The following is a 56,029-nucleotide window of genomic DNA, read 5'->3' as shown; positions in this document are numbered from 1 at the left end:
GTTTTACCATGGTCAACGTGGCCAATCGTGCCGATGTTGACGTGCGGCTTATTACGCTCAAACTTTTCCTTTGCCATGATGGCCTCCTGTCATTGAGAAAGGGAAGAGGTCGAACGCCCCTTCCCCGATTTCGCTTATGCGTATTTCGCCTGGATCTCGTCCGAGATGTTCTGCGGAACCGGATCGTAGTGGTCGAACTGCATGGTGAACTGGGCACGGCCCGACGACATCGAACGCAGAGTGTTGATGTAGCCGAACATGTTGGCCAGCGGAACGAACGCGTCGATCGCGATGGCGTTGCCACGGTTTTCCTGACCGGAAACCTGTCCCCGACGTGATGTCAGGTCACCAATGATACCGCCGGTATACTCTTCCGGGGTAATCACTTCGACCTTCATGATCGGTTCAAGCAGTTTCGCACCAGCTTTGCGCATGCCTTCACGCATACCCATACGAGCCGCGATTTCAAACGCCAGAACCGAGGAGTCCACGTCGTGGTATTTACCTTCGATCAGGGCAACTTTGAAGTCGATCACAGGGAAGCCAGCCAGCGGACCGCTATCCATAACGGATCTGATACCTTTTTCGACACCCGGGATATATTCCTTGGGCACCGAACCACCAACAACGCGAGATTCGAACGAATAGCCTTCGCCCGGCTCTGTCGGCGAGATGATCATCTTCACTTCAGCGAACTGACCCGAACCACCCGACTGTTTCTTGTGGGTGTAAACGATCTCGGCTTCGTGACCGATGGTTTCGCGATAGGCCACCTGCGGCGCACCAATGTTCGCTTCAACCTTGAATTCACGCTTGAGACGGTCAATCAGGATGTCCAGGTGAAGTTCGCCCATGCCCTTCATGATGGTCTGACCAGATTCCAGGTCAGTTTCCACGCGGAAGGACGGGTCTTCTGCAGCCAAACGGCCCAGACCCTGGCTCATCTTTTCCTGGTCAGCCTTGGTTTTCGGCTCAACCGCGATCTCGATCACCGGATCGGGGAAGGTCATCGTTTCCAGAACCACCGGATCGCCGGTCGAACACAGGGTGTCACCGGTGGTGGTGTCTTTCAGACCTGCCAATGCGATAATGTCACCTGCGAATGCTTCCGTGATTTCCTCACGATCATTCGAGTGCATCATCATCATCCGGCCGATACGCTCTTTCTTACCCTTGGTCGAGTTCAGAAGCGTGTCGCCTTTGGCCAGAGTACCTGAGTAGATGCGGGTAAAGGTCAGCGAACCAACAAAGGGGTCGTTCATGATTTTGAACGCCAGACCCGAGAACGCCATATCATCATCCGCACGGCGGGCGATGTTACGGGTTTCTTCTTCGTCACCGGGTTTGAAGCCCATGTAATCAACAACGTCCAGCGGGCTGGGCAGATAGTCGATCACAGCGTTAAGCAGCGGCTGAACGCCTTTGTTCTTGAACGCGGAACCGCCCAGAACCGGAACAAACGCGATTTCCAGAGTACCTTTGCGCAGCAGGGCGCGCAGGGTCGGAACGTCGGGCTCATTGCCTTCCAGGTATTCCATCATTGCGTCGTCGTCCATTTCGACGGCCGCTTCGACCATTTTACCGCGCCATTCGTCAGCCATGTCTTTCAGGCTGTCACGGATCGGTGCTTTGACCCAGCTTGCACCAAGGTCTTCACCCTGCCACAGCCATTCTTCCATGGTGACCAGATCGATCAGGCCTTCCAGCTCGGTTTCTGCGCCGATCGGGATACCAACCGGGACAGCACGTGCGCCGGTACGATCTTCGATCATTGCAACGCAGTTGAAGAAGTCCGCGCCAATCTTGTCCATCTTGTTGACGAACACCATACGCGGAACCTTGTAGCGGTCAGCCTGACGCCACACGGTTTCGGTCTGGGGCTCAACACCAGCGTTTGCGTCCAGAACGCAGACGGCACCGTCGAGAACCGCCAGCGAGCGTTCAACTTCGATGGTGAAGTCAACGTGGCCGGGGGTGTCGATGATGTTCAGGCGGTGCTTGGGCGAGTCAGCGGTTTCACCGTCTTCGGTGCGTTCCCAGAAAGTGGTGGTCGCAGCCGAGGTGATGGTGATGCCGCGTTCCTGCTCCTGCTCCATCCAGTCCATGGTGGCTGCACCATCGTGCACCTCACCAATGTTGTGGGATTTGCCGGTGTAATACAGGATACGCTCTGAGCAGGTGGTTTTACCTGCATCGATATGCGCCATGATACCGAAGTTACGGTAATGGTTGAGTGTATATTCGCGTGCCATTTTGATAAGCCTCTGGAATTACCAACGGTAGTGGCTGAAGGCTTTGTTCGCCTCGGCCATCTTGTGGGTGTCTTCGCGCTTTTTAACGGCGGTACCACGGGACTGTACGGCGTCCAGCAGCTCGCCCGCAAGGCGCTCTTCCATGGTGTTTTCATTACGGCCACGCGCAGCAGTGATCAGCCAGCGGATGGCCAGTGCTTCGCGGCGCTCGGGGCGCACTTCGACCGGGACCTGATAGGTTGCACCACCAACCCGGCGCGAGCGAACCTCGACCGACGGTTTGATGTTGTCGAGCGCTTCGTGGAACACTTCGACAGGTGCGCGCTTGATCTTGCCTTCAACACGGTCAAAGGCGTTGTAGACGATGCGCTCTGCAACCGACTTCTTACCGTCGATCATCAGGTTGTTCATGAATTTGGTCAGTACCTTGTCGCCAAATTTGGCGTCAGGCAGGACTTCGCGTTTTTCGGCGGCGTGACGACGTGACATATCAGCCTCTCCTTCTTACTTGGGACGCTTCGCGCCGTATTTCGAACGACGTTGTTTACGATCTTTGACGCCCTGAGTATCCAGAACACCGCGAAGGATGTGATAACGCACACCGGGAAGGTCTTTTACACGACCGCCACGGATCAGAACAACCGAGTGTTCCTGCAGGTTGTGGCTTTCACCTGGGATGTACGAGATGACCTCGAACCCGTTGGTCAGGCGCACTTTGGCAACCTTACGCATAGCCGAGTTCGGTTTCTTCGGTGTGGTGGTATACACGCGGGTGCAGACGCCGCGCTTCTGCGGGCACTGCTCCAGGTGCATGGACTTCGAGCGTTTTACTTTAGGCTGCCGCGGTTTGCGGATCAGCTGTTGAATAGTTGGCATTCCGGTTCTTTCCCCGTTTTGCAACACACATGACATGCACGCGCGTTGCGTGCGGCTAAATTCGCTGCACTTATGCGTCCACAAGCGCAAAACCCACGAGCGTTCCCATTCCGAGGTGAACGTCGCGGTTGTTTCTCAGAGGGCGCGAACTGTAAAATTGTCCGGGCCTTGACCAGTTCATTACTGGAATCGGCTACGGGGCGGCCCCCGGCACCGAGATGACGCGCGTAATAGGGGGAGTCGGCCCAAGTGTCAACAGTACTAGGCCAGCGGTTTCGGGTCGGCATGGTTCGGGGCGTAATGGATTGCCCCAAAAAGACGCCATGCCCCCGTTGCGACCAATTCATGGCGGGGGCATAGTCGTGCTGGATATCAGCCGATGGACAACAGATGCAAGTGATTGGCCTGTGCCGCTTTTCTTATCCCGCGATTGGCGGCTTTCGGCTGAACCAGGATACAATCGAAGATCAAAGGCGGTTTCTATATGCCGCCGACAGGATGGCGGAACGCTTTCGCCTGTTTGAAACCATCACCCTGCCTGGCTTTCGTGCCCAAACCGATCAAGCATTTGAGTTGTTGGTGTTAACGGGAACGTGCCTGCCTACAGCCTTTTCGGATCGACTGCGGGACCTGACCGCCCAGATCAAACAGATCCGTATCATCGAAAGAGACCCCGCGGATCATAAACGGGTGATGAAAGAGGTTCTGAACACCGCCCGCACCAACCCGGATGAACCCTGCATTCAGTTTCGGCATGACGACGATGACGCGGTTTCCGTCGATTTCATAGAAAGCCTGCGCTCTGCCCTGCGCGAGAATGCAGGGTTGGTGCGGCAGAGCGAGTCCATCGCGATAGATTACAATAACGGCTACGTCGCCAGATGTGACAAACATGGGATACATGTGGCGCAGGTCTATCGGTCATTGCTGGGGGTCGGCTTGGGCATGTTTGTTCAAGGCGGAAGTAAACGGACAATATTTGACCGATTGCACAACAGGCTGGCGCGGTTCATGCCGGTGGTCAGCTACCCTGACGCGCCGATGTGGATGCGCATGCTGCACGCGTTCAACGATTCCGACCACGCCCGCAAGGATACGCGTGAGCTTTTGCCGCTTACTCCGGAACAGACAGAGGATTTACGCACGCGGTTCTCTATCGACCCGGACACAATGAAAAGAACGCGTGTCAGGGATTGTTAATATGCAAGTCCTTGGTCTTTGCCGCTTTTCCTACCCCGCCATTGGGGGGTTTCAAACCGCGCACGCCTCCGTCGAAGAACGACGGCAGTTTCTGTATCAACCTGACCGGCTGGAAGAACGGTTCCGACTGTTTGAATCCATCGCTCTGCCCAGTCTAAGGCAGCAAACCGACGAAGACTTCCGCCTGCTGATCGTTGTCGGTGAATGCCTGCCCAAACCCGCCTTCGAGCGCCTGCACGATCTGACTGCTGACCTGAAGCAGGTGCGCATTGCCATCAAACCTCCGGGTCGGCACAGAAAGGTCATGCAGGAGGTTCTGAATGCGGCGCGCCTCAGCCTCGATCACCCCTGCTTGCAATTTCGTCTTGACGATGATGATGCGGTGGCAGTGGATTTTGTCGAACGGTTGCGTGGAACCGTTGGTGATTGCACCGGGCTATTTCAGAAGCGAACCATGGTCGCGATCGATTTCAACTGTGGGTATCTGGCCCGCGCGGATGCCAAAGGAATTGCGGCCATCCGTGTACACCGCCCATTGATGACGGCCGGGCTTGGAATGTTCATTCAAGGCGGCATCCGAAAATCGATCATGAACTTCACACACAACCGGATCAACCGGGCCATGCCTGTTATCACCCGACCCGAAGATCCGATGTGGGTGCGCGGCCTGAACCGGTTCAACGACTCGCCACGCACCAGAAACCTCGACGTCAACCTAAGCCCGCTTTCACCGCAGCAAGAGGATGAATTTCTGACGCGCTTTGCCATAAACGTGAGCCATGTCAGGCAGGTTCATTCAGCACTCTGACGGGCGCGCTCTCGAAACAGGGTGAAAAGCCCTGCCCCAACGATCAGCGCCGCGCCCAGCATCGTCAGAGAGTCAGGCCATTCGTCAAACAGGACCCAACCCAACCCCAGCGCCCAGATCAAGCTTGAATACCGAAAAGGAGCGCTAAATCCGACATCGCCCTGTCGCATGACCGAAACGCTGAAAAAATACCCCATCAAGACAAAGACAGCCGCCGCAACGACCAGAGATCCGGCCTCGACCGAGACCGGGACCCATCCTTCAAACACCGACGCGATTGCTGCTGCTACGGCGATTGAACACGATGTGGCCAATGTCACCACCATCGACGGCACATTGGCGGACATGCGACGGGTGACTAGATCCCGTGCCGTGATCGACATCACCGCAATCAACGCATAGATGGAATAGAGGCTAAAACCGTCCGGCCCGGGCCTTACGATCAGCGTCATCCCGATGAACCCTAAACCAATTGCCGTGGCACGACGCCAGCCCACCTTTTCCGAAAAAACCAACGCAGCACCGAGTGTCACAGTCAGTGGCAGGGCCTGAAGGATGGCCGTCACATTGGCAAGCGGCATATTCTTGAGAGCTGTCAGGAAAAAGAATGTGGTGGCAAGTTCGCACAAGCTGCGCAACGCGACCAACCACTTGTCATGGCGCGAGAAATTCAGGTGCAGCGCGCCCAAAGACCGCGCCAATAGGTACACCAGAACCACGGCCAGCGCACCCCTGATGGCCACCAACTGAAACAGCGGCAGGTCCTGAAGCGCAACCTTCACCAACGCATCGTTCACGGTAAACGCCGCCATGCTGCCCATCATCAGCAAAGCACCTTTCGTATTCGGCGTCATATTGGTTAGGCTCCGCGCAAGGAAATTCCACGCATTGGCCGAGGTCTTGATTGGGATGTCAATATCGCTTGAAGCTGTTATCCAAGGTTCATCCCAAAGGAATTAGGGTTCTGAACGGGATCAGACTTTTTGCGCAACAATATACCGGCTCGGTAGCAACCCGGCTTGATCTACTATCTCTAAGGTTTTGAAGCCCGAACGCGCAACTCGTTGCTCGAGTTCAGCTCCGGAAACGAAATTCACAAACGGGGCTTTCCCAAGCGCCTGCATGATCGGGATCGCGATCCGGCTGATTGCAACGTATTTGAAGCCTTTTTTCTGCGGAGCGCAGACAGTCTTGGAAATGAAAATCCCACCGGGTTGTAAGAGCGAAGAAATCTGTTCAAGTGCTCGGTCCAGGTCAGGCAAGAGGTGAAGTAGGTTATGCGCCAGGACAGCGTCGTATGAACCTTCGCCAAAATCGTGCTCGAGAACTTCCGCCACTTTGAACGTCACATTCTGCAATCCTTCTTCGTCGCGTTTTTCTTCGGCGATCTCGATCATCCCCGGTGCAAGATCGGAGGCAGTGACATGAGCTACATGCTGTGCAAGCAGCAGCGCGGTTGAACCTGTCCCACAACCAATCTCCAGTATGCTGTCTTGGGCTTTCAGGTACGACTTTGTTCGTTCGAGCGTGTTCAGATACCCTTCCATGTTCCGGATTGGATCAGCCGCATACTTGCGCGAAATTTTGCTCCAGAACGCAGCATTCTTAGACAAAGCAGCCATTTCATTACTTTCTTTCAAGCCAATTGCTGCCCTTAGTAAATTCAAACACAAACTTTTGGAATTACTTCAGGATGAAGAAGCGTTATGCATTTATGCATGAATTGGAAAGCCATCAATTTCGACTGGAATCAAGTGCGGTCTTTTCTCGCGACAGCAGAAGAAGGCTCTTTTTCCGCAGCGGCCCGTGTTCTTGAGCAAACCCAGCCCACCGTCGGCCGTCAGGTTGCAGCCCTTGAACTGGCACTTGGAATCACCTTGTTTGAAAGAGTCGGAAAGTCGCTTAACCTGACCACCGCGGGCGCGGAGCTCTTGTTGCATGTCAGGGAAATGGCAGATGTTGCAAACAGGATTTCGCTTACCGCCACAAGCCAGTCACAAGCTGTCGAGGGGCAAGTCAGGATCACGGCGTCGGACGTGATGTCCACCTATCAGCTTCCGCATATGCTAAAGCAGATTAGACTTGCGGCACCACGACTTGAGATCGACATTGTCGCTTCAAATGAAGTGCGCGATATTCATCGGCGTGAAGCCGATATCGCCATCCGGCACATACGCCCAACGCAGCCGGATCTGATCGCGAAGCTTGTAGCGGAAGCGACAGCGCGTTTTTATGCCGCTCCGTCATACCTTGATCAGGTCGGACGACCCAAAAATGAGGGCGAACTTGTAAAGTTGGACTTCGTCGGATTTGGCGATGTTGACACGATGATCGGCTATCTCAATCCGGCAGGAATTGATGTCACCCGCAAGAATTTCCGGATCGGCTCACAAAGCGGGATAGTCTCATGGGAGTTGGTGTGCCAAGGTTTCGGCGTCGGTATCATGTCGGATGAGGTGGCCGCACTGACACCTGACATCGAGCGGGTGTTACCCGAACGCGAGCCCTTTAAGTTCCCAATTTGGCTCGCCACTCATTCAGAGCTACACACGGCGCGCAGGATCAGGTTGGTGTTTGATCAGCTTGCGGACCAGCTCAAGGCACAGGCCACCTCTAGGAGTTAGAGAATCATCGCACGCTGGATGTCTGAACAGTGAATAAACCTGCCTAGCGACCCCGGATTTAGCTGGTACGTCATCGGCCGCTCCCTTCAACGCTCGCCCACAAAAAAGGCCCCGCAGTTTTGCAGGGCCTTCTTCAATTCACTGGGCTCAGATTTATTCGCGGCTTTCCGGTGTTTCCACCAGAACGTCCAGCTCATCACCGACCATGTCGTCGTCAAAGGTCGGCGCAGCCAGAGCGGCGGCCGCTTCGGCCTCTTCCCGGCGGGCTTCGATGACTACGTTGTCACGCGACTGCGCGATGTGGCGGACAGCCTGAGTTGCGCCACCGGTACCGGCGGGGATCAGACGACCGACGATGACGTTCTCTTTCAGGCCAACCAGCTTGTCTTTCTTGCCCTGAACCGAAGCTTCGGTCAGCACGCGAGTGGTTTCCTGGAACGACGCCGCCGAGATGAACGAACGCGTCTGCAGCGAGGCCTTGGTGATCCCCAGAAGGATCGGCTCGCCCTGTGCCGGACGACCGCCGCGGGCCAACGTCTTCTCGTTGGCTGCGTCGAACTCCTGCTTGTCGACATGCTCGCCTTTCAGCAGGGTGGTGTCGCCTGAATCCAGGATCTCCCACTTCTGCAGCATCTGGCGCACGATAACTTCGATGTGCTTGTCGTTGATCTTCACGCCTTGCAGACGATACACGTCCTGCACCTCGTCGATCATGTAATCCGCCAGCGCTTCGACGCCCATGATGGACAGGATGTCATGCGGAGCCGGGTTACCGTCCATCAGGTATTCACCCTTCTGGATGAAGTCCCCTTCGGCGACCGGGATGTGCTTGCCCTTGGGTACCATGTACTCGATGGTCTCCATGGACTCGTCAGCCGGTTCGATGCTGATGCGGCGCTTGTTCTTGTAGTCGCGGCCAAAGCGCACGTAACCATCGGCTTCTGCGATGATCGCGTGATCTTTCGGACGGCGGGCTTCGAACAGTTCGGCCACACGCGGCAAACCACCGGTGATGTCCTTGGTCTTGGCGCCTTCACGCGGGATACGCGCGACAACTTCACCGGCCTGGATCTCCTGACCGTCTTCGATCGACAGGATCGCATCCACAGACATCGGATAGTGAACCGGGTTGCCCGCATCGTTGCGGACCGGCTCGCCATCTTCACCGACCAGAATGATCTCGGGCTTGAGGTCGCTGCCTTTGGGGGCCGCGCGCCAGTCGATCACGATCTTCTGGGTCATGCCGGTTGCGTCGTCGGTCTCATCGCGGACAGCAATGCCCGAAACCAGGTCGACATACTTCGCGGTACCGGCTTTCTCGGCGATGATCGGCAGAGTGTAGGGGTCCCATTCGTACAGCTTGTCACCGCGAGCAACCTTGGCACCATCCTTGACGAACAGCTTGGAGCCGTAGCCCAGCTTGTGGCTGGCACGCTCTTCACCATGCTCGTCTTTGATCACCAGCTTCATGTTCCGGCCCATGACCAGGTTTTCGCCTGCGGCATTGGCCAGGATCTGTGGGTTCTCGAAGGAAACGATGCCTTCCTGGCTGGCTTCCTGGAACGACTGCTGACCACCTTGGGCAACCCCACCGATGTGGAAGGTCCGCATTGTCAGCTGCGTACCGGGTTCACCGATGGACTGGGCGGCGATGATGCCGACAGCTTCACCGGTGTTCACCATGGTACCACGTGCAAGGTCACGACCGTAGCAAGTTGCACAGACCCCTTCCTCGGACTCACAGGTCAGAGGCGAACGGATGCGCATCGAGGCAACACCGGCTTCATCAATGATGTCGGCCATACGTTCGTCGATCAGCTGACCTGCTGCGACGATCACCTCATCGGTGCCCGGACGCAGAACATCGTCCGCCGAGACACGGCCCAGCACTCGTTCCGCCAGCGAGGCAACAACCTCACCGTCGTTCACGGCTGCTTCGGCTGTGATCGCGCGCTCGGTGCCACAATCGATTTCACGAACGATGCAGTCCTGCGCCACGTCCACCAGACGACGGGTCAGGTAACCCGAGTTCGCCGTCTTCAGAGCGGTATCCGACAGACCCTTACGGGCACCGTGGGTCGAGTTGAAGTACTCGAGAACGGTCAGACCTTCTTTAAAGTTCGAGATGATCGGCGTCTCGATGATGTCACCGTTCGGCTTGGCCATCAGGCCGCGCATACCGCCCAGCTGCTTCATCTGAGTGACCGAGCCACGCGCACCCGAGTGGGCCATCATGTAGACCGAGTTCGGTTCCTGTTCGGACCCGTCCGCTGCCCGATCCGAGGATGAGATCGTGCTCATCATCGCCTCAGTCACGCGGTCGTTACACTTCGACCAGGCATCGACAACCTTGTTGTACTTTTCGCCCTGAGTGATCAGGCCGTCCATGTACTGTTGTTCAAAGTCTTTCACCTGACTACGGGTGTCATCAACGATGCCCCACTTGTCGCCTGGAATGACCATGTCGTCCTTACCAAACGAGATGCCCGCCTTGAACGCTTCTTTGAAGCCCATCGACATGATCTGGTCACAGAAGATAACCGACTCTTTCTGACCGCAGTAGCGGTAGACCGTGTCGATCACCTGCTGCACTTCTTTCTTCCGCAGCAGGCGGTTGACCAGCTCGAACGGTGCCTTGTTGTTCATCGGCAGCAGAGCACCCAGACGCAGACGGCCCGGAGTGGTTTCATAGCGCTTCTGAACTTCGTTACCTTCGTCGTCGATCTGGGTGATCCGCGCGGTGATCTTGGTGTGCAGATGCACTTCACCTGAATCCAGCGCGTGCTGAACTTCGTCGATCGACCCAAAGACCTTGCCTTCGCCCGGCATGCCTTCGCGTTCCAGCGTCACATAGTACAGACCCAGGATCATATCCTGCGACGGAACGATGATCGGCGCGCCGTTTGCAGGCGACAGAACGTTGTTGGTCGACATCATCAGAACACGCGCTTCCAGCTGTGCCTCAAGGCTCAGCGGAACGTGAACGGCCATCTGGTCACCGTCGAAGTCGGCGTTAAAGGCCGAACAGACCAGCGGGTGCAGCTGGATGGCTTTACCTTCGATCAGAACCGGCTCAAACGCCTGAATGCCAAGACGGTGCAGCGTCGGCGCACGGTTCAGCATGACAGGGTGTTCGCGGATCACCTCGTCGAGGATATCCCACACTTCGGGACGCTCTTTCTCGACCAGTTTCTTCGCCTGCTTCACGGTCGAAGACAGACCCTTGGCTTCAAGGCGCGAGTAGATGAAGGGCTTGAACAGTTCCAGAGCCATCTTCTTGGGCAGACCACACTGGTGCAGCTTAAGCTCCGGACCAGTCACGATGACCGAACGGCCCGAGAAGTCAACGCGCTTACCCAGAAGGTTCTGACGGAAGCGGCCCTGCTTGCCTTTCAGCATGTCCGACAGCGATTTCAGCGGACGCTTGTTGGCGCCTGTGATCACGCGGCCACGACGGCCGTTGTCGAACAGAGCATCAACGGATTCCTGCAGCATCCGCTTTTCATTGCGGACGATGATGTCAGGTGCGCGCAGCTCGATCAGGCGCTTCAGACGGTTGTTCCGGTTGATGACGCGGCGATACAGATCGTTCAGATCCGAGGTCGCGAAACGGCCACCATCCAGCGGAACCAACGGACGCAGCTCCGGCGGAATGACCGGAATCACGGTCATTACCATCCACTCAGGCCGGTTGCCCGACTCGAGGAAAGATTCAACAACCTTCAGGCGCTTGATGATCTTCTTGGGCTTCAGTTCGCCGGTTGCTTCGGCCAGATCAGCGCGCAGCTGCTCGGCTTCTGCTTCCAGATCGATCTGGGCCAGCATCTCGCGGATGGCTTCGGCACCGATATTCGCGGTGAACGCGTCCATGCCATAGGCATCCTGCGCATCCATGTACTCTTCTTCGGTCAGCATCTGGCCGTAGGTCAGGTCGGTCAGACCGGGCTCGATGACAACATAGTTTTCAAAGTACAGAACACGTTCCAGATCGCGCAGCGTCATGTCCAGCATCAGACCGATGCGGGACGGCAGCGATTTCAGGAACCAGATATGCGCGACGGGCGCGGCCAGTTCGATGTGGCCCATACGCTCGCGGCGGACTTTCTGCAGGGTGACTTCCACACCGCATTTTTCGCAGACAACGCCGCGATACTTCATTCGCTTATATTTGCCGCACAGACATTCGTAATCTTTGATCGGGCCAAAGATACGCGCGCAGAACAGACCGTCACGTTCAGGCTTGAACGTCCGGTAGTTGATGGTTTCGGGTTTCTTGATCTCGCCATAGGACCAAGACAGAATCCGCTCGGGCGAGGCCAACGAGACTTTGATTTCGTCAAAGACTTTCGGCGGCGTCAGCGGGTTGAACGGGTTGTTGGTGATTTCCTGGTTCATTTTGCGTCCTTACAAATTGGGATGGGATGAGTGTGGGGCGTTGCCGCCCCTACTCTTCCTCCGCATCCAGGAGTTCCATATTCAGGCCGAGGCCACGGACTTCTTTCACCAGAACGTTGAACGATTCCGGCACGCCCGCTTCAAAGTTATCCTCGCCCTTGACGATCGACTCATAGACCTTGGTCCGGCCGGCGACGTCATCCGATTTCACGGTGAGCATCTCCTGCAGGGTGTAGGCGGCGCCGTAAGCTTCCAGAGCCCAGACTTCCATCTCACCAAAGCGCTGACCACCGAACTGCGCCTTACCACCCAGCGGCTGCTGGGTAACCAGGCTGTACGGCCCGGTCGAACGCGCGTGGATTTTGTCGTCCACAAGGTGGTGCAGTTTCAGCAGGTATTTGATGCCCACGGTCACCGGACGTGCGAATTGCTCACCGGTACGGCCGTCGAACAGGATCGACTGACCGCTTTCCGAGAAGCCTGCACGCACCAGCGCGTCGTTGACGTCAGCCTCTTTGGCACCGTCGAAGACCGGGGTCGCGATCGGAACACCACGGGTCACGTTGCCCGCAGCCTCGATCAGGTGATCCTCGTCCAGACCGGTGATGCCTTCTTCGTAGACATTTTCACCATAAGCCAACTTCATCGCTTCGCGCACCGGGGTCAGGTCGCCGGAACGGCGGTATTCACCCAATGCGTCGTCGATGTTCAGACCCAGACCGCGTGCGGCCCAACCCATGTGGGTTTCAAGGATCTGACCAACGTTCATACGCGAAGGCACACCCAGCGGGTTCAGACAGAAGTCAACCGGAGTACCATCGGCAAGGAACGGCATGTCTTCCATCGGAACAACCTTGGAAATCACACCTTTGTTCCCGTGACGACCGGCCATCTTGTCGCCCGGCTGCAGCTTGCGCTTCACGGCGATGAAGACTTTGACCATCTTCATCACACCCGGCGGGAGGTCGTCGCCACGGCGGACCTTTTCGACCTTGTCTTCGAAACGGGCGTCCAGAGCACGCTTTTGTACTTCGTACTGCTCGTTCAGGGCTTCGACGATCTGTGCGTCCTGCTCACCTTCCAGCGCCAGCTGCCACCACTGACCACGGGTCAGGGTTTCCAGCAGGTCCTCGGTGATCACTGACCCAGCCTTGACGCCTTTCGGGCCTTTGACCGCAGTTTTACCCAGGATCAGGCCTTGCAGACGCGCATAGATGTTGCGGTCCAGGATCGCCAGCTCGTCGTCCCGGTCACGGGCCAGACGCTCGACTTCCTCACGCTCGATCTGCAGCGCACGTTCGTCTTTTTCGACGCCGTGACGGTTGAAGACGCGAACCTCAACGACCGTACCGTAATCGCCCGGCTTCACGCGCAGCGAGGTGTCGCGCACGTCAGATGCTTTTTCACCAAAGATGGCGCGCAGCAGCTTTTCTTCCGGGGTCATCGGGCTTTCGCCCTTCGGAGTGATCTTGCCGACCAGAATATCGCCCGGCTCAACATCCGCACCGATGTAAACGATGCCGGCCTCGTCGAGGTTGCGCAGCGCTTCTTCACCGACGTTCGGGATGTCGCGGGTGATCTCTTCCGGGCCCAGTTTGGTGTCACGGGCGGCGACTTCGAATTCCTCGATATGAACCGAGGTAAAGACGTCGTCACGCGCGATACGTTCCGAGATCAGGATCGAATCTTCGTAGTTGTAACCGTTCCACGGCATGAACGCGACGACCACGTTCTTACCCAGAGCCAGTTCACCCATATCCGTCGAAGGACCATCAGCAATGACTTCGCCCTTCTGGACGGTGTCACCCACCTTGATCAGCGGACGCTGGTTGATGCAGGTGTTCTGGTTCGAACGCTGGAACTTGCGCAGACGATAGATGTCAACGCCCGCGTCGCCCAGTTCCAGATCTTCGGTGGCGCGAATAACGATACGCTGGGCATCGACCTGGTCGATGATACCGGCGCGTTTCGCCTGAATCGCAGCACCCGAGTCGATCGCAACCTTTTCCTCGATCCCGGTACCAACCAGCGGCGCTTCGGCCCGCAAAAGCGGAACCGCCTGACGTTGCATGTTCGAGCCCATAAGAGCACGGTTAGCGTCGTCATTTTCAAGGAACGGGATCAGCGATGCGGCGACCGAGACCAGCTGTTTCGGGCTTACGTCGATCAGGTCGACATTCTCGCGCGGAGCAAGCGTGTAGTCACCCGACTGACGTGTCGACACCAGATCGTTGATGAACTTGCCATCTGCATCCAGAGTCGCGTTCGCCTGTGCCACGGTGTGGCGCATTTCCTCGGTCGCGGACATGTAATGAACCTCATCGGTCACCTCGGCGTCTTTGACGACGCGGTAAGGTGTTTCGATGAAGCCATACTTGTTCACACGGGCAAAGGTGGCCAGCGAGTTGATCAGACCGATGTTCGGACCTTCCGGCGTTTCAATCGGGCACATCCGACCATAGTGGGTCGGGTGCACGTCGCGCACCTCAAAGCCCGCACGTTCACGTGTCAGACCACCGGGGCCAAGCGCCGAAAGACGGCGTTTGTGCGTGACTTCCGACAGCGGGTTGGTCTGGTCCATGAACTGCGACAGCTGCGACGAGCCAAAGAATTCACGAACAGCAGCAGCGGCCGGTTTCGCGTTGATCAGGTCCTGAGGCATGACGGTGTCGATCTCGACCGACGACATACGCTCTTTGATCGCGCGCTCCATGCGCAGCAGACCGACGCGGTACTGGTTTTCCATCAGTTCACCGACCGAACGTACACGGCGGTTGCCGAGGTGGTCGATATCGTCGATGTCTCCTTTGCCGTCGCGCAGCTCCACCAGCGCCTTGATGCAGGCGACGATGTCTTCGCGGCGCAGGGTGCGCAGGGTATCCGGCGCATCCAGAGCCAGACGCATGTTCATCTTCACGCGGCCAACGGCGGACAGGTCGTAACGCTCGCTGTCGAAGAACAGGGTGTCGAAAAGAGCCGACGCGGCTTCGACGGTGGGCGGCTCGCCCGGGCGCATGACGCGGTAGATGTCCATCAGCGCGCTTTCACGGTTCAGGTTCTTGTCCTGAGCCATGGTGTTGCGCATGTAGGGGCCGACATTGATGTTGTCGATGTCCAGAACCGGAATGTCTTTGATGCCTGCGTCGATCAGGTCTTTGACGGTACCACCAATCAGGTCGCCGCCTTTGTCGTATTCCAGGGTCAACTCATCACCGGCTTCGACATAGATCGCGCCGTTTTCTTCGTTGATGATGTCCTTGGCGACAAACTTGCCGACGATGTTTTCAAACGGTACCAGCAGGTCGGTGACGTTGCCTTCGTCGATCAGCTTTTTGACCGCGCGCGGGGTGACTTTCTTACCTGCTTCGGCAATCACTTCGCCAGACTTTGCGTCAATCAGATCATAGGTCGGACGAGTGCCGCGCACACGCTCGGGGAAGAACGGAGTGATCCAGCCCTTCTTCTTGTCCAGCTTATAAGACACGGTGTTATAATACGCGTCCATGATCGCTTCCTGATCCAGACCCAGCGCGTAAAGCAGAGTGGTCACAGGCAGCTTGCGGCGACGGTCGATCCGGGCGAACACGATGTCTTTGGCGTCGAACTCAAAGTCCAGCCAGCTGCCGCGATACGGGATGATGCGGCAGGCAAACAGCAGCTTGCCCGAGGAATGGGTCTTGCCCTTGTCGTGGTCAAAGAACACACCGGGCGAGCGGTGCATCTGGGATACGATCACACGCTCGGTCCCGTTCACGACAAAGGTGCCGTTCGGCGTCATCAAAGGCATGTCGCCCATGAAGACATCCTGTTCCTTGATGTCTTTTACCGATTTAGCGCCAGTGTCCTCATCGACATCGAACACGATCAGACGCAGGGTGACCTTCAGCGGCGCGCTGTAGGTCATGTCGCGCTGCATACACTCTTCGACGTCGTATTTGGGTTTTTCCAAATCGTATTTCACGAACTCCAGAACAGAGGTTTCGTTGAAATCCTTGATCGGGAAAACCGACTGGAACACGCCCTTGATGCCTTCGCCGTCAGCGGGCTGCTCTGCATCGCCGGAGCGCAGGAATAGATCATAAGAAGATTTCTGGACCTCAATGAGGTTCGGCATTTCCAGCACTTCGCGGATTTTGCCGTAATATTTACGAAGACGTTTCTGGCCAAGGAACGTTTGAGCCATGTCAGATGTCACCTTTCGATGTTCTCAGCGGGCAAAGACACCGTCGGGCCCCGGCATCTTGCACAATCGAGATAACACGTCCGGATCAATTCATGGCCACCGTCCCGAAGGCAACCTCCCGATCCGAAACCGTGTCTTAGAAAACGCCCCACGTGCTGAGGCCCTTTCTAAGACAGGTTCGGCTGGACCCGAATTTCTCCGGATCCAGCCAAATATTACGATACGTCAGCGACGTATCTGTCGACTGACTTAGGCCAGCTCGACTTCGGCGCCAGCTGCTTCCAGCTTGCCTTTGACTTCTTCGGCTTCGTCTTTCGACACGCCTTCTTTGATCTTGCCGCCAGCTTCGACCAGTTCCTTGGCTTCTTTCAGGCCCAGACCGGTGATGCCGCGAACTTCTTTGATCACGTTGATTTTCGAAGCGCCGGCGTTCTTCAGAACGACGTCGAATTCGGTTTTTTCTTCCTCAGCTGCGCCACCGGCGTCGCCGCCAGCTGCCATGACAACTGCGCCGCCAGCTGCGGGCTCGATGCCATATTCGTCTTTGAGGATGGTTTTCAGTTCTTGTGCTTCCAGCAGGGTCAGACCCACGATGCTTTCTGCGAGTGCTTTCAGATCAGCCATTTTATCAGCTCTTTCCGTTTTACAGTGTGTGTTCCAACGTCAGGGCATTTGCCCTACGCAGATCATTCAGTGCCAACCGCTTACGCAGCTTCCGCCTTCTCTTCGATGGTGGAAAGGATGCTTGCGATGTTGCTTGCAGGTGCGCCAATCGCGCCGGCGATGTTCGAAGCAGGTGCGCCAATGCAGCCCACGATCGAAGCAATAAGCTCCTCGCGAGACGGCATTTTCGAAACTGTTTCGACGCCTTTGCGGTCCAGAGCGTTCTCACCCATTGCGCCACCAAGAATCTCAAAATTCTTGTTATCCTTGGCGAAGTCCTCGGCCACCTTGGCTGCTGCCACGGGGTCTTCGGAATAGGTCAGAACGGTCATACCCGTCAGCAGGTCAGCAATGCTTGCACATGGCTTTCCGTCGAGGGCGATTTTGGCGAGCCTGTTCTTGGCAACACGCACGGCGCCACCCGCGTCACGAGCACGTGCGCGAAGGTCCTGCATCTCGGCAACTGTCAGACCGGCGTAGTGCGAAACCACCACGACGCCAGAGCTTTCGAAGATCTGGCCGAGTTCCTCGACCACTTTCTCTTTCTGGGCTCTATCCACAGTTCTCTCCAAGTTTGGGGCGATATCTCACCCCGGCTCATATTTGCTGCGGCTTGCGCCCCAGCGTTCAGGTCCGTTGTTACGGGGTTGAGCCAAAATTCGCCCGAGGGCCAGAGCCCCCGAAATTCTTTGGTCTTACCCGTCTCAGGCAGGGAATTAAGGGGCCGAATGGCACCACCCACCGTCTTGGACGAAACAAAATAAAGCGCACGACGAATCGCACGCTTTATTTCGTAGCCCTACTTAGGGCAGTTAGGCGGGGTTTCCAAGGGGTAAATTGCTTTCAGATCGGATCAAACAACAGTTGGTTTCCGACCGCAGCTTCAAAACTTTCCGTTGTCGTTCTTCCATTCCTCGCGTGGCGGAACGTCTTCGATTGTGCTCCAATGTTCGACGATGCGACCAGCATCCCAACGATACAGATCGTAAAAGCTGGAATGCACTCCACTTCTCTGACCTTCACATACACAAAGAACGAAGTTGCCCTCAGCTAAAACCCTGTGCAATTGCGCGTAAACAAATACCGGTTCGCCTTCGTTTTTGCCCTCCAACACGCCTTTGAGGGCTAAAATACCGTCGGCCATATCCGGATTGTGCTGTTTCAGGTCCTCGGCAACGAAGTCCGCCAACCTGTCAAACCGGCGTTTGATCAGCACATCTTTGACAAACAAACTGCTAATCGCTCGATTTTCTTCCGTCTTCTGCAAATCCGTTATTACAGCGTGGCCATCCTGCATTCCGCGTCCAGACAGGTTAGGGCCGCGCAAAGGTTGAATGTTGTCCCAATGCTCTACAGCTTTACCATCTTCGAACCGAAACACCTCAAACGCTGCACGCAGACTGCTGAAATCGTATTCGATATGCGCAAAGGCAAAATCACCGTCTTCGAACACGCGCTTAAACGTCACCTTGGGTGATGTCTTGGACAAGCGCGCGAACAAGTCTGCAATACCTTCACTGCCTTCGTGGGTTTGGGGATTGTGCTGTATGTACTTCTTTTCATTGACCACAGCAGCCGCCATAGCGTCACCGGTCTCCAAGCCTTTGAGGAACCTTCGAAGGAGTTCGCGCTTGGTTTCCATGGCTTGATTCCGATTGTTTATGAGCACAGCATTGGATACCGGACCACATTTGCATCGAACGCAAGAAAAGAAAATCCCGGGCAGTTCGCACCACCCGGGATCAATTTTTCAAAGCTGAACGCCGGTACTTATTCGCCCGATGCTTCTGCCACGTCCAGAGTCACGCCAGGGCCCATGGTCGAGCTCAGCGCGATTTTCTTCATGTAGGTGCCTTTGGCGCCCGACGGTTTCGCCTTGGCCACAGCCGAGACAAAGGCGCGGACGTTTTCGACCAGCTTGGCTTCGTCGAACGACGCTTTGCCAACACCGGCGTGTACAACACCGCCTTTTTCCGCCTTGAACTGAACTTCACCACCTTTGGCTGCTTCCACGGCCGCTTTCACGTCCATGGTCACGGTGCCAACCTTGGGGTTCGGCATCAGGTTGCGGGGGCCCAGAACCTTGCCCAGACGACCGACGATCGGCATCATGTCCGGGGTTGCAATGCAGCGATCGAATTCGATAGTGCCGCCCTGAATGGTTTCCATCAGGTCCTCTGCACCAATGATATCTGCGCCAGCTTCTTTCGCTTCGTCCGCCTTGGGGCCACGAGCGAAAACAGCAACGCGCATCGCTTTACCGGTACCGTTCGGCAGACCGATAACGCCACGAACCATCTGGTCCGCGTGGCGCGTATCAACGCCCAGGTTCAGTGCGATTTCGATGGTCTCGTCGAATTTCGAGGTTGCATTGGCTTTGACCAGGGCAACTGCTTCTTCGACCGACAGGTTTTCCTTGCCAGCGACAGCGTCGCGCGCAGCGCGGGTGCGTTTACCAAGTTTTGCCATCTTACTTCACCTCGATGCCCATAGAGCGGGCCGAGCCCAGGATGATCTGCATTGCGCCTTCGACGTCGTTGGCGTTCAGATCTTTCATTTTGGCTTCGGCGATTTCGCGAACCTGCTTGCTGGTCACGGTGGCCACGGTCTCACGACCGGGATTTTCCGCGCCACGGGGACGGTTACGCTTGCCAACCGGCTTCAGGCCAGCGGCTTTTTTCAGGTAATAAGACGCGGGCGGCGTCTTGATGTCCATGGTGAAGGACTTGTCCTGATAATAGGTGATCACGGTCGGGCAAGGCGCGCCTTGCTCCATGTCTGCAGTCTTGGCGTTGAACGCCTTGCAGAATTCCATGATGTTGATGCCGCGCTGACCCAGCGCCGGACCAACTGGCGGCGACGGGTTCGCCTGACCTGCAGGAACCTGCAGCTTCATTGTACCAGCAAGCTTCTTGGCCATTTGGTTTTCCTTTCAACGTAGGTGAAACGCGTTCCACCCGGTTTATGTTGCGTGGTCCGATCCGGGATCGCGATCCCTGCAATCTCCCACGAGAGAATCTCGCCCGAAGACGATAGTGCGGCATGTATAGCGGAACGAAGGGGTTGGCAAGTGGGCCGCACCCCAATTCGGAATCATAGAATCGGCCCCACGCGTACAAAGCAAGGCGTAGGCTTCGAGGGCACTTCGCAAGCGATCCTTTCCGTCATTCCAGAGAGGTTCCGGACGTTCAGCATGCCACGATACAATAAGGCGTTAATAACTTATACTACTTGGAAAAACACCGCCGCAAAACACGCAAGCTGGCTGGCAAACAACCCGAGCTTCAGCCATTCAACAGCTTTGATACCCGCGCGCGCCTTGGCTGTGCTATACTCTGTGAAAATAGTTATTTCTGGTGGAGGTTAATTATGATTTTTCGTTTAGCAGCAACACTTGTCATTGCAGTCTCGTTCGCCGCATCCACGCCTCAGACAGCCCAAGCAGACGCCGGTGATTTCCTCGGCGGCGCCGTTGTCGGTGGGGTGGTAGGTTACGCGATCGGAAAGGACCAGCAGAAGAAAAAGGCACGGACAACAACCCGGACGTACCGACCGGGTATTCCGTCGACCACACAAGGGGCGCAAACCCAAACGGCGCTCAACTATTTCGGCTATAACGCCGGGCGTGTCGATGGCCAGGTCGGTCGTGGCACCCGATCAGCGATCGAGCGCTATCAAGCTACAATGGGTTATCCCGTGAACGGGTATGACTTCCAGCCGTATCAAAACGACTTTCTGATGCAAGCCTACTACTGGGCGACAAGCGGCGGACAAGCCACAATGCAACTTTCGGGCCAGCCTCTCCTTATGGCGTACCGCCAAAAACTCCATAGCGGATCTGCTGTGGCTGCGGCACCTCAGGCGCCCGCACAGACCACACCGGTTGCTACGCCTCAGGAGGTCGAGCCAGAGACGGCCACTGCCGAAACACAATCTACCAGTCTGCCGAGCCTGTTTTCCGGCGGAACTGGAGGCCAATCGCTGGCCAATCGCTGCAGTGGTGTCATGCTGCAAACATCGACCAATGGCGGCTATACAACTCTGTCGAACATGCCCGACCCTGACTTCGCGCTCAGCGAGCAGTTCTGCCTTGCACGTAGCTACGCAATGGCGCGCGGCGAAGAACTGCTTCAGGATGTTCAGGGGTTGACGCCGGATCAGGTGGCGGCCCAGTGCGACTCGTACGGCGACATGTTGGCACCGCAAGTTGTCGCCTTGTCTCTCAACTCGAAATCCGACGCAGAGACCCAGATGCGCAAGCTTGCGCTGGATTCCGGACTCAGCCCCGAAGATCTTGCAGCAACAAGCAAAGTCTGCCTTGCGATTGGCTACCGTCAGGACAACATGGATACCGCTGTTGGTTCTGCGCTTATGCTGGTCGCTATGGGTGAACCCGCCTACGGAGAGCTGATTGGTCACCACCTGCGCGAAGGCTTCGGCGTGCAGGAGCGTCGTGATCTGGCGATGCAGTGGTATGATGCGAGCCTTTCGGCACTCGACGCCGGATCGCAAGCCGTATTCTTGCCGTCCCAGACCGATCGCCCACAACTGCTGCGCGCGGCTATGGTTCAGGCGCAGTAGATTCACACATAGAAATCCAATTTTAAAAGTACGCCGCGGAGCCTAAAGCTTCGCGGCGTTGCTAAAGTCGCTCTGAGCATCGTGCATTCAGCAAAGCTCAGCTTGATCCACGCCTCTTCCCACCAATGAGTTTTGTTCGAAGGCGATAACATCGGCGATGATACCGGACCGAAGACGTTGGAAAGAGACTGGCGAAATACTCCAGAGCAACCGTATTTGGCTCTGATCGGACCAAATCGCCAGTATTTGCACGTGAAACAAAAAGTTTTCAAAGACATACGTTGCTTAAGGAGCACCGGTGGGTATCTTAGGGCAACTTGGTTACAGAAGGGGCGGTCTGGGATGGCATCATCTCGACTAAACAAGGGGCTACTGGTCAGCGTTCTTATTGCTATGTTGCCCGGATGCGGCAGCAAAGCCCAAGATCAGGGTGTGGTGTCCGAGACAATTGCCCAAACCGAAGCGTCCAAAAACGCTTCGTCACTCAACACGGCAGGAATTGATCCCGCCACCTATGCCGGTCGCTTTCAAGTCAAACTGACCAAGGAAGTTCCCCTGCGCGACATTCCCGTGCCCTTCACCGTCTACGGCGGCCTAGAGGAATCCAGTCCAACCCGCCTGCGATTGCGGGCGTTCATGGACTTGCGCGGATTGCAGGAAAAGGCGCCTCAGATACTGACTGGCCCCTTGGAAGAAAGCTGTAAGCGCCAGATCTATCTCGAGATCCGAGATGTCACCGCAATCGGTGAAACCGTAAGGGTTGAAGGTTCCGCCCGCGCCCGGTTTACGCGGTGCAAGCGAAATGAAGATCCTGGCTTTCAGTATTTCGGGGCAACGGTGGATGCGATTGCAGTCGCCAAGGCAGAAGTTAAGGGCCAATGCCTAACATTCAGCATCGAAAGTGCCGACCTTAGCCCGCGCGGGTTCATCGGAGCTGTTACCAACCTTTTCGGCCTGACCAACCGTATCAACGAAGCTGTTCTTGAAAAGGGTGGTGAGTTCTTGGCAGCCAATCCGGTTTGTCCGCCACTGCCTGAAGAGTTTTCTGTGCTTGATCCGATTTACGAGACCGGTGGAACACGCGAAATTGCACCAGGAGGAATGGGCGCTGCTGTTGTCGGTTCGGCCGATGTAAGCGCCGAGACGATAGTTAAAGTCCTTGCCGGGTTAAAGGAACTTGGCGTGTTGGAGTTTGCTGAATGAGACTTTGGTTTATTCTACCAGCCCTTATGGCAGCTTTTCTGGACGCCCGAGCACCCGACGCGCAAGAGGTGGACTTTGTCATCGACGCAACACTACCCGTTCGCGATACCGAACTGCCATATACGCTTGATCTGAACCTCACTGCTGCTGCGCCCACTCGGATCGGGGTTGGTGCCCTTCTCGATCTGCGCGAAATTCAGAAAATTGTGCCTGAGCGGTTGGCTGACAATGCGATCGTCGACAATTGTGGTCTGCAAGTCCGACTTGACGACTTGAGCTTCAAAGCCGAGGACGATGCGATAGATCTGGATGGGGATGTAACAGTCACGATCTTCGAATGCAGCCGCACCAGCGAACGCGACTTTCAGCGCGGCGAAGAAAAAAGAGCTATCTTGGCCAAAATGTCCACCGAAGCAACTGTCGAATTGCGTGATAACTGCGCCTATTTCAAACTCATTGATCTTACACTCACGGCCCCCGAAGAACAGCGAGAGCAACTGCTGGAAGACGACACTTTGGACTCCGTAAAGGAGTTGATGTTGGCTGCCGTGGATCTTGTACTGAACGAAACCCCGTTATGCCCGGAACTGCCGGCAGAGCTTGCGTCACTTGATCCAGCGTATGAAAAAGGCGGCCCGCGTGAGATCGGAGAAGGCGGTCTTGGCGTTTTTCTGGACGGATCCGTTGATGTCAGCCCTTCGACAATCCTCGACATTCTGACAGTTCTTCAACAACAAGAACTTATTCCGGGCCGACCCTAGCAAAGACTACGCCTTGTCGTTTGGACCGCTCCTTGGTGCTGGGTGAAAAAGTGGGGCACCAAAACAAAAAAACGCCGCGATGCTCGAAGCATCGCGGCGTTTATTACAAGCATACAGCGCTTAGCCCTGTTTGGTCACCTGCGTAAAGTCCAGCTCGACCGGGGTTTCGCGACCAAAGATCGAAACCGAGACCTTCAGTTTCTGGTTGTCGTCGTCCACGCCCTCGACCATGCCGTCGAAATCCTCGAACGGGCCATCGTTGACCTTGACCTTCTCGCCGATTTCGAAGGTGATCATCAGCTTGGGTGCTTCTTCACCTTCCTGAACGCGGTTGAGGATCTGGTTCACCTCGGCGTCGCGCATCGGCATTGGGCGACCCTGCGGGCCCAGGAAACCGGTGACGCGGTTGATCGAGTTGATCAGGTGATAGCCCTGATCCGACATTTCCATATGCACCAACACGTAGCCGGGCATGAAGCGGCGTTCAGTCGTGACTTTCTTGCCGCGACGCACTTCGATCACCTCTTCGGTGGGCACCAATACTTCGTCGATATCGTCCTCAAGGCCCTGCTCAACCACCGACGTGCGGATCTGTTCTGCGATCTTCTTTTCGAAATTCGAAAGAACGCTGACCGAGTACCACCGTTTCGCCATGAACCTGTCGTCCTTGTCTGTCTTCGGGGTATCGCGTTTGCCGGATACACCCGTCATTAAAATCCTGTCACGTTATCCGGAATAAAAAGCGGCGCGCGGCCCGAATCGCCACACGCCTATTCCGAATAGTCCTGTGTCAACTACTCTGACATTGCCCGCTGTGCAAGGGGGCAGCCGCGTATCCGCGCTTAGCTGAACGCGCCCAGGATCAGCTGAAGGCCACCCCGGATGCCCAGATCGACCAAAGCAAAGAATACAGCTGTAAGGGCTGCCATGATGAAAACCATAACCGTGGTCAACAGCACCTCGCGCCGGGTCGGCCAAACGACCTTGGAAACTTCGGCACGGACTTGCTGAATGAACTGAATCGGGTTGGTGGTGGCCATTTGGCGTGTTCTCTCTGCTAGCGGATGGCCCGGACATAGCCGGGCATTGCGGCAATTTCAAGAGCAGTTGGATCAACTCTGCCCTGAGCGGTCAGGGTTTGGGTTTGTCGTCCCACTCATCGTTCAGAATCCGACGCGCATCGCCTTCAGGGTCTTCATACTGGTTCGACCGGACGGTGTAGACAAAGGCGACCAGACCAACGCCGCCCAGCAACAGGGAAATCGGGATCAGGTATGCAAGAACTTCCATCCGGTTTACCTCAGGCGCAGGGCGTTGAGCGACACGGTGATAGACGAGGTCGACATCGCCAGCGCCGCGATCAATGGTGTTGCAAGTCCAATCACCGCCAACGGAACGGCAATCACGTTGTAGACGGTCGCGATGCGGAAGTTTTCGCGAATGCGTTTTGTCGCCTTAACCGCCGTGTCACAGGCGTCCGCGATGGGGGACAGGTCATTGCCCAACAGTACAATGTCTGAAGCCACCCGCGCCGCGTCCAGCGCTGACGCCGGTGAAATCGATACATGCGCCGCTGCCAGGGCTGCCGTGTCATTCAGACCGTCGCCTACCATCAAGACATGGTGGCCCTGATCGCTGAGCTCCTGAATGCGCAGCGCCTTGTCCTGCGGCAAAGCCTCGGCAATCCAGTCGGTGATCCCCAGCTTTTCAGACAATGCGCGCACAGCCCCCTGCGAGTCGCCGGACATCAGAACCACATGCTTGCCCGAAACACGCAACGCGTCGACCGCCTCGGCCGCACCCGGACGCAACGCGTCCGAGAAGCGGAAAGCCAAAGGTGCATGATCGCCAATCGCCAGCCAGGCTGAGGTTTCATTGCCCTGCACTGCCCCAATCCAAGCCGCCCGACCCAGACGTACGCGTTGACCACGGTATTCACCTTCGGTGCCGTATCCCGGAACCTCAACGACGCCCCGCACGTTGGCAGGTTTGATCCCGGCCTCACGCGCGGCTTTCGCCAAGGCCACGGACAAAGGGTGTGCCGATGCATCGGCCAGCGCCAGGGCAACTTCGACCTTTGCGCGCGTGTGATCGCCAAGATTGACCAGTTCGGGTGCGCCCGAAGTCAGGGTACCCGTTTTATCGAACACCACCGTGTCGGCCTCGGACAGCCGCTCCAGCGCGGTTGAATGTTTGATCAACATGCCCTTGCGGAACAACCGGCCCGACGCGGCGGTTGTCACCGCTGGAACAGCCAGACCCAGGGCACAGGGGCAGGTGATGATCAAAACCGCTGCCGCGATGTTCAGCGCTGTGCGGATGTCGCCCGAATAAATGTACCAGCCCACAAAGCTGAGCGCTGAAAGGATATGCACGCCGGGCGCATAAAGCTTGGCCGCCTTGTCTGCCAACGAAGTATAGCGCGACCGCCCGGACTCAGCGATTGCCACCAGATCCGCCATGCGGTGTAGCGACGTATCCTCACCCACAGCTGTTGCACGGAGTGTCAGGGGACCGGTCAGGTTGACCTCGCCCGCGCTGACCAATTGGCCGGTTTCGGCAAACACAGGCACCGTTTCTCCGGTCAGCAGTGACCGGTCCAGTTCGGACTGGCCAGACATGATCTCACCATCCACGGGCATACGACCACCGGGGCGCACAAGGATCAAATCGCCCACCATCAGTTCAGCAACCGCGATCTCTTGCTCTACGCCATCTACCAAACGGATGGCACGCGGCACCTCAAGCGCCGTCAGCTCTTCGGCGGCAGATCGGGCTGCGGCGCGGGTGCGGTAATCCAGATAACGTCCCGCCAGCAGGAAGAAGGTCAGGGTCAGGGCCGCATCGAAATAGGCATGCTCGCCGCTCAGCGCTGTTTCCCACAGTGATGTAATCAGCGCCAACAGGATCGCCAGCACAATTGGCACATCCATATTCAGACGGCGGACGCGCAATGCGCTCCAGGCATTGGCAAAGAAAGGCTGAGCCGAGAAGGCAATGGCTGGCAGAGCAATCGCGGCAGAGATCCAGTGGAACATATCACGCGTGGCGTCCGTGGCACCCGACCAGACCGACACCGACAACAGCATCACGTTCATGGATGCAAACCCGGCCACCGCCAGGCGCATCAGCAAGTCGCGCCCTGCCTTGTCTGTCTGAGTGGCCGACAAGGCACCCGGATCAAGCTCATGCGCTTCAAAACCGGCTTTCTCGAGCACCGGGATCAGGTCGACAGCGCGTGTTTCCGGCGCAGCCTTGATCATCGCGCGTTTCAGGGTCAGGTTCACCCGCGCATCTTCAACACCGGGATGCGCGTTCAGTTCCCGTTCGACCGTCGCGATACAGGCCGAGCAGTGAATGCCTGGCAAAGACAGGGCAAGCTGCACGTCCTTCGGTATGGGCTGGGCGGGTTCCGCCGGGGCCGCAAGGCAGCCCGGGCAGGCTGCGGTACCGGAAGAAAGCTGCGCCGTCATCGCTTATCCCTTCACATAGAGCGGAACGCGCTGCGAGAACTCGGCGCCATCACTGTCCCGCGCCACCAGACGAATGTTCCAGTTGCCTTCGCCCAACGTGGCAGGCGCGGCATAGGTCGTTCCGTCAAAGATGAAATCCGGCGCGAAATCCTCGCGCACATGGGTCGCTCTGCCCACAACGGCGTTCAATTCACTTACCTGAACCGGCGCGCCGCTTTCGTCGGTGATGTGAAGGATCAGTAACCCACCTTTGGTTTCGGCCTGAACAGTCCAACCCAGCGCTTGTTGTACTTTCAGACGCTCGTTGAATTCCTGACTGGCCACATATGAATTCTTGACCTCAAGCCCAGGGAAGGTCTTGACCGCGCTGTAGGCCAAGACAAGGTTCACGGCGATGATCACGCCAAAGGCACCGACAAACACCGCCAAAGCGTGTTTTCCAGTGAACTTCCGTTCCGACATGATCAGTTCCCCCGTCCGTTAAACGTGGTGTCCTTGTAGGCCCGTTCACCGCTGCTCAGGTCTTCGACCCAGATGCGCACCGGTGTCGAGTCCGCTCCGGCAGGGCCCGAGTCGCGGGACGAGATAATATACACACGGGTCAATTGTGCCGTATCCACCGGAACATTCACAGTGTGCAGGTTCGTACCCTCGATTTCCAGTCGCATTGCCGGATCCCCGGTCAGAGACAGAGTGAACAGACGATCTTCGCCATGTTTGTTACGCAGCCGCACGTCGTAGGTGTTGCGGATCGTACCATCGGACAGGGTCACAAAAGTCGGGTTGCGTACCGGTGCAACAGTCAGATCGATTTCCGAACGGATGAACAGCGCAAAAAGCAAGGCAAAGCCCACCAGCGACCACATGGCCGTGTACATGATCGTGCGGGCGCGGAATACGTGTTTCCATACGTTTTTAGGCGGCTGGCCCGACCGCTCGCGCGTTTCATCGCTGAGGGCCATGTAGTCGATCAGCCCACGAGGCTTACCGATCTTGGCCATCATGTCGTCACAGGCATCAATACAGAGGGCGCAGGTAATGCATTCAAGCTGCTGACCATCGCGAATGTCGATCCCGACAGGGCAGACATTCACGCAGGCCATGCAGTCGATGCAATCCCCCAACTCGGAATCCGCTGTCCGCTTGCCTTTTCCCCGCGGTTCGCCCCGCCATTCGCGATAGCCGACTACCAATGTATCTTCGTCCATCATTGCCGCCTGAATGCGTGGCCAGGGGCAGGCGTAGATGCAGATCTGTTCGCGGGCGAAACCGCCAAAGAGGAACGTTGTGCCGGTCAGGATCAGCATCGTCGTGTATGCCACAGGATGCGCATTGCCTGTGACCAGATCCATCAAAAGCGTCGGGGCGTCTGCGAAATAGAAAACCCAGGCCCCTCCTGTCGCCAAACCGATCAGAAACCAGACGGCCCATTTCGTGGCCCGCAGACGGGCCTTGCGGAAATCGAGCTTTTCCTGGCGGTGCAGGCGCAGGCGGGCGTTTCGATCCCCTTCGATCCATCGCTCAACAAGAATGAACAAGTCGGTCCAAACCGTTTGCGGGCAGGCGTACCCGCACCAGACACGCCCAAGGGCCGAGGTGAACAGGAACAGACCCAGACCGGCCATGATCAGCAGACCTGCGACAAAGTAGAATTCGTGGGGCCAGATTTCGATCCAGAAGAAATAGAACCGTCGATTCGCCAGATCCAGCAATACCGCCTGATCCGGCAGACTGGGGCCGCGATCCCACCGGATCCAGGGCGTCACATAATAGATGCCCAGTGTCACAATAAGAATGATCCATTTCAGGTTCCGAAACGGCCCTGAGACACGTCTGGGAAAGATCGGTTCTCTGGCTACGTAAAGGCTGGGGGCGGGATCGGAATCGCTCACTGGCTGGCTCCACAAATGGGTCTTCTGAAGGCGTCTTGTTCCAGATCACGGTCAAGCGAACTTTGACATGGGTCAAAACGCGCATCGAACAAACATCTTTCGCAAGTCAGGCGATCTCTGGCGCGTCGGACCAGACATATTTTGCCCGGTTTTCACTCATTTTAGCAGAAAAACGGCTTTTGTCGCGATACCAGCCCAGTTGCGCGTCTGCCGCCCGCCACATGCCGACCAATTGTCGCAGCATGAGACTTTAGCCATCTGAACGCAGCGACCCAGCCCACGCAGCACCAGCCTGTAAGACTGCGTAATTGGAATTTGCGGAAAGTGAGCACCGGCTGTTCAGGAAACGCGCGAACAGATGGAACAGCCGGTGCCACAGCCTTCGGGCAGCGAACCGCCCGAAAGTGTTCTTTGTAACTTACTGACCACCGCCCAACTGGTGGACATAGGCGGATACAGCACGGATCTGCGCCTCGGTCAGGCGAGTATCCCAGTTCGGCATGACGCCAAAGCGGCTATTGGTCACTGTTTCGGTCAGAGCCTCTTCGCTGCCGCCATAAAGCCAGATGGCGTCGGTCAGGTTCGGCGCACCTTGGAAGATGTCACCTGTGCCTTCCTCACCATGGCATGAAGCGCAATTGTCTTCGAAGACAACCTTGCCCGCCTGCGCCGCTGCATCGTTGGTCTGTGCGTTGCTCAGCGACATGACGTACTGCACCACCTGCGTGATTTCGTCATGCTCAAGGATTTCTCCGAAGGCAGGCATCTCGGAATAGCGCGCATCGTCGCTTTCTTCGTTCCGGATACCATAGCTGACAGTGTAGACGATATCTTCCATCGTACCACCCCAGAGCCATGCGTCATCCAGCAGGTTCGGGAAACCAGGCGCGCCCTGTGCACCGGAACCGTGGCACTGTGCGCACCAGGTGCGGAATACGGCACCACCAGAGTTCACAGCATATTGCTGAAGTTCAGCGTCCTTCGCGATGTCTTCCAGCGGTGTTTCCACCAACTTGGCGTTCCAGGGTGCATTTGCCTCTTCGAACGCGACCATCTCCTGCTGTACCAGTGCCCGTGAAGACCACCCCATGACGCCAGCGGTTGCTGATTGCACCAGTGGCCATGCAGGATACATGATCGTGTAGATCACGCCCCAGACAATGGTCACATAGAATGTCCATAGCCACCAGCGCGGCATCGGGTTGTCGAACTCTTCGATCCCGTCCCAGCTGTGCCCGGTTGTATTCGGATCACCCGGCTGTTTTTCAGGTGTCTTGCTCATTGCCGCGCCTCCTTGGATGTGGCGGGTTTATCTTGATGCCGGAAGGGGATGTTGGCAGTGTCCTTGTATTCCTTGCTGGCACCGGGACGGAAAACCCAGATGACGATGCCAACGAAGAAGGCGAACAACAACAGCAGCATCCAGCTATCCGCGAACTGCCTGAGAATTGTGTATTCTTCCATCACTATCCTCCTTTAGCGGCTTGCGTCCGGGGTGAAGGTCGAAAAGTCGACCAGCGTGCCCAGCATCTGCAGATAAGCAACCAGCGCATCAGCTTCGGTCAGCTCGGGCTGGCCGTCAAAGTTGCGCACATTGACCTTGTCACCATAGCGCTCCAGCAAACCGTCATAGTCGCTGTCCGGATCGGCCTGAGCGCGGAAGTCAGCTTGCGCATTCTCCAGCATCTCTTCGGTATAAGGCGTACCGACCAGAGCATTTGCGGCCATCACATCACCGATGTATTTGCCGTCAATTTTGCGATGCTCAAGGAAACCGTATTTCGGCATCACCGATTCCGGCACCACGGATTGCGGATCCCGCAGGTGATCAACCTGCCATTGATCCGAATAGCGGCCACCGACACGCGCCAGATCCGGTCCTGTACGTTTTGATCCCCACTGGAACGGGTGATCGTACATCGATTCCGCCGCCAGCGAGTAGTGACCATAGCGTTCGACCTCGTCCCGCATCGGGCGGATCATCTGGCTGTGGCAGACATAGCAGCCTTCGCGGATATAGATATCACGCCCAGCCATCTCGAGAGGGGTGTAAGGGCGCATGCCCTCCACCTTTTCGATGGTGTTCTCAAGATAGAACAGTGGGGTGATCTGCACGAGGCCACCAATAGTCACGACCAGAAAGCTGAAGACCAGCAGGAGGGTCGCGTTGGTCTCGAGGATCTTGTGTTTGTCGAGAATTGCCATTGCTCCGTCCCTCCTTATTCAGCCGGGACCGCGACGGTCAGGCTGGCCTCTTTGGCCGGCGCTTTCCACACAGTCATCCACAGGTTGTAGCACATGATCACAGCACCAGCGACGAACAGGACGCCACCCAGAGCACGCACCACATACATCGGGAACTTGGCAGCCACGGTATCGGCGAACGAGTTCACCAGGAAGCCGTTGGCATCCACTTCACGCCACATCAGGCCTTCCATGATGCCGGTCACCCACATCGACGCGGCATAGAGCACGATGCCGATGGTGGCGAGCCAGAAGTGCCAGCTGACCATCTGCAGCGAGTACAGACGCTCGCGCTTCCACAGAACAGGCACCAGGAAGTACAGCGCACCAAAGGTGATCATGCCATTCCAGCCCAGTGCACCCGAGTGCACGTGACCAATGGTCCAGTCGGTGTAGTGGGAAAGGCTGTTCACAGCGCGGATCGACATCATCGGACCTTCAAAGGTGGACATGCCGTAGAAGCCGACCGAGATCACCATCATCCGGATCACAGGGTCTGTGCGCAGTTTGTCCCATGCACCCGACAAGGTCATCAGGCCGTTGATCATGCCACCCCAGGACGGCATCCACAGAATGATCGAGAACACCATGCCAAGCGTCGACGCCCAGTCAGGCAGCGCGGTATAGTGCAGGTGGTGCGGACCGGCCCAGATATACAGGAAGATCAGCGCCCAGAAGTGGATGATCGACAGCTTGTACGAGAAGACCGGACGCTCGGCCTGTTTCGGGATGAAGTAATACATCATGCCCAGGAAGCCCGCAGTCAGGAAGAAGCCCACAGCGTTGTGGCCGTACCACCACTGGATCATGGCGTCTTGCACGCCCGACCAGACGATAACCGACTTCGAACCCCAGATGCTGACGGGGATGGTCATGTTGTTGACCAGGTGCAGCATCGCAACGGTGACTATGAACGCCAGATAGAACCAGTTGGCCACATAGATATGGGGTTCTTTCCGCTTGATGATCGTGCCCAGATAGACCGCCAGATAGGCAACCCAGACGATGGTTAGCCACAGATCGACATACCATTCAGGCTCGGCATATTCCTTAGACTGCGTTCCGCCCAAGACATAGCCGGTTGCGGCCAGCACGATGAACAGCTGATAACCCCAGAATACGAACCATGCGAGGTTACCGCCCCATAGGCGCGCAGCGCTGGTGCGCTGCACCACGTAGAACGAGGTTGCGATCAGCGCGTTACCGCCAAATGCAAAAATCACTGCCGATGTGTGCAAAGGCCGCAAACGTCCGAAATTCAAATACCCTTGAGCCCACTCGAAGTTGAGCACGGGAAAGGCCAACTGGAAGGCGATGAAGGTGCCTGCCAGAAATCCAACCACGCCCCAGAAGGCCGTCGCGATCACGCCATAGCGGATCACGTCATCCATGTATTCCGCCGAACGGTCGACAAGAATATCTGGCTCATCGGTGTTTCGAAGCGTCCAGATGAACAAGCCGCCGGCGATGATCATCACCAGCAGCGCATGCACCTGATACGCCAAATCGCGTGCATAGTTGGTTCCGATCGCTGCGAATAGCGCGATCAGACCAAGCACGATCAGCTTGATGTAATTCGACATATTGCGTCCCTTTGCCGTGCTCCGCGCGTTATTGATTCTTTTACACGCGAAACCTATTTGACTGGCTGCCGTTCTGAAGCACGGCGGCTACTACTGCTTTGATCTGTATCAAGACAGTTCTGCGTTTTCTGTGACACGCATTGTAGAGGAAATAGGCCAACTGGTCACATGAGACCAAATGCCCGAAACAAGAGGTCAATATGGCGTACAAATCTCTTCTCACTGTCATGACCGAATCGCAGACAGCACCGGCTGCTCTCGCACAGATGGTCGCACTGGCGGAATCGCAGGATGCCCATGCCGAGGCGCTGTGTCTTGGCGTCGATCGCAGCCAAACCGGTTACTATTACGCCGGAGCCAACGCTCTGATCGTCCAAGAGACACTTGCGCGGGCCAACGCCGAAGCGCAGGAGTTGCTGACATTTGCCCAGGATTTTCTGGGCAAATCCGGCGTTCGCTGGTCCGCTGAACAAGGCGTGGCGCAGATAGCCGATATTGGCAGGCATGTCGCGCATCGGGCGCGCTTTTCAGACCTCGTTGTCTTGCCGCACCCTTACGGCAAGGATCGCGGGGCCGAAGCTGAACCCATTATCGAAGCCGCAATGTTTGAAGGACACTGCCCGGTTCTGGTGGTTCCAGAGGACACCCCGCCACTGAAAGAACCACTCAATGTGATGATCGCCTGGAATGAAAGCGTTGAAGCAATGTGTGCCATACGGCGCGCGCTGCCCTTCCTGAAACAGGCTGAACTGGTCCGAATCGTGGTTATCGATCCGCCACGCCACGGGCCAGACCGGTCAGATCCAGGCGGGATGCTGTCTCAGATGTTGGCCCGTCACGGGGTCAAATGCGAGATCGATGTGCTCAGCAAGACCATGACACGTGTGTCAGACATACTGAACCGTCATGCGTCAGACACAGAATCGGATATGATCGTGATGGGCGCCTACGGTCATTCGCGCTTCCGCGAGGCAATACTCGGCGGTGCGACCCGTAACATGCTGGAACAGTCATCCGTCCCCGTGTTCCTCGCGCACTGAACTGGGACTCGAAAAATCAAAAGCCGCCCAAGACGGCGGCTTTCGTTATGCTTTGCGGATAAGGCCGATCACAAACAACAGGATCACCGCCCCCAAGGTCGCGAAAAGGATCGACGAAAAGATCCCTCCGCCCACCGAAAAGCCAAGTGCAGGAAAAATCATGCCAAGCTCCTGAGTTGTTCAAAGCCGGGATCGAAAGATCGCGGTAACTGTGTCACGTCACAACGGACAGGGATCAGACCAGAAAGCCGCCATCCGAATCATCACCAGCCTCTTCCATGAGACGACCCAGATCAGGAATTGTTACGTGGCGCTTGCCTTCGAGCGTAATCACACCTTCCTTTTTCAGGGCCGAGATCTGACGGCTGACGGTTTCAAGCGTCAGACCAAGGTAATCCGCCATGGCCTCTCGGGTCAGGGGCAGGTCGAACACAATCGATCCCGTCAGGCCTTTCTGGCTGATCGACGCATCCCGACGCGCGATAATCGACAGCAGGCTGGCGATCTTCTCCCGCGCGGTCTTGCGTCCAAGCACCAGCATCCATTCACGGGCGGCGTCAAGCTCGTCCAATGTCATCTGCAACAGGCGATGCGCGATATGCGGTGTTGTTGCCATCAATTCTTCAAACGGCTTCTTACGGAAACAGCACATGACGACATCCGTGGTCGCCTGCACATCATAGGGCGCTGCCTCTCGCCCGGGGCGGCCGACAAAATCACTAGGCAGCAGCAAACCCACCATCTGGGTCCGGCCGTCTTCCATTGTTTGTGTCAATGACGCGATCCCGGCCACAACCGAGCCCACAAAATTCATCTGATCGCCGCACCAAATTATGGTCTGACCCGCCTCGAAACTGCGGTAATATTTAATGCTTTCAAGCTCTTCCAACTCATCGGCATCACAGCGGGCACAGACGGCTCGATGTCGGATCGGGCAGTCTTCGCAGTTGGAGTGATCAAACTGTGCTTTTACTGTCATGCGCGTTCCCACTTGATCTCCATCAAAGCAACCAAGCTGGCTGTCCCATAAGGGTATCGCCATGACAGTGAAACCACAATTGGCAAAGCTTGGACTTTTTGACGCGAAAGTACCGCGTTACACAAGCTACCCCACCGCCCCCCACTTTAGCAACGATGTGGGAGAGGACACGTTTGGCGACTGGATTTCGGGCATCAAACCCGGCAGCGCCATTTCCCTATACGTCCATGTTCCGTTCTGCCGCAGGCTGTGCTGGTTTTGTGCTTGCCGGACACAAGGAACCCAAACCGACAACCCGGTTATTGCCTATGTGGACGTTCTGAAAGCCGAGCTGGATCTGCTTGCAGCACGCTTGCCCGAGGGTGTGGTGCTGTCGCGTCTGCACTGGGGTGGCGGCACGCCAACCTTGCTGAACGCGCAACTGATGCGCGAACTGGCTCAGCATATACTGGGTATTGTGCCGATGGGGCCTGATGCCGAATTCTCGGTCGAGATCGACCCGAACGAAATTGATGAGGCCCGTCTGGACGCGCTGGCCGACGCAGGTATGAACCGTGCCTCTATCGGAGTGCAGGATTTCGACGACGAAATCCAGAAAACCATCGGTCGCATTCAAAGCTACGACACTACGCGCGACGCCATCGATATGATCCGCGAGCGTGGCATCACCAGCCTGAATGCAGATATCCTATACGGTTTGCCACATCAGACCAAAGCGCGCATGACGGAAAGCGTGCAGAAATTGCTTTCGCTCAGCCCGGATCGCGTGGCGCTTTACGGCTATGCGCATGTACCCTGGATGGCCAAGCGCCAGCAGATGATCCCGTCGGACGCTCTGCCCACGCCTGAACAACGACTCGAGCTGTTCGAAACAGCCCGGCGTTTGTTCCTGTGGGACAAATATGCCGAGATCGGCATCGATCACTTTGCCACGCAGGATGACGGCTTGACCCACGCGTTGCATGCTGGCCGTCTCAAGCGGAACTTTCAGGGCTATACCGACGATCAGGCCGACGTTCTGATCGGTGTCGGAGCCAGCTCAATCTCGCGCTTCCCGCAAGGCTACGCCCAGAACGCTCCGGCTACGTCGGCCCATACCAAAGCCATTCGCAACGGGCAGTTTTCAACCTCACGCGGACATCTGTTCAAAGGTCAGGACATTCTGCGTGCACGCCTGATTGAGGCGCTAATGTGCGATTTCAAGATCAACACGGCAGAAATTCTGCGGGATCACGATGTATCTGCCACTGAACTGGACGAGATGTATCGCGCTGCCAATACGTCTTTCGACGGGCTACTGCAGATCACCGAAGAAGGGCTTTTCGTGCCGCCCGAAGCGCGTGCGCTGATTCGAATGATCGCTCGTAGTTTTGATGCCTATGACCTCAGCAAAGCCGGGCACAGTTCGGCCATCTGATCTTTTTCTGCGGGCAGCATTTGGCCCGTGAAGCGCATAACACATCAGGGGCTTGACGCGCGCCTGCGGTTTTTCCCACACTCATGCTGTAGGGTGAAGTTTCACTCTGCACCCTGAGGCGGGCAAATACAGACAATCCTTGTCGTCGCAAACGCGTCGGTCAGTCCCTTTCGTGCAGCCATTCTGCAACCTGAAAGAGGGACAACACTCATGCGCGTTTTCACCGTCCTCGGGCCCAGCCAATCGGGCAAGTCTACCCTGGTCGAGGCCATCAGCCGCCTCGACGGGCGCCCCACCACATTCGATGTTTCCGGAACCGTGCACTTGCACGGTTTTTCTTACTTGGACGAGCCATGGTGCGCGATCGACGTTGATGGGGGCGGCGATGCGCTGGCCTATGTCGGGCCTGCAATGGCCATTTCGGACGCGGCCGTCGTGGTTGTACCCCCCGATCCCAATGCCGCCGTTCTGTGCGCGCCTTACCTGCGACTGGCGGAAGAAGCAGGCATCCCCTGCTTTCTGTTCATCAACCGGATGGATAGCCCCAATGGCCGTATCCGTGACATCATCGCAGCCCTGCAAACATACTGCACCCATCACATCGCCCTGCGTCAGGTGCCGATCCGCGAAGGAGACACGATCATCGGTGCGGTCGATCTGATTTCGGAACGGGCCTGGAAGTATCAGGAAGGCCAACCCTCGGCCCTGATCGAACTGCCTCAATCCGTCGAAAACCGCGAACAGGAAGCCCGGACCGAGTTGCTGGAAACCCTGTCTGATTTCGACGACCATCTGTTGGAACAGCTGATCGAAGACAAACAGCCGCCAAGTGACGAGGTTTATGATCTGGCCGCGCAGGTCCTGCAAAATCACCAGTTGATTCCTGCGTGTCTGGGGGCCGCGAGCCACGGCAACGGATTGACCCGCCTGATGAAAGCACTGCGGCACGAAGCACCTGAGTTTAATATCGCCGCCGGGCGGGACGAAGCCGCGGACAGTGCCCGTGCCATTGCCGGTTTTGCTGACGTCAAAAAGCACATCGGAAAGATCGTCGTTTTGCGAGGCCTCGGGGATGGCGTGAAAGCGCACGAGGCTTTGGGGGGCGAGACCGTCGGAAACCTGACAACGCTGGATGCCAAGACCCAAATCACCACGCTGGAAGCTGGGCAGATTGGCCTGGCGGTGAAATCCGATCACCTTAACCCTGGCTATATTTACGATAGCAATTCAGCGACGGAATTGCCGGAATGGGCGGCATCACACCCGGTCGCGCATCGGCAGATCGTCTCACCTGCGCATGAGCGGGACGATGTGCGCCTGTCCAACGCCATGAGCCGTCTGGCCGAGATCGACCCCGGCCTGCACTTGCAGCAGGACGAGCTGAGCGGTCATTTGATCCTTGGATCACAGGGGCCGCAACATATGCGCCGGGTGACAGCCAAGCTGGCCCAGGACTTTGGAATCGAGATCGAAGCGGACCAGGTCGAAACCGCCTATCGCGAAACCATTCGAACACCTGTCGAGTATCGCCACCGTCATCGCAAACAATCCGGTGGGGCCGGGCAGTTCGCGGATGTGGTGATCTCGGTTGCGCCTCTTCCGCGCGGATCGGGGTTCCAGTTCGAAGAGGTGGTCAAGGGCGGTGCGGTGCCCAAGAACTACATCCCCTCCGTCGAACACGGTGCCAAGGACGCGCTGGAACAAGGCCCCGAAGGCTTTCCCGTGGTCGATGTGAAAGTCACCCTGAGCGACGGTAAACACCATAACGTGGACAGTTCGGATTACGCCTTCCGTACCGCAGGTAAGAATGCCGTACGCGAAGCGCTGCCTCAGGCCAAACCGGTGGTCCTGCAACCGATCCTGACCGCTGAAATTCACCTGCCATCCGATTTTGTGGGCGATCTCGTGCCAACAATCAGCTCGCTACAAGGGCAGGTTCTGGGATTTGAAGGCAATCCCAACGCATCAGGCTGGGAAATCTTCAATGCTCAGATTCCTGCCGTTTCCGAGGATGAACTGCATCGCACGCTCGCCAGTGCCACGCGAGGAACCGGATGGGTGAAGCTGAACTTTGACCACTATGAAGAGCTCCGTGGGCCAGTGCCGAAAGCCGCGACCAAAGAAAAGGCAAGCGCGTAAAGGGCTGAAGAAGGCGGGCTGGTCTCAGCCCGCCGCCGCAATTAGTTCGCGGGTATAGTCGGTCTGGGCATTTTCGAACAAATCCTCTGCCGTGCCCATTTCGACCACATCTCCGTTTCGCATGACGATCACATTGTGCGACATCGCCCGTACCACTTTCAGGTCATGGCTGATGAACAGGTATGCCAGTCCGTATTTCTTTTGCAAATCGCGCAGCAGATCGACGATCTGAACCTGAACCGTCATGTCCAACGCGCTGGTCGGTTCGTCCAACACCAGCAGCTTTGGTCGCAAAACCATCGCACGTGCAATAGCGATGCGCTGGCGCTGACCACCTGAAAACTCGTGCGGATATCGGTCCATTGCCGCGGGATCCAACCCCACTTCGGTCATCACCTCAGCAACCAGTTCACGCGGCGCGCGATGAGGGTCAATGTTGTGAATTGCCAGACCTTCCGCGATGATCTGCTGACAGGTCATGCGCGGGCTGAGACTGCCGAACGGGTCCTGAAACACAATCTGCATGTCTTTGCGCAAGCGGCGCAGCTCTTTCGTGGACCATCTTCGCACATCCTGATCACGGAAGGTGATGGCTCCTTCGGACGCGATGAGCCGCATGATCGCCAGTGCCAGCGTGGTCTTTCCCGAGCCGCTTTCGCCGACAATCCCCAGAGTCTCTCCCGCGCGTACGCTGAGCGTGGCGTCATTGACCGCCTTCACATAGCCAACTGTACGCTTCAGAAATCCGCGCTGGATCGGGAACCAGACCTTTAAGTGATCAGTGCGCGCAACCTCTTCCGCGTCTGAAGCAACTGGTTCGGGCTGGCCCGAAGGTTCCGCCGCCAAAAGTTTGCGGGTATAGGGATGCTGTGGGTTGTCAAAGATGTCCTGCGTCACGCCGGTTTCGACAATCTCACCATCCTTCATCACACAGACCCGGTCAGCGATCCGGCGCACGATGCCCAGGTCATGGGTGATGAACAGCATCCCCATGTTTTCGGATCTCTGCAATTCGGCCAGCAATTCGAGAATCTGCGCCTGAATGGTGACGTCCAGCGCAGTCGTCGGTTCATCGGCGATCAGAATGTCCGGCTTGTTGGCCAGCGCCATAGCGATCATCACCCGCTGCCGCTGTCCGCCCGACAGCTGGTGCGGATAGCTGTCCAACCTGTCCTCGGGGTCGCGGATACCAACCTTGTTCAGCAGCTCCAAAACCCGACCACGCGCCGCGTCACCGGCAACACCCTGATGCAGGGCCAGGGATTCAGCCATCTGTTTCTGAATGGTGTGCAACGGGTTCAGCGAGGTCATCGGCTCCTGAAAGATAAAGCTGATGTCGTTGCCCCTCACATCCATCAGGTGCTGTTCTGAGGCGCCGATCATCTCTTGTCCGTCGTAGGTCACAGACCCTTCGACCAGTGCGCTGTCACCCAGCAGTGAAACGGTCGACAAAGCCGTCACGGATTTCCCTGACCCGGACTCGCCCACCAACGCAACGGTCTCACCTCGATCCACGGTAAAGGACACGCCTTTGACAGCAGCGCTGACCTGACCGTCCTGCCGGAACGAGACCTTGAGGTTGTTCACATCCAGCAAGCTCATGAGAAGGTCTTTCTAGGATCAAACGCATCCCGCACGCCTTCGAAAATGAAGACCAGCAGCGACAGCATGATGGCAAAGGTGAAGAAGGCTGTGAAAGCCAGCCACGGGGCTTGCAGGTTTTGTTTGGCCTGCAAGGTCAGTTCCCCCAGCGACGGGGCCGAGGATGGCAAGCCAAAACCCAGATAGTCGAGCGAGGCGAGACCACCGATTGTTCCTGTAACAATGAACGGCATGAAGGTCAGCGTGGCGACCATCGCGTTGGGCAGCATATGGCGGAACATGATCGTCATGTTGCTCACGCCCAGCGCCCGCGCGGCGCGAACATATTCGAGGTTCCGGGCCCTTAGAAATTCGGCACGCACAACGCCCACCAACCCGGTCCAACTGAACAGGATCATCAATGCAACCAGCAGCCAGAAACCTCGACCCAGAACAGCGAACATAATGATGATGACATAAAGAGACGGGGTCGCTGACCAGATCTCGATGATCCGCTGAAAAATCAAGTCAAGCCAACCGCCAAAGAACCCCTGTAGGGCCCCGGCGAAAATACCGATCAGACTGGCGGCGCCGGTAACAATCAGAGTGAACAGGATCGACAGGCGAAAGCCGTAAATCACCCGGGCCAGTACATCGCGTTTGGTGTCATCGGTGCCCAGCAGGTTCTGACCATTGGGCGGCAAGGGTGCAGCACCTGGTCGGTCTACCGAAGTGTTGAAGGAATATGGGATCAGCGGCCAAAGCGACCAGCCGCGCTCGAATCCTTCCGCCTGGAAAGTCCCGGCGTCAATCTTTTCGATGATGCCTTCGGGATCGTCGAAACACTCTTCCAGGCCGCCGCTGTCGATCAGGCATTGAACTTCAGGATCGCGATAGATCGCCTCGGTCTGGAAGTCCCCACCGAATTCGGTTTCAGCATAGAAGTTGAAGATCGGCGCATAAAACTCACCCCGGTACTTCACGAGGATGGGTTTGTCATTTGCTATGAACTCAGCGCACAGAGATAGGCCAAACAGTACCGAAAAGATAATGAGTGACCAGAAAGCGCGCCTGTTGCGGCAAAAGTTGTTCCAGCGACGCTGATTCAGAGGGGACAGTGCCATTTACCCCTCCCGCTTTTCGAAGTCGATGCGCGGATCGACCAGCACATACATCAGATCGCTGATGATGCCGACGACCAGCCCCATCAGGCCAAAGATGAACAGTGTGCCGAAGATCACCGGATAATCCCGCGCCACGGCTGCTTCGAACCCCAGACGGCCCAAACCGTCGAGCGAGAAAATCGTCTCGATAATGATCGACCCACCAAAGAACACGCCGATGAAAACAGCCGGAAAACCGGCGATCACGATCAGCATCGCATTACGGAACACATGGCCATAGAGCACCTTGCTTTCACTCAGGCCCTTGGCTCGAGCCGTCATGACATATTGTTTTTTGATTTCATCCAGAAACGAGTTCTTAGTCAGTAGTGTCAGAGTCGCAAAGGCCGAGATTGTCAGCGCAATTGTCGGCAACGCAATGTGCCAGAAGTAATCCGCGATCTTGCCGAAGAAACTCAGGCTGTCCCAGTTATCCGAAGTCAGACCGCGCAGCGGGAAGATTTGCCAATACGATCCACCAGCGAACAGCACCAGCAGCAAAATGGCAAACAGGAAGCCCGGGATCGCGTAAGCCACAATGATCATCCCGCTGGTCCAGGTATCGAACCGCGAGCCGTCCTTGACCGCTTTGCGAATGCCCAATGGGATCGAAACCAAATAGGCAATCAACGTTGACCACAAGCCCAGCGAAATCGAAACCGGCATCTTTTCAAGCACCAGATCAATCACGCTGATCGAACGGAAATAGCTTTGCCCGAAATCCAGTGTCAGATAGTTACCCATCATGATCACGAACCGCTCCAGCGGCGGTTTGTCAAAGCCGAATTCCTTTTCAAGTTCAGCAATGAACTCGGGCGGCAAGCCCCGCGCGCCGACGTATTTGTCGTCGAAAACGCCGCCTCCGGGTTCAGAACCAGCGCCAGCATCACCCCCACCCGCAAATCCTGCAAAGACGTCACCCTGCCCTTCGATCTGCGCGATTATCTGTTCGACCGGTCCACCCGGCACGAATTGTACCAGCGTGAAGTTGACGATCATGATACCCAAAAGGGTTGGAATGATCAGCAACAAGCGTCTTAGAATATAGGCGCCCATGTTATCGCAGTGCACCTTTCGCCTTCAAATCGGCCTCTTTTTCCGGATTGATCCACCACAAATCCAGATGGCCCAGCGAATAGGGTGGCAGGTTTTCTGGGTATTCGTACATATCGTAATATGCCGTCCAATAGTCAGCGATGTATCCTACGGGAACTACGAAGAACTCATACCGCAGGGCGCGATCCAACGCCATCAGTGCTGTGTCCTGATCCGCCTGATTGTCGGTTTCAAAAGATGCTTCGATGATTGCGTCAACCAGGGGGCTAGCCAACCCGGCTGGATTAAAGAGGCTGAATGCAGCTTCTTCCGATCCATACATCTGGCTTAACCCGCCACCGGTGGACAGGAATGACCCGTAACGTGTGGAGTAGACCATATCGTAATCCCGCTCGCGGCTGCGCAGAGTGTACTGCGCCGGGTCAACCTTTTCAGCCGAAGCATCCACACCAATAGACTGCAAGTTCTGAACATAGGTTTCGATCATGGTGGCGGTCGATGTCGGCAGATTTGAAGGATACGGAATATTTAGCTTCAGTGTCTGTCCTTCGGCATTGCGTCGCACATTGCCATCGCCAACAGGCCAACCGGCCTCGTCCAGAATTTTCGCTGCTTTGCGAAGATTTCTCCGATCGTTCAGACGTGCAGGGTTTGACTCGTGCGTTAAAACAGCAGGCTCTGTCAGTAGGTCTTCGGGTACAACGTCACCCAACGCTTGCAAAAACGCCAGTTCATCGCCTTCGGGCAGATCTATTGCTGCAAGCGGGGTACCTTGAATAAAGGAATCGCGCGGCGAATTCAGACCGAACAACAGAGACTCGTTTGCCCATTCAAAATTGAAGGCCAGAGCAAGGGCTTTACGGACGTTCTTGTCTGCCAACTGCGGTTTTCCGAGATTGAAAACAAAACCCGAGGGGGTCGGTGGGCTGCCATCCGCGATCTCATCACGAACGACCGATCCTTCGCTCAGCTTCGGGAAATCATACCCCGTCGCCCAAAGCTTGGGGTCGTTCTCGATACGCAGCGTGTACTCACCAGCTTTGAAACCTTCGAACGCCGCCGTCTGATCAGCAAAATACTCGACGCGGATTGTGTCGAAATTATTCCGACCAACATTGAACGGCAAATCCTTGCCCCAATAATCATCGCGGCGCTTGTAAACGATCCGACGATTTATGTCGTAACTGTCAAGCTTATAAGGGCCTGATCCAACCGCTACTTCCAGGCGAGGCTCATCCAGGCGTCTAGACTCATCCGCTTCGAACCACGCTTTGGAAAATACGGGGGTCGCGCCGACCGTTTCGATCAGGCTGCGGCGGGTTACTTCGGGGTTAAACGAGAACTTGACGGAATGTTCATCCAGCGCTTCAGCCCCAGTCACCATGCGACCTACGGCCTGCGCGTAAGAGGGCAAGCCCTGTTCGATGAACAGGCGGTGGCTATAGACGACATCTTCCGCCGTTACCGGAGTGCCATCCCAAAAGGTTGCTTCGGGCCGTAAGTGGAAGATGACGTAGTTGCGCCCTTCGTCATATTCCAGGCTTTCTGCCAATACTCCGTAATATTGCCCGACGCTGTCATCCGAACTTTCAAAAAGGCGATCGTATTGCAGCGTCGTCAATGCGCCAGCGCGCCCTTTTCGGGAATAGGGATTGAGAGAATCGAACGTGCCCGAGGCCGCCAAGGAAAGCTCGCCGCCTTTGGGCGCATCCGGATTCACGTAGTTCAGGTGCGTGTAATCAGCGGGATAATCCAGATTGCCGAAATACGAGTACCCGTGACTGCTGGTGACACCCTCATCCGAAGCCTGTACGAATTGCGGAGCGATCAAAGCAGTGCAAAGCCCCAATATGCCAGCCCAGGGCCGTAACTTCAGATCACGTGCAGCGGGCATCAGGGATATCATGTGGCTCGTCCTTTGGGTCATGGGCATCTTAAATGTCGTAACAGCTAGCTAAATTGCCAACACTGACAAATTCAAGTTTAGAACGCGTGAGCGCTTTGTGAAGTTTCCTTCAGACAAAAAAAGCCGCTGCGTATGGCAGCGGCTTTCGAATTTTTTGATCTGTCAGGCAATCAGTTGCCGATTGTCTGCAGGTAAGCGATCAGGTCTGCACGGTCCTGCGGCTTTTTCAGACCGGCAAAACTCATCGATGTGCCCGAGATATAGGCACTTGGGCGCTCAATGAACGCATCCAGCGCTTCAGGCGTCCAATTGCCGCCATGCGCCTGCATGCTGGCCGAATAACCGGTGAAACCGTTGGCCGAGGCGACCGGGCGATCAACAACGCCGTACAGGTAAGGGCCGGTTCCATTTGCGCCGTCTTCCAGCTTGTGGCACGCGGTGCACTTGCGGAATACTTTAGCGCCTTTCTCAACGTCAGCGGCGGCCAGCAGGTCTTCGAAGACCACTTCTTCGCCGTCGGCGCTTTCGCCCGAGCTTTCGGTTTCGATAATGTAGGCGGCCTCAGCCGAGCCATGGCCACCGGAAGAATAGAGGACGGTTGCCCCCCATTTGGCCAGAAGCAGCACCAGGAAAGTGCCGAACAGGCCTGCGGCGGCCTTGGTAACTGTCATCGTGTCGAACATTGATCGCGTGTCCATTTCAGCTGTCTGGGCTGCTGTCTAAGGCTTCCCCTTGCGAGAGGCAAGGTATAGACACCGCGACGAAACGACAAAATCGCGAACTTGTTGCATGGAATCGACCAAATGACCAATCGCATTGCTTTTCAGGGCGAACCCGGCGCCTACAGTCACGAAGCCTGCCGCAACGCTCGGCCCGATATGGAAGCCCTGCCCTGCCGCACATTCGAAGATGTGATCGAATCGGTTCGTTCCGGTGCCGCGGATCTGGCGATGCTTCCAGTCGAAAACACAACCTACGGCCGGGTTGCCGATATTCATCGTCTGTTGCCCCATAGCGGGTTGCATGTCATCGACGAGGCATTCGTGCGGGTGCATATCAACCTGTTGGCTGTCCCAGGCGCAAAACTGGAAGACGTCACCGAGGCCCATTCCCATCTGGTGCTGCTGCCGCAATGCGCCGGTTTTCTGAAACAGCATGGCATACGCGGACGCGTCAGCCCGGATAACGCGCGCGCCGCGCGCGAGGTGGCCGAGGTAGGCGACCCCCACTCTGCTGCGTTGGCCAGCGAACTGGCGGGTGAGATTTACAATCTGAATGTTCTGGCCCGCCATATCGAGGACAGTGACGACAACACGACCCGTTTCCTTGTGATGTCTCGCCAGTCCGATCTGTCACGTCGCGGCGAACACGGCATGATCACCAGCTTTGTGTTTCAGGTCCGCAATATCCCTGCGGCGCTGTATAAGGCGATGGGCGGCTTTGCCACCAACGGGATCAACATGACCAAGCTGGAAAGCTATATGGTCGACGGATCCTTCACCGCGACACAGTTCTACGCAGACATAGTCGGGCACCCTGACGACCGAAATGTTCAACTGGCCATGGATGAGTTAGAGCATTTCACAACCAATGTTGAAATCCTGGGCGTCTACCCGGCAGCGCAACCGCGCGGCTAGGGTTCTATTCCTTCGATCGGGCAAATTCAGACTGGCGCAGGTTGCTGCGCCACACCTGAAGGATCGTTTGTACATTAAACTCGACACCTACAGTTGAGTTTATTTCCATATCGTGGACCCTTCCGGCATGGATTTCAGAGTGATCCTGCGCTGCGCTTCCAATTGGACGATCACCGCGCAAACGCTCACGTGCGTTTAACTCCGCGACCGGACAGCGAACTGCAACAAAAAGCACGTCGAAAGGTCGAAGCAGCCTGTGCAGATCTTCGACCCAACCCGGGGTGTCCAAAATGTGTTCCACGATCAGATTGTTGCCCGCTGCAGCATATCCCGCCAGCGACTGATGAAATCCGTCAAAAACCGCAGATCTGTCAGCGCGCCAATCAAACTCTTTGTTGCGGTATCGAGTCAGCGGCAAAACCCCGGACTCGCGCAGATGATCAATGGAAATGTGCCAGAACGGCAGTTCGATCCTCTGCTGCAAGGCCCGCGCTATGGTCGATTTTCCGCTGCTCGATGCGCCGTGCAGAAAGATGATGTGCGACATCCGGGCCTCTTCCGCTTAATCAACACAAGAAACAGAGTAACAGTATTCTCTATGCCCCATGCAGATGACGCTGTTCCAACTCACGCGCAAATTCACTCAGCCGGGATTGCAGCTGTTTGCGAAACCGGGACTGGCCCAACTTCACCGATTGCAGCAACAGGCGCGCAGGCAAAGTCTTGGCGGCCAGCGACATCTCAAGGCTCAGGCGCGTTCTGCGTGGCGACAGGGCTAGAAAATCCACACTCGTCAGACCGGTCATGCCCTTGCTGCTGGCTTCAAAACGCATTTGCGAAGGCCGGTCGTAATCTGTCATCACCACTGACATCTCGCGCAATTTGCCGCGCAGCTTGAACTCTGTCTGCCATTCAGTTCCCGCAGCAAAGATCGCCTCCGAACCCGAGCGCCTTACGTCGATTCCCCGACGCATTGCCATACGTTCGAACCGCTCGAAATCCGACACCATATCGAACACCGCGTTAATTGGGGCTTCGATATCCTCTCGCGCTAAAAACTGCATGATACCCTTTGAAGATTATGGCCGCTCCTATATTTCGTTAGTCCAACGTATCCGCAAGCCAGTTCTCAAGAAGAAAATGGGCGATTGCACCTTTTCGGGCGGGCAGCAGGTTTGGATGGTCCCCGGCAAATGCTTGCATCATCTCGGATTTACTTACCCACATGGCCTCTTCAATCTCGACGGGATCAATCACGATGTCACGCGACAACGCCTCTCCCGCGCAGCCAAACATCAACGAAGCCGGGAATGGCCAGGGCTGACTGGACAGATAGGAAACGTCCCCGACGGGCACGCCCGCCTCTTCCATCACCTCGCGGCGCACGGCGGCTTCAAGGGTTTCTCCGGGCTCGACAAAGCCCGCCAGCAACGAAAACATACCCTCGGGCCAACCCGGAGACCGCCCCATCAGCACACTGTCCCCATGCGTGATCAGCATGATCACAACCGGGTCGGTGCGCGGGAAATGTTGCCCGCCGCATGACGGACAACTGCGTTGCCAACCACCTTGCGATATCTCACTGGCGGCACCGCAGCGCGCGCAAAATCGATGCGTTTCGTGCCAGCCGATAACCGCTTTGGCCGTCGCGGCCAGTTCGGCATCCCGCGCCGACAATCGCGTCATGATCCGGCGCAATTCGGCGAACACATACCCTTCCGGCAAATCCGGGTGCTGCTGTTCAGACTTGTCTACGAACTCGCCCAGTCCGGTCAGGTCCAGACCTTCTGCCGTCCAGGCCGAGATATCCACCGCAAAAAAAGGCGCATCTTCGGCGGTCATACCCAAAAAAACCGGGGCCTCAACTACCCCACCGGGCCCGTCGCTGACCAGCGGATGCGTCATCGGCAGTAAAGCAAGCTGATCCAGCCCGTCGCCTGCAACCAGGATTTTCCCCCGCCACACCATCATGCACTGTGCGGTCGGGTTGCGCATCGCTTCGGCAATTGATTCGGCATTCCCGCGCAAATGAGCGGCCCGATCCAGGCCCGAGCCGCCAAACGTCACCTGCTCTGCGTTTTTCATTCGATGTCCTTCTGGTCCTGCGCACAGGGCTGCCATGTCTGTGCCCGTGTTGCAATCGCAATTCCGGCTCTTGCAACACGTGAGACTGCCGCCGAAAAGCCGCATGGTAGCCTCGGAAAAATCATTTAAGTTACGCCCTGTACCATTTGATCAATTACCTTAGTCAAAAGCAGACTTTTTAAAGTGAAGCAAAACCCATCGACTCAGATACGCCCCGCAAAAGACTGCGGACGCGTACGCATTCTGGCCACGACCGACCTGCATATGCATCTGACAGGTTTTGACTATTACACAGACACACCGGACCCGACGCTTGGACTGACGCGTACCGCCAGCCTGATCCGCGCAGCTCGCCAGGAAGCCAGTGATGCGTTGGTTCTGTTGGTGGACAATGGGGACGCGATACAGGGAACTCCACTGGGCGAGTGGGCAGCGCGGAACGACACGCCGCATCCGTTGATGCAGGCCTTCACAAAGCTGGATTATGACGCCGTGGGTCTTGGCAACCATGATTTTGGGTTCGGGTTACCAAAATTGGACAATATCCTCTCACAAGCCCCGTGCCCGGTTTTGTGCAGCAACCTGCATCGTTTGGACGGTCAGCAAACGTGGCAGAGGTATACGATACTGGACCGCACCGTTCCTGTGGGCGACCTAAACATACCCCTTCGTATCGGCCTGATTTCCGTTCTTCCGCCGCAGACAACGTGCTGGGAAGAGCATCACCTGAACGGAACGGTCATAGCCGAAGACATCCTAACCACCGCCCGCGAGCTGACAGAGCTTTTGCGCGCCAAAGGGTGTGATCTGATCGTGATGCTTGCCCATTCCGGACTGGGCCAATCAGAGGCTGCAGAAGGTATGGAGAATGCCGTCATCCCTTTGGCCGCCATCGACGGAATCGACGCCATTGTTGCCGGGCACACGCATCTGACCCTTCCAAGTCGCGCCAATGCCAACACCTCGTATCTCAATCAAACAAAAGGGTTGGTGCACGGGACACCGGTTGTCATGGCCGGTTCTGCCGGGTCTTACCTTGGCGTAATAGACCTAGTTGTCGCTCCGCGGCCGGATGCCGGGTTCAGCATTGCAGAGTGTCGCGCAGAACTGCGCCCGTTTCTTGTGGCCGGCGCGGCAGTTGACGAAGATCAGGACATGGTGCGCCTGCTCGCCGATGCCCATCGTCAGACCCGTGACGCAGTAGCCAAACCTGTCGCGCAAGTGCCAGACGCCATGCATAGCTATTTCAGCTTCTGCCTGCCAGATCGCGGGCTGGCTCTGGCTGCCGCTGCTCAGGCCTCTGCAGTGCGCCCTTTCTTGCACGGTTCCGCGTTGGAAGAGTTACCGCTTCTGTCAGCCGTTGCACCGGCCAAAAGCGGCGGACGCGCTGGCCCCCGACATTATACAAATGTACCGGCGGGACAAATATGCCTGCGCCATGTTGCTGACCTGTATCCGTATAGCAATGAGTTGCGGGCGATCCAGATCAATGGTGCAGAATTGCTGGATTGGCTTGAAATGTCGGCAAGCGTGTTCAACCAGCTTGCGCCCGATTTCGAAACGGATCTGATCAACCCCGAGCGGGCCGGATATAATTTCGACGTCATCTTTGGACTGACCTATCAAATCGATCTGTCGCAACCTGCACGTTTCGACGTCGAAGGACGGGTGATCGACCCAGACAACAGGCGGGTTCGTGATCTGCAAATTGGTGGCCAATCCGTTCCTCCCACACAAAGGCTTGTACTGGCTTGCAACAATTATCGCACCAGCGGAGGGGGGCATTTTCCTGCGGCATCCGCAGCCCGGCATATCAATCTGCCGCCTCTCGATATCAAGGACCTGGTGCGGGATTATCTGTCTGATCGCCTTCCTCCCGATCCAATAACGCGGCACCCCTATCCGTTTACATTGGCAGCCCAAGCGGGCACAAAAACCGTACTTCGAACAGGGCCGGGTGCCCTTAAACACATTGATGAATTGCTCAAGTTCGATCCCAAGGTGCTCAGCCCCGATGACACAGGATTCGAGCGTATCCATCTGACGTTCTGACGGGTTGTCTTTTTCCTCTGCCTTCCCTATATCCAGAGTCGAGAGGTTGGCGCGGGCGAGCGCCTCGCCAACCTGGTCAGGTCCGGAAGGAAGCAGCCACAACGAGCCCCGCTTGGGTCGATGTCCAACCTCTCACTTCATGAACGTTAGCCGCAGGAGGGCTTTATGATTGTAACAAAAACCCTTCGGGCAGTACGGTTCTGATCTCACAATACCAGCCGACTGCCTGAACACATGACCCGGGGATGCGCGATCGCCATCCGTTGGGATTGCTGTTTCTGACAACAGGCAGACCAATGCATTCTTCTCTTTCGGACCTGGGATGGTCCTCTCATTTTGCCGCGCAACACGCGGCTCATCCTTCGTGCACGCCTTTTCGCATCGCTTCTGTTCATCGGGACCGCCTAATCGGGCTGAACCCAGAGGGCGAATTTCCACTGCTGACCCCTGATCAATCGACCGGTAGCTATGCCGTCGGAGACTGGGTTCTCACTGACAACGACAAACGCGTTCACCATCTGCTCGACCGGCGCAGCCTACTGCAACGACGAGCTGCAGGTACAGGTGCTGCAACGCAACTGATCGCAGCCAATGTCGATGTGCTGTTCATCGTCAGTTCGTGCAACGCAGATTTCAACCCGCCCCGGCTAGAGCGTTATCTGGCGCTTGCGCATCAAGCAGGATGTTACCCAGTCATTGTCCTGACAAAGGCTGACAAATCTAATGACCCCAAGCGTTTCTCAGGACAGGTGCAGGCCCTGGACCCGTATCTGACAGTTCTGGCAATCAACGCACTGGACCCAGCGGAAATTGAAACGGTTCTGTCCTGGTGTCCTAAAGGCCAGACGGGCGCGCTGGTTGGGTCGTCAGGTGTTGGCAAGACGACACTGTCCAACGCCTTGACCGATCAAGATCTTGCCACGTCAGGTATTCGAGAGGACGACGCTCGCGGTCGGCACACAACTACGGCACGCGCATTACATCGGATGCGCAACGGCGGCTGGCTGATCGACACGCCTGGAATGCGCGCTTTGCGCTTGCTGGACGCTCAGGACGGTATCGACGAAGTTTTTTCAGACCTCACCGAACTTGGCCTGAACTGCCGCTTTTCAGATTGTCAGCACGACTCCGAGCCAGGCTGCGCGGTACAGCAGGCAATCAACCAAGGCGTGCTTGATCCTGCCCGCTTGGATCGTTGGCGAAAACTTCGGCGCGAAGATCAGCGCAACTCGGAAACTGTCGCCCAATCCCGGGCGCGGGACAAAGCGTTTGGTAAGATGGTGCGGGGTGTCATGCAGGAACAAAAACTGCGCAAAGGGCGATAGCTGGAAGGTGTACGTCAATTCGTGTGCCGCGCCTGGTCAAGCGATCAGGCGCGGCCATACTGCCGCATTGCGCCGGGCAAATGCTCCGATATGGCCAATCTCCGGCAATCCGAAATCATCAGACCTAAGCAGGTGCCGCTTAGCCTCGGTGCCATAAAGGTCGGCAAGCCGCCAGACCGCTTCTGGCGGGACCATCTGGTCGTCTTCGAAAGTGAACAAGTCCACGGGTGTACGAGAGCCGTCCCAACGCGTCTCCGGAAGGTATTGTCCGATTTCAGGCACATAACTCAAAGGTGCCGTGCACCATTTGCGCCATTGCCAGTAGACCGAGGCCGGCAAGTCCGCGCCAAACCCGATTGCCTTTCCCGGCAGATAGCCCAGCGCTTTTACCAGCAATGGCGCGTGCCCATACCAGAACACACCGGCCAATCCTCGATAAGGCCACGGGTGATCACTCAGGGTCACTAGCCCCGAACACACGGAAATCATTCGATCGATCAGATCAATATCCGGCTGAACCGGCCCCAGCATCGCACCTATCGAATGACCAATGGTCCACTGCTGCGCATCAGGATAGCGCCTGCGCATTTCCGCCCGCGCCGCTGGCATGTCGATCAAAGCCCAATCCGCCATTGTCGCACGTGCATCCTTCATACGGCCGGTCAGAGAATGCCCAAAATCCCGGTAGTCATATGTCAGGCACGCCATGCCTCGCTCTGCAGCCAGCCAACGTGCGAAGTGGCGATAATAGTCGCGCGGCACGCCTGTTGCGCTGTTCAGAACAACCACGGTCTCGGGTTCTGTGATCAGTCGGTACAGCCGCGCTGATAGGGTCGTCGACCCGGACGGAAAGAGGAAATCTTCGGTCAAAACCGCCTGCTCTGTGTCCAACATGATCCCTGACCCTGCGCTGAAAATTTACTTGCTTACCTTCAATGGTGAAGACTCTACGCGGGAACTTTCCACCCATCCAGCATGACCAAACGTCGGGCGAAAAGATCAGCTTGACTCGGCACCGGGTCAGACGCTAGCGGTTGTGTGATGGTTCCTGTCCCCCACAAGGGGTCGGGATGAAAAGGGAACACGGTGCGGTTCAGCCTGGTCATTCGGGTGCAAACCAAATCCGCGACTGCCCCCGCAACTGTAAGCGGTGAGCGATGCCAAAACACCACTGGCCCCCAGGGCTGGGAAGGTCGGCAAAGCCAAGACCCGCAAGTCAGGAGACCTGCCATCGGAATTGAAACCGAAACTCGGGCGGGGTGTCCGGGCAGGTCCTGACTGCACTTTGCCGTCCCACCTGACCCGATCTTCCTGTCCAACACGCGCGGAGGGCGCAGGATGATCTGGAAGACAAAGACACATGAATACAGCGCAACGGTATGTCAGCGGACAGGCAAAACCTGCCCCGCCTTGGCGCGACTTGCGCGCTCGGTTTCCGAGGCTATGACTCAGGCCACAGCGGCCACAGGCGACGAATTCGAGTTTGATGGCGGCAGTGAATTGGCGCATTGCGCGGAAGGGTGCCACGCAACCATTCGAGCTCAATCAGACAGAATTCGCATCTTTTGCGGCACACAGTCTGAAGTTCAGCCCGAGGACCTGAACGCGTACGCCGATCTGATCTTTGGGAATACGTTCACCACCTTGCCATCCGGCCTCATTGCAGACCCACCCTGCGCGATGATCGAGGTTATAACGCTGCGGCCCCGCAAACCCGTGCACGCGCCTGAACATCTTTCGGCCTAAGACTACACGACCTGAGTCTGAAATTCCCGTGCCGCCCAGGCCAGTTGGGCATCTGTTTCCACTGCACAGGGACGCAACACCCGCAAACGCTCAAGGGCCTTGTCTGCCCGCTCGCCGCATTCGACCATCAGCCTCAGGACAACCATCCCCGACCTGCCGCAGCCGCCCCGACAATGCACCAGCACCCGGCCTCCTCCAGCCAGGGCGTGCCGGGCGGCGGCGCTGACGCCGGGCCATGCCTCTTCAACTGCTGCAGTAGGTGCACCAAAGTCTTCGATCGGCAGATGCACCCATCGGCTCGCGCGGCTTTGGATATCGCTGCCGAAATCCTGCGCCCCATGCTGAAGCAGCTCGACATCCGTTGTCATTGAAACAACAAGCCCCGGCTTCCATGCCGCAATCGTTTCAAGATCACCCCCGTAATCACCACCGCGTCCGGGCATCGACGTCAGGGCAAGCGTTCCCCCTGCGACTTGCAAAGCATAGATAACCAGCTGCGACATGAACCTGTGTCCTCCACCCAGAACTCGTTACAAATATGAGTCTTTAAATCTGTTGGAACAGCTTAGTGCGAAACCGGCCGGTTTCTAAATCAAAAATCATCGCGCCATGCTGTGGACGTAAACGACAGCGGCCACTACGCTGTGCCGAAGCCCCGAATCCGACCGAGAAAACATGACCGACACTCCCAGCCCCGCCTATCAGGTTCTCGCCCGCAAATATCGCCCGGAAACCTTTGCCGATCTGGTGGGCCAGGATGCCATGGTGCGCACCCTGAAAAACGCATTCGAAGCGGACCGGATTGCGCAGGCTTTCATCATGACCGGCATTCGCGGCACCGGTAAAACCACCACCGCGCGGATCATCGCCAAGGGTATGAACTGCATCGGTCCCGACGGCGCTGGCAGCCCAACGACCGAACCTTGCGGCCAATGCGAACATTGCGTGGCGATCATGGAAGGCCGCCATGTCGATGTGATGGAGATGGACGCCGCCAGCCGAACCGGTGTGAACGACATCCGCGAGATCATCGACAGTGTCCGCTATCGCGCCGCCAGCGCACGTTACAAAATCTACATTATCGACGAGGTTCACATGCTCTCGACCAGCGCCTTCAACGCGCTGCTCAAGACGCTTGAGGAACCGCCTGAACATGTGAAATTCATCTTCGCAACCACCGAAATCCGCAAAGTGCCTGTCACGGTTCTGTCCCGCTGTCAGCGCTTTGATTTGCGCCGGATCGAACCAGAGGACATGATCGGCCTTCTGCAAAAGATCGCGGCTGCCGAAAACGCTCAGATCGCCGAAGATGCTCTGGCGCTGATCACCCGCGCAGCAGAAGGATCGGCAAGGGATGCAACCTCGCTGCTGGATCAGGCAATTTCGCATGGGGCGGGTGAAACCACGGCCGAACAGGTCCGCGCAATGCTGGGACTTGCGGACCGTGGCCGCGTTCTGGACCTGATGGACATGATCCTGCGTGGCGATGCCGCTGGCGCGCTGACGGAACTGAGCGGACAATACGCAGAAGGCGCAGACCCGTTGGCCGTCTTGCGCGATCTGGCCGAAATCACGCATTGGGTGTCCGTCGTAAAGATCACGCCCGACGCCGCCGAAGACCCGACTGTTTCGCCGGATGAACGGAGCCGTGGCCAGCACATGGCAGAGGCCCTGCCGATGCGTGTCCTGACCCGAATGTGGCAGATGCTGCTGAAGGCGCTAGAAGAAGTCTCTGCCGCGCCCAATGCCATGATGGCCGCTGAGATGGCCGTTATCCGCCTGACCCATGTGGCCGATCTGCCCAGCCCTGAAGAATTAATCAAACGGTTGCAGGATGCCCCGCCACCTCCGGCTGGTGGACCTGGTGGCGGCGCTTCGGTGTCTCGGCAGGGCGCAGTGCCTTTACAGGCCAGCGCGGCCGCGGCACCTGCATACGCAGCGCCCCCACGCGGCCCAATCGGCGCGCCCGTTGCCGCATTGGCACAGGATGTCCAGACGGCCCTGGCCCGGTATCCGACCTTTGAGCATGTGGTCGAACTGATCCGTGCCAACCGCGACGTGAAGCTTCTGGTCGAAGTGGAAAACGGCGTGCGGCTGGTGTCTTATCAACCCGGTCGGATCGAATTCACCCCTGCCGCGCAGGCACCGGCCGACCTTGCGCCCCGGTTGGGTTCTGCCCTGCAACGCTGGACCGGAAACCGGTGGGCTGTGTCGATAGTCTCGAACGGGGATGCACCGACAATTGCGGAAATACGGGACGAGGCCGAGCTAGCCCTGAAAGCCGAAGCCGAACAACACCCTCTGGTTCAGGCTGTGCTTGCTCAATTTCCCAAGGCAAAGATCACAAAAATCGAGACGCCAGAGCAACGCGCTGCCCAAGTCGAAACCGAAGCGCTTCCCGAAGTCGAAGATGAATGGGACCCGTTCGAGGAAGACTGACCCAAAAGCGCTCGATCCCGTGTCGCAAACGAAGCAGATTGACACTTCAAACGATTACACCCTTCCATGATGTTAGGGAGGGATTGCATGCGAACGTCACCACTGCACCCACGTTTCGGATTGGTCGTTCACGACCTGGATCTGCGCGACGTCACCAAACAGCGTTATTTTCCGGAAATTCGGCAAGCGTTCGAAACCCATTCTGCGCTCTTGTTTCCTGCGCAATCGATATCTGACGCGGATCACATGCGCCTTGCCGAACTTTTTGGGCCATTGGAAAACCGGGAAGCCATGGCAGCGGGTCGCGATATTGAGTTTCAGCTTCCCGAGCTGACAAACAAGACTAAGGATGGACTGAGTGCGAGAGACGATTTGCGCCTGTTGGACTTGCAGGCCAACATGTTGTGGCACACGGACAGCACGTTCCTGCCGACGCCAGCGCTGATCAACATGCTAACTGCGAAAGTCGTACCTCCATCCGGCGGTGAAACAGAACTCGCGTCGACGCGTGCCGCTTGGGCGGATATGCCAGATCATCTGAAATCCGCCCTCAAGGATGCCATCATCTGGCATCGGTTGTCACATTCCCGATCAAAGATTTCAGCCGACCTCGCTGCGCTGCCGAAAATGACGCGATGGCCGGATCGCCCATGGCGCGCAATCTGGCCAAATCCAGTGACCGGAGAAGAAGCTTTGTTCATCGCCTCGCACGCCTTTGCCATCGAA

At 56.9% G+C, this 56,029-nt stretch carries 50 protein-coding genes, 1 other RNA gene and 1 riboswitch (1 of these 52 running past the window's edge); of the genes, 16 read left to right on the top strand and 35 right to left on the bottom strand.

Features of this window, described 5'->3' with window-relative positions; translation table 11 throughout:
- Positions 1-134 precede the first annotated feature (134 nt).
- The 3 genes from fusA to rpsL are packed head-to-tail and all read right to left on the bottom strand — an operon-like array spanning position 135 to position 3,128.
- The gene (gene fusA / locus AC2FJZ_RS14855; RefSeq protein ID WP_282120247.1) at positions 135-2,252 is read right to left on the bottom strand and encodes an elongation factor G; all 2,118 of its coding nucleotides are present in this window, start codon (positions 2,250-2,252) and stop codon (positions 135-137) included.
- 18 nt (positions 2,253-2,270) lie between these two features.
- Complete coding sequence (rpsG, locus tag AC2FJZ_RS14850; protein ID WP_008756926.1) at positions 2,271-2,741, bottom strand: 30S ribosomal protein S7; 471 nt, start codon at positions 2,739-2,741, stop codon at positions 2,271-2,273.
- A 15-nt stretch (positions 2,742-2,756) separates the two neighbouring features.
- Complete coding sequence (gene rpsL, locus AC2FJZ_RS14845; RefSeq protein ID WP_005621086.1) at positions 2,757-3,128, bottom strand: 30S ribosomal protein S12; 372 nt, start codon at positions 3,126-3,128, stop codon at positions 2,757-2,759.
- A gap of 390 nt (positions 3,129-3,518) precedes the next feature.
- Here rpsL and AC2FJZ_RS14840 point away from each other — a divergent pair, with 390 nt between their 5' ends.
- Positions 3,519-4,328, top strand: coding sequence for a putative rhamnosyl transferase (locus AC2FJZ_RS14840; protein WP_496778525.1), 810 nt, complete (start codon positions 3,519-3,521; stop codon positions 4,326-4,328).
- Between the two features lies 1 nt (position 4,329).
- On the top strand, positions 4,330-5,136 hold the full coding sequence (locus AC2FJZ_RS14835; protein ID WP_496778523.1) for a putative rhamnosyl transferase: 807 nt from the start codon (positions 4,330-4,332) through the stop codon (positions 5,134-5,136).
- Here AC2FJZ_RS14835 and AC2FJZ_RS14830 read toward each other — a convergent pair.
- Positions 5,121-5,990: a DMT family transporter gene (locus AC2FJZ_RS14830; RefSeq protein WP_050605023.1), complete on the bottom strand. Its 870-nt coding sequence runs from the start codon at positions 5,988-5,990 to the stop codon at positions 5,121-5,123. The two genes, AC2FJZ_RS14835 and AC2FJZ_RS14830, sit on opposite strands and share 16 nt — an antisense overlap.
- 120 nt (positions 5,991-6,110) lie before the next feature.
- Positions 6,111-6,776: a class I SAM-dependent methyltransferase gene (locus AC2FJZ_RS14825; protein WP_496778521.1), complete on the bottom strand. Its 666-nt coding sequence runs from the start codon at positions 6,774-6,776 to the stop codon at positions 6,111-6,113.
- Positions 6,777-6,854: 78 nt separating this feature from the next.
- On the opposite strand from AC2FJZ_RS14825, the gene AC2FJZ_RS14820 reads away from it, so the two are divergent.
- A complete protein-coding gene (locus AC2FJZ_RS14820) occupies positions 6,855-7,760 on the top strand; it encodes a LysR family transcriptional regulator (protein ID WP_496778519.1) in 906 nt (301 codons plus the stop codon).
- Between the two features lie 153 nt (positions 7,761-7,913).
- Here the strand turns inward: AC2FJZ_RS14820 and rpoC are convergent, their stop codons facing one another.
- From rpoC to rplK, 7 genes are all read right to left on the bottom strand, one after another.
- The gene (rpoC, locus tag AC2FJZ_RS14815) at positions 7,914-12,155 is read right to left on the bottom strand and encodes a DNA-directed RNA polymerase subunit beta' (protein WP_050605021.1); all 4,242 of its coding nucleotides are present in this window, start codon (positions 12,153-12,155) and stop codon (positions 7,914-7,916) included.
- 49 nt (positions 12,156-12,204) lie between these two features.
- The gene (gene rpoB / locus AC2FJZ_RS14810; protein ID WP_496778517.1) at positions 12,205-16,338 is read right to left on the bottom strand and encodes a DNA-directed RNA polymerase subunit beta; all 4,134 of its coding nucleotides are present in this window, start codon (positions 16,336-16,338) and stop codon (positions 12,205-12,207) included.
- A 249-nt stretch (positions 16,339-16,587) separates the two neighbouring features.
- Positions 16,588-16,962: a 50S ribosomal protein L7/L12 gene (gene rplL, locus AC2FJZ_RS14805; protein WP_037314964.1), complete on the bottom strand. Its 375-nt coding sequence runs from the start codon at positions 16,960-16,962 to the stop codon at positions 16,588-16,590.
- 80 nt (positions 16,963-17,042) lie between these two features.
- On the bottom strand, positions 17,043-17,561 hold the full coding sequence (gene rplJ, locus AC2FJZ_RS14800; RefSeq protein ID WP_496778515.1) for a 50S ribosomal protein L10: 519 nt from the start codon (positions 17,559-17,561) through the stop codon (positions 17,043-17,045).
- Between the two features lie 323 nt (positions 17,562-17,884).
- Positions 17,885-18,643 carry a nuclear transport factor 2 family protein gene (locus AC2FJZ_RS14795; protein ID WP_496778513.1) on the bottom strand — a complete coding sequence of 253 codons (759 nt, stop codon included), beginning with the start codon at positions 18,641-18,643 and terminating at the stop codon, positions 17,885-17,887.
- 128 nt (positions 18,644-18,771) lie between these two features.
- Positions 18,772-19,470: a 50S ribosomal protein L1 gene (gene rplA, locus AC2FJZ_RS14790; protein WP_496778511.1), complete on the bottom strand. Its 699-nt coding sequence runs from the start codon at positions 19,468-19,470 to the stop codon at positions 18,772-18,774.
- 1 nt (position 19,471) lies between these two features.
- A complete protein-coding gene (gene rplK, locus AC2FJZ_RS14785; RefSeq protein WP_037314971.1) occupies positions 19,472-19,921 on the bottom strand; it encodes a 50S ribosomal protein L11 in 450 nt (149 codons plus the stop codon).
- A gap of 449 nt (positions 19,922-20,370) precedes the next feature.
- Between rplK and AC2FJZ_RS14780 the strand changes: the two genes are divergently transcribed.
- The 3 genes from AC2FJZ_RS14780 (at position 20,371) to AC2FJZ_RS14770 (ending at position 23,546) form a co-directional block, all read left to right on the top strand.
- Positions 20,371-21,582 carry a peptidoglycan-binding domain-containing protein gene (locus AC2FJZ_RS14780; protein ID WP_496778509.1) on the top strand — a complete coding sequence of 404 codons (1,212 nt, stop codon included), beginning with the start codon at positions 20,371-20,373 and terminating at the stop codon, positions 21,580-21,582.
- Between the two features lie 342 nt (positions 21,583-21,924).
- The gene (locus AC2FJZ_RS14775; RefSeq protein ID WP_496778507.1) at positions 21,925-22,785 is read left to right on the top strand and encodes a hypothetical protein; all 861 of its coding nucleotides are present in this window, start codon (positions 21,925-21,927) and stop codon (positions 22,783-22,785) included.
- Positions 22,782-23,546, top strand: a complete 765-nt coding sequence (locus tag AC2FJZ_RS14770) for a hypothetical protein (RefSeq protein WP_157054226.1) — start codon at positions 22,782-22,784, stop codon at positions 23,544-23,546. The genes AC2FJZ_RS14775 and AC2FJZ_RS14770 overlap by 4 nt, the downstream gene beginning before the upstream one ends.
- A 120-nt stretch (positions 23,547-23,666) precedes the next feature.
- Here the strand turns inward: AC2FJZ_RS14770 and nusG are convergent, their stop codons facing one another.
- The 11 genes from nusG to ccoN form a co-directional block, all read right to left on the bottom strand.
- Entirely contained in the window at positions 23,667-24,200 is a 534-nt protein-coding gene (nusG, locus tag AC2FJZ_RS14765; RefSeq protein ID WP_050605041.1) for a transcription termination/antitermination protein NusG, read from the bottom strand.
- A 188-nt stretch (positions 24,201-24,388) separates the two neighbouring features.
- Positions 24,389-24,586, bottom strand: a complete 198-nt coding sequence (secE, locus tag AC2FJZ_RS14760; RefSeq protein WP_050605011.1) for a preprotein translocase subunit SecE — start codon at positions 24,584-24,586, stop codon at positions 24,389-24,391.
- A 91-nt stretch (positions 24,587-24,677) separates the two neighbouring features.
- Positions 24,678-24,836, bottom strand: coding sequence for a cbb3-type cytochrome oxidase assembly protein CcoS (gene ccoS / locus AC2FJZ_RS14755; protein ID WP_008757036.1), 159 nt, complete (start codon positions 24,834-24,836; stop codon positions 24,678-24,680).
- Positions 24,837-24,841: 5 nt separating this feature from the next.
- On the bottom strand, positions 24,842-27,019 hold the full coding sequence (locus AC2FJZ_RS14750) for a heavy metal translocating P-type ATPase (protein ID WP_496778504.1): 2,178 nt from the start codon (positions 27,017-27,019) through the stop codon (positions 24,842-24,844).
- A gap of 3 nt (positions 27,020-27,022) precedes the next feature.
- The gene (locus tag AC2FJZ_RS14745; protein WP_496778502.1) at positions 27,023-27,481 is read right to left on the bottom strand and encodes a FixH family protein; all 459 of its coding nucleotides are present in this window, start codon (positions 27,479-27,481) and stop codon (positions 27,023-27,025) included.
- A 2-nt stretch (positions 27,482-27,483) separates the two neighbouring features.
- Positions 27,484-28,911 carry a cytochrome c oxidase accessory protein CcoG gene (gene ccoG / locus AC2FJZ_RS14740; RefSeq protein WP_496778500.1) on the bottom strand — a complete coding sequence of 476 codons (1,428 nt, stop codon included), beginning with the start codon at positions 28,909-28,911 and terminating at the stop codon, positions 27,484-27,486.
- A gap of 106 nt (positions 28,912-29,017) precedes the next feature.
- On the bottom strand, positions 29,018-29,155 hold the full coding sequence (locus AC2FJZ_RS14735; protein WP_496778498.1) for a hypothetical protein: 138 nt from the start codon (positions 29,153-29,155) through the stop codon (positions 29,018-29,020).
- 174 nt (positions 29,156-29,329) lie between these two features.
- On the bottom strand, positions 29,330-30,193 hold the full coding sequence (ccoP, locus tag AC2FJZ_RS14730; protein WP_496778496.1) for a cytochrome-c oxidase, cbb3-type subunit III: 864 nt from the start codon (positions 30,191-30,193) through the stop codon (positions 29,330-29,332).
- Positions 30,190-30,375 carry a CcoQ/FixQ family Cbb3-type cytochrome c oxidase assembly chaperone gene (locus tag AC2FJZ_RS14725; protein WP_050605006.1) on the bottom strand — a complete coding sequence of 62 codons (186 nt, stop codon included), beginning with the start codon at positions 30,373-30,375 and terminating at the stop codon, positions 30,190-30,192. Before AC2FJZ_RS14725 ends, ccoP begins: the two co-directional genes overlap by 4 nt.
- A 12-nt stretch (positions 30,376-30,387) precedes the next feature.
- Positions 30,388-31,116, bottom strand: a complete 729-nt coding sequence (gene ccoO / locus AC2FJZ_RS14720; RefSeq protein WP_496670000.1) for a cytochrome-c oxidase, cbb3-type subunit II — start codon at positions 31,114-31,116, stop codon at positions 30,388-30,390.
- A gap of 14 nt (positions 31,117-31,130) precedes the next feature.
- Positions 31,131-32,738 (bottom strand): cytochrome-c oxidase, cbb3-type subunit I, encoded by a 1,608-nt coding sequence (gene ccoN / locus AC2FJZ_RS14715; protein WP_496670001.1) that lies wholly within the window; start codon positions 32,736-32,738, stop codon positions 31,131-31,133.
- Between the two features lie 200 nt (positions 32,739-32,938).
- On the opposite strand from ccoN, the gene AC2FJZ_RS14710 reads away from it, so the two are divergent.
- Positions 32,939-33,778, top strand: coding sequence for a universal stress protein (locus AC2FJZ_RS14710; protein WP_050605003.1), 840 nt, complete (start codon positions 32,939-32,941; stop codon positions 33,776-33,778).
- Positions 33,779-33,823: 45 nt separating this feature from the next.
- Here the strand turns inward: AC2FJZ_RS14710 and AC2FJZ_RS14705 are convergent, their stop codons facing one another.
- Entirely contained in the window at positions 33,824-33,940 is a 117-nt protein-coding gene (locus AC2FJZ_RS14705) for a GlsB/YeaQ/YmgE family stress response membrane protein (protein WP_496778494.1), read from the bottom strand.
- Between the two features lie 73 nt (positions 33,941-34,013).
- Positions 34,014-34,757 carry a transcriptional regulator FnrL gene (gene fnrL, locus AC2FJZ_RS14700; RefSeq protein ID WP_050605040.1) on the bottom strand — a complete coding sequence of 248 codons (744 nt, stop codon included), beginning with the start codon at positions 34,755-34,757 and terminating at the stop codon, positions 34,014-34,016.
- A 61-nt stretch (positions 34,758-34,818) separates the two neighbouring features.
- On the opposite strand from fnrL, the gene hemN reads away from it, so the two are divergent.
- Positions 34,819-36,174, top strand: coding sequence for an oxygen-independent coproporphyrinogen III oxidase (hemN, locus tag AC2FJZ_RS14695; protein WP_496670003.1), 1,356 nt, complete (start codon positions 34,819-34,821; stop codon positions 36,172-36,174).
- A gap of 210 nt (positions 36,175-36,384) precedes the next feature.
- Entirely contained in the window at positions 36,385-38,313 is a 1,929-nt protein-coding gene (locus AC2FJZ_RS14690; protein ID WP_496778492.1) for an elongation factor G, read from the top strand.
- Positions 38,314-38,337: 24 nt separating this feature from the next.
- Here AC2FJZ_RS14690 and AC2FJZ_RS14685 read toward each other — a convergent pair whose 3' ends face one another.
- From AC2FJZ_RS14685 to AC2FJZ_RS14665, 5 genes are all read right to left on the bottom strand, one after another.
- Positions 38,338-39,915, bottom strand: a complete 1,578-nt coding sequence (locus tag AC2FJZ_RS14685; RefSeq protein WP_496778490.1) for an ABC transporter ATP-binding protein — start codon at positions 39,913-39,915, stop codon at positions 38,338-38,340.
- Positions 39,912-41,018 (bottom strand): ABC transporter permease, encoded by a 1,107-nt coding sequence (locus AC2FJZ_RS14680; protein ID WP_050604998.1) that lies wholly within the window; start codon positions 41,016-41,018, stop codon positions 39,912-39,914. The genes AC2FJZ_RS14685 and AC2FJZ_RS14680 overlap by 4 nt, the downstream gene beginning before the upstream one ends.
- On the bottom strand, positions 41,019-42,113 hold the full coding sequence (locus AC2FJZ_RS14675; protein WP_050604997.1) for a microcin C ABC transporter permease YejB: 1,095 nt from the start codon (positions 42,111-42,113) through the stop codon (positions 41,019-41,021). It lies immediately after the preceding gene.
- 1 nt (position 42,114) lies between these two features.
- Positions 42,115-44,019: an extracellular solute-binding protein gene (locus AC2FJZ_RS14670; protein ID WP_496670006.1), complete on the bottom strand. Its 1,905-nt coding sequence runs from the start codon at positions 44,017-44,019 to the stop codon at positions 42,115-42,117.
- A gap of 170 nt (positions 44,020-44,189) precedes the next feature.
- The gene (locus tag AC2FJZ_RS14665) at positions 44,190-44,702 is read right to left on the bottom strand and encodes a c-type cytochrome (RefSeq protein ID WP_050605039.1); all 513 of its coding nucleotides are present in this window, start codon (positions 44,700-44,702) and stop codon (positions 44,190-44,192) included.
- Positions 44,703-44,822: 120 nt separating this feature from the next.
- Here AC2FJZ_RS14665 and AC2FJZ_RS14660 point away from each other — a divergent pair, with 120 nt between their 5' ends.
- Entirely contained in the window at positions 44,823-45,656 is an 834-nt protein-coding gene (locus tag AC2FJZ_RS14660) for a prephenate dehydratase (protein WP_050604995.1), read from the top strand.
- A 4-nt stretch (positions 45,657-45,660) separates the two neighbouring features.
- On the opposite strand, the gene AC2FJZ_RS14655 is transcribed toward AC2FJZ_RS14660, so the two are convergent.
- From AC2FJZ_RS14655 to nudC, 3 genes are read right to left on the bottom strand one after another with little or no spacing between them, the layout of a single operon-like run.
- Positions 45,661-46,203, bottom strand: a complete 543-nt coding sequence (locus AC2FJZ_RS14655) for a chloramphenicol phosphotransferase CPT family protein (RefSeq protein WP_496778488.1) — start codon at positions 46,201-46,203, stop codon at positions 45,661-45,663.
- A 49-nt stretch (positions 46,204-46,252) separates the two neighbouring features.
- Complete coding sequence (locus AC2FJZ_RS14650; RefSeq protein ID WP_496778486.1) at positions 46,253-46,720, bottom strand: SRPBCC family protein; 468 nt, start codon at positions 46,718-46,720, stop codon at positions 46,253-46,255.
- A 37-nt stretch (positions 46,721-46,757) separates the two neighbouring features.
- On the bottom strand, positions 46,758-47,741 hold the full coding sequence (gene nudC, locus AC2FJZ_RS14645; RefSeq protein WP_496778484.1) for an NAD(+) diphosphatase: 984 nt from the start codon (positions 47,739-47,741) through the stop codon (positions 46,758-46,760).
- A 183-nt stretch (positions 47,742-47,924) separates the two neighbouring features.
- Here nudC and AC2FJZ_RS14640 point away from each other — a divergent pair, with 183 nt between their 5' ends.
- From AC2FJZ_RS14640 to rsgA, 3 genes are all read left to right on the top strand, one after another.
- The gene (locus tag AC2FJZ_RS14640) at positions 47,925-49,793 is read left to right on the top strand and encodes a bifunctional 2',3'-cyclic-nucleotide 2'-phosphodiesterase/3'-nucleotidase (RefSeq protein WP_496778482.1); all 1,869 of its coding nucleotides are present in this window, start codon (positions 47,925-47,927) and stop codon (positions 49,791-49,793) included.
- A 39-nt stretch (positions 49,794-49,832) separates the two neighbouring features.
- An RNA gene (ffs, locus tag AC2FJZ_RS14635) (signal recognition particle sRNA small type) lies at positions 49,833-49,931 on the top strand.
- Between the two features lie 158 nt (positions 49,932-50,089).
- Complete coding sequence (gene rsgA / locus AC2FJZ_RS14630; protein ID WP_496778481.1) at positions 50,090-51,118, top strand: ribosome small subunit-dependent GTPase A; 1,029 nt, start codon at positions 50,090-50,092, stop codon at positions 51,116-51,118.
- A gap of 36 nt (positions 51,119-51,154) precedes the next feature.
- Here rsgA and AC2FJZ_RS14625 read toward each other — a convergent pair whose 3' ends face one another.
- Entirely contained in the window at positions 51,155-52,012 is an 858-nt protein-coding gene (locus AC2FJZ_RS14625; RefSeq protein ID WP_496778479.1) for an alpha/beta hydrolase family protein, read from the bottom strand.
- Between the two features lie 131 nt (positions 52,013-52,143).
- A riboswitch (cobalamin riboswitch) is annotated at positions 52,144-52,365 on the top strand.
- A gap of 91 nt (positions 52,366-52,456) precedes the next feature.
- On the opposite strand from AC2FJZ_RS14625, the gene AC2FJZ_RS14620 reads away from it, so the two are divergent.
- Complete coding sequence (locus AC2FJZ_RS14620) at positions 52,457-52,864, top strand: hypothetical protein (RefSeq protein ID WP_496778477.1); 408 nt, start codon at positions 52,457-52,459, stop codon at positions 52,862-52,864.
- 2 nt (positions 52,865-52,866) lie between these two features.
- Here AC2FJZ_RS14620 and AC2FJZ_RS14615 read toward each other — a convergent pair whose 3' ends face one another.
- Positions 52,867-53,367 (bottom strand): protein-tyrosine phosphatase family protein, encoded by a 501-nt coding sequence (locus tag AC2FJZ_RS14615; protein WP_496670014.1) that lies wholly within the window; start codon positions 53,365-53,367, stop codon positions 52,867-52,869.
- A 172-nt stretch (positions 53,368-53,539) separates the two neighbouring features.
- Here AC2FJZ_RS14615 and AC2FJZ_RS14610 point away from each other — a divergent pair, with 172 nt between their 5' ends.
- Positions 53,540-55,303 carry a DNA polymerase III subunit gamma/tau gene (locus tag AC2FJZ_RS14610; RefSeq protein ID WP_496778475.1) on the top strand — a complete coding sequence of 588 codons (1,764 nt, stop codon included), beginning with the start codon at positions 53,540-53,542 and terminating at the stop codon, positions 55,301-55,303.
- Between the two features lie 87 nt (positions 55,304-55,390).
- On the top strand, positions 55,391-56,029 hold the 5' portion of the coding sequence (locus tag AC2FJZ_RS14605; protein WP_496778473.1) for a TauD/TfdA dioxygenase family protein. The gene runs 231 nt beyond the window's last position; 639 of the gene's 870 nt are visible here — the first part of the coding sequence; its start codon is at positions 55,391-55,393; its stop codon lies beyond the right edge, outside the window.

The sequence above is a fragment of the Ruegeria sp. CDSA079 genome, assembly GCF_059612245.1.
The sequence above is the reverse complement of the archived record's forward strand: the minus strand, read 5'-3'. Positions and strand labels throughout refer to the sequence as shown.

Bases quoted from the DNA above. Each gene is read 5' to 3' on its own strand.
- fusA (WP_282120247.1), bottom strand. From the start codon at position 2,252: ATGGCACGCGAATATACACTCAACCATTACCGTAACTTCGGTATCATG.
- rpsG (WP_008756926.1), bottom strand. From the start codon at position 2,741: ATGTCACGTCGTCACGCCGCCGAAAAACGCGAAGTCCTGCCTGACGCC.
- rpsL (WP_005621086.1), bottom strand. From the start codon at position 3,128: ATGCCAACTATTCAACAGCTGATCCGCAAACCGCGGCAGCCTAAAGTA.
- AC2FJZ_RS14840 (WP_496778525.1), top strand. From the start codon at position 3,519: ATGCAAGTGATTGGCCTGTGCCGCTTTTCTTATCCCGCGATTGGCGGC.
- AC2FJZ_RS14835 (WP_496778523.1), top strand. From the start codon at position 4,330: ATGCAAGTCCTTGGTCTTTGCCGCTTTTCCTACCCCGCCATTGGGGGG.
- AC2FJZ_RS14830 (WP_050605023.1), bottom strand. From the start codon at position 5,990: ATGACGCCGAATACGAAAGGTGCTTTGCTGATGATGGGCAGCATGGCG.
- AC2FJZ_RS14820 (WP_496778519.1), top strand. From the start codon at position 6,855: ATGAATTGGAAAGCCATCAATTTCGACTGGAATCAAGTGCGGTCTTTT.
- rpoC (WP_050605021.1), bottom strand. From the start codon at position 12,155: ATGAACCAGGAAATCACCAACAACCCGTTCAACCCGCTGACGCCGCCG.
- rpoB (WP_496778517.1), bottom strand. From the start codon at position 16,338: ATGGCTCAAACGTTCCTTGGCCAGAAACGTCTTCGTAAATATTACGGC.
- rplL (WP_037314964.1), bottom strand. From the start codon at position 16,962: ATGGCTGATCTGAAAGCACTCGCAGAAAGCATCGTGGGTCTGACCCTG.
- AC2FJZ_RS14795 (WP_496778513.1), bottom strand. From the start codon at position 18,643: ATGGAAACCAAGCGCGAACTCCTTCGAAGGTTCCTCAAAGGCTTGGAG.
- rplA (WP_496778511.1), bottom strand. From the start codon at position 19,470: ATGGCAAAACTTGGTAAACGCACCCGCGCTGCGCGCGACGCTGTCGCT.
- rplK (WP_037314971.1), bottom strand. From the start codon at position 19,921: ATGGCCAAGAAGCTTGCTGGTACAATGAAGCTGCAGGTTCCTGCAGGT.
- AC2FJZ_RS14780 (WP_496778509.1), top strand. From the start codon at position 20,371: ATGATTTTTCGTTTAGCAGCAACACTTGTCATTGCAGTCTCGTTCGCC.
- AC2FJZ_RS14775 (WP_496778507.1), top strand. From the start codon at position 21,925: ATGGCATCATCTCGACTAAACAAGGGGCTACTGGTCAGCGTTCTTATT.
- AC2FJZ_RS14770 (WP_157054226.1), top strand. From the start codon at position 22,782: ATGAGACTTTGGTTTATTCTACCAGCCCTTATGGCAGCTTTTCTGGAC.
- nusG (WP_050605041.1), bottom strand. From the start codon at position 24,200: ATGGCGAAACGGTGGTACTCGGTCAGCGTTCTTTCGAATTTCGAAAAG.
- secE (WP_050605011.1), bottom strand. From the start codon at position 24,586: ATGGCCACCACCAACCCGATTCAGTTCATTCAGCAAGTCCGTGCCGAA.
- ccoS (WP_008757036.1), bottom strand. From the start codon at position 24,836: ATGGAAGTTCTTGCATACCTGATCCCGATTTCCCTGTTGCTGGGCGGC.
- AC2FJZ_RS14750 (WP_496778504.1), bottom strand. From the start codon at position 27,019: ATGACGGCGCAGCTTTCTTCCGGTACCGCAGCCTGCCCGGGCTGCCTT.
- AC2FJZ_RS14745 (WP_496778502.1), bottom strand. From the start codon at position 27,481: ATGTCGGAACGGAAGTTCACTGGAAAACACGCTTTGGCGGTGTTTGTC.
- AC2FJZ_RS14735 (WP_496778498.1), bottom strand. From the start codon at position 29,155: ATGCTGCGACAATTGGTCGGCATGTGGCGGGCGGCAGACGCGCAACTG.
- ccoP (WP_496778496.1), bottom strand. From the start codon at position 30,193: ATGAGCAAGACACCTGAAAAACAGCCGGGTGATCCGAATACAACCGGG.
- AC2FJZ_RS14725 (WP_050605006.1), bottom strand. From the start codon at position 30,375: ATGGAAGAATACACAATTCTCAGGCAGTTCGCGGATAGCTGGATGCTG.
- ccoO (WP_496670000.1), bottom strand. From the start codon at position 31,116: ATGGCAATTCTCGACAAACACAAGATCCTCGAGACCAACGCGACCCTC.
- ccoN (WP_496670001.1), bottom strand. From the start codon at position 32,738: ATGTCGAATTACATCAAGCTGATCGTGCTTGGTCTGATCGCGCTATTC.
- AC2FJZ_RS14710 (WP_050605003.1), top strand. From the start codon at position 32,939: ATGGCGTACAAATCTCTTCTCACTGTCATGACCGAATCGCAGACAGCA.
- AC2FJZ_RS14705 (WP_496778494.1), bottom strand. From the start codon at position 33,940: ATGATTTTTCCTGCACTTGGCTTTTCGGTGGGCGGAGGGATCTTTTCG.
- fnrL (WP_050605040.1), bottom strand. From the start codon at position 34,757: ATGACAGTAAAAGCACAGTTTGATCACTCCAACTGCGAAGACTGCCCG.
- hemN (WP_496670003.1), top strand. From the start codon at position 34,819: ATGACAGTGAAACCACAATTGGCAAAGCTTGGACTTTTTGACGCGAAA.
- AC2FJZ_RS14690 (WP_496778492.1), top strand. From the start codon at position 36,385: ATGCGCGTTTTCACCGTCCTCGGGCCCAGCCAATCGGGCAAGTCTACC.
- AC2FJZ_RS14685 (WP_496778490.1), bottom strand. From the start codon at position 39,915: ATGAGCTTGCTGGATGTGAACAACCTCAAGGTCTCGTTCCGGCAGGAC.
- AC2FJZ_RS14680 (WP_050604998.1), bottom strand. From the start codon at position 41,018: ATGGCACTGTCCCCTCTGAATCAGCGTCGCTGGAACAACTTTTGCCGC.
- AC2FJZ_RS14675 (WP_050604997.1), bottom strand. From the start codon at position 42,113: ATGGGCGCCTATATTCTAAGACGCTTGTTGCTGATCATTCCAACCCTT.
- AC2FJZ_RS14670 (WP_496670006.1), bottom strand. From the start codon at position 44,019: ATGATATCCCTGATGCCCGCTGCACGTGATCTGAAGTTACGGCCCTGG.
- AC2FJZ_RS14665 (WP_050605039.1), bottom strand. From the start codon at position 44,702: ATGTTCGACACGATGACAGTTACCAAGGCCGCCGCAGGCCTGTTCGGC.
- AC2FJZ_RS14660 (WP_050604995.1), top strand. From the start codon at position 44,823: ATGACCAATCGCATTGCTTTTCAGGGCGAACCCGGCGCCTACAGTCAC.
- AC2FJZ_RS14655 (WP_496778488.1), bottom strand. From the start codon at position 46,203: ATGTCGCACATCATCTTTCTGCACGGCGCATCGAGCAGCGGAAAATCG.
- AC2FJZ_RS14650 (WP_496778486.1), bottom strand. From the start codon at position 46,720: ATGCAGTTTTTAGCGCGAGAGGATATCGAAGCCCCAATTAACGCGGTG.
- nudC (WP_496778484.1), bottom strand. From the start codon at position 47,741: ATGAAAAACGCAGAGCAGGTGACGTTTGGCGGCTCGGGCCTGGATCGG.
- rsgA (WP_496778481.1), top strand. From the start codon at position 50,090: ATGCATTCTTCTCTTTCGGACCTGGGATGGTCCTCTCATTTTGCCGCG.
- AC2FJZ_RS14625 (WP_496778479.1), bottom strand. From the start codon at position 52,012: ATGTTGGACACAGAGCAGGCGGTTTTGACCGAAGATTTCCTCTTTCCG.
- AC2FJZ_RS14620 (WP_496778477.1), top strand. From the start codon at position 52,457: ATGATCTGGAAGACAAAGACACATGAATACAGCGCAACGGTATGTCAG.
- AC2FJZ_RS14615 (WP_496670014.1), bottom strand. From the start codon at position 53,367: ATGTCGCAGCTGGTTATCTATGCTTTGCAAGTCGCAGGGGGAACGCTT.
- AC2FJZ_RS14610 (WP_496778475.1), top strand. From the start codon at position 53,540: ATGACCGACACTCCCAGCCCCGCCTATCAGGTTCTCGCCCGCAAATAT.